The organism is Azospirillum melinis (genome assembly GCF_013340935.1).
GTDB lineage: Bacteria > Pseudomonadota > Alphaproteobacteria > Azospirillales > Azospirillaceae > Azospirillum > Azospirillum melinis.
Map to the genome: position 1 here is coordinate 1 of NZ_WHOS01000037.1, position 57,329 is coordinate 57,329.

General features: G+C 69.2%; 49 protein-coding genes (1 of these 49 running past the window's edge). 29 read left to right on the top strand and 20 right to left on the bottom strand.

Going from position 1 to position 57,329, the window contains the following annotated elements:
• The first annotated feature begins 42 nt into the window (after positions 1-42).
• Complete coding sequence (locus tag GBZ48_RS23535; protein ID WP_174473235.1) at positions 43-771, top strand: amino acid ABC transporter ATP-binding protein; 729 nt, start codon at positions 43-45, stop codon at positions 769-771.
• A 131-nt stretch (positions 772-902) separates the two neighbouring features.
• Positions 903-1,598 carry a GntR family transcriptional regulator gene (locus GBZ48_RS23540; protein WP_246307416.1) on the top strand — a complete coding sequence of 232 codons (696 nt, stop codon included), beginning with the start codon at positions 903-905 and terminating at the stop codon, positions 1,596-1,598.
• Positions 1,599-1,615: 17 nt separating this feature from the next.
• Here the strand turns inward: GBZ48_RS23540 and GBZ48_RS23545 are convergent, their stop codons facing one another.
• The 7 genes from GBZ48_RS23545 to GBZ48_RS23575 all read right to left on the bottom strand — a co-directional run bounded on the left by GBZ48_RS23545 (position 1,616) and on the right by GBZ48_RS23575 (position 10,737).
• Positions 1,616-5,119 carry an indolepyruvate ferredoxin oxidoreductase family protein gene (locus GBZ48_RS23545; RefSeq protein ID WP_174473237.1) on the bottom strand — a complete coding sequence of 1,168 codons (3,504 nt, stop codon included), beginning with the start codon at positions 5,117-5,119 and terminating at the stop codon, positions 1,616-1,618.
• A 128-nt stretch (positions 5,120-5,247) separates the two neighbouring features.
• On the bottom strand, positions 5,248-5,970 hold the full coding sequence (locus tag GBZ48_RS23550) for a GntR family transcriptional regulator (protein WP_174473238.1): 723 nt from the start codon (positions 5,968-5,970) through the stop codon (positions 5,248-5,250).
• Positions 5,971-6,147: 177 nt separating this feature from the next.
• Positions 6,148-6,873, bottom strand: a complete 726-nt coding sequence (locus GBZ48_RS23555) for an ABC transporter ATP-binding protein (protein ID WP_174473239.1) — start codon at positions 6,871-6,873, stop codon at positions 6,148-6,150.
• On the bottom strand, positions 6,870-7,691 hold the full coding sequence (locus tag GBZ48_RS23560) for an ABC transporter ATP-binding protein (protein ID WP_174473240.1): 822 nt from the start codon (positions 7,689-7,691) through the stop codon (positions 6,870-6,872). Before GBZ48_RS23560 ends, GBZ48_RS23555 begins: the two co-directional genes overlap by 4 nt.
• Complete coding sequence (locus GBZ48_RS23565) at positions 7,675-8,574, bottom strand: branched-chain amino acid ABC transporter permease (protein ID WP_209798287.1); 900 nt, start codon at positions 8,572-8,574, stop codon at positions 7,675-7,677. The genes GBZ48_RS23560 and GBZ48_RS23565 overlap by 17 nt, the downstream gene beginning before the upstream one ends.
• Complete coding sequence (locus tag GBZ48_RS23570) at positions 8,567-9,466, bottom strand: ABC transporter permease subunit (protein WP_174473241.1); 900 nt, start codon at positions 9,464-9,466, stop codon at positions 8,567-8,569. The genes GBZ48_RS23565 and GBZ48_RS23570 overlap by 8 nt, the downstream gene beginning before the upstream one ends.
• Positions 9,467-9,555: 89 nt before the next feature.
• A complete protein-coding gene (locus GBZ48_RS23575) occupies positions 9,556-10,737 on the bottom strand; it encodes an ABC transporter substrate-binding protein (RefSeq protein WP_209798288.1) in 1,182 nt (393 codons plus the stop codon).
• 253 nt (positions 10,738-10,990) lie between these two features.
• Between GBZ48_RS23575 and GBZ48_RS23580 the strand changes: the two genes are divergently transcribed.
• From GBZ48_RS23580 to GBZ48_RS23595, 4 genes are all read left to right on the top strand, one after another.
• Positions 10,991-11,341 (top strand): RidA family protein, encoded by a 351-nt coding sequence (locus GBZ48_RS23580; RefSeq protein ID WP_174473242.1) that lies wholly within the window; start codon positions 10,991-10,993, stop codon positions 11,339-11,341.
• Positions 11,342-11,398: 57 nt separating this feature from the next.
• Complete coding sequence (locus tag GBZ48_RS23585) at positions 11,399-12,646, top strand: D-amino acid dehydrogenase (RefSeq protein WP_174473243.1); 1,248 nt, start codon at positions 11,399-11,401, stop codon at positions 12,644-12,646.
• An 81-nt stretch (positions 12,647-12,727) separates the two neighbouring features.
• Positions 12,728-13,534 (top strand): maleate cis-trans isomerase family protein, encoded by an 807-nt coding sequence (locus GBZ48_RS23590; protein WP_174473244.1) that lies wholly within the window; start codon positions 12,728-12,730, stop codon positions 13,532-13,534.
• Between the two features lie 129 nt (positions 13,535-13,663).
• On the top strand, positions 13,664-15,094 hold the full coding sequence (locus tag GBZ48_RS23595) for an MATE family efflux transporter (protein ID WP_174473245.1): 1,431 nt from the start codon (positions 13,664-13,666) through the stop codon (positions 15,092-15,094).
• Between the two features lie 11 nt (positions 15,095-15,105).
• On the opposite strand, the gene GBZ48_RS23600 is transcribed toward GBZ48_RS23595, so the two are convergent.
• Positions 15,106-15,939: an AraC family transcriptional regulator gene (locus GBZ48_RS23600; RefSeq protein ID WP_174473246.1), complete on the bottom strand. Its 834-nt coding sequence runs from the start codon at positions 15,937-15,939 to the stop codon at positions 15,106-15,108.
• A 93-nt stretch (positions 15,940-16,032) separates the two neighbouring features.
• Between GBZ48_RS23600 and GBZ48_RS23605 the strand changes: the two genes are divergently transcribed.
• Genes GBZ48_RS23605 through GBZ48_RS23615 form a run of 3 tightly spaced genes read left to right on the top strand, consistent with a single transcriptional unit; the run spans position 16,033 to position 19,261 of the window.
• Complete coding sequence (locus GBZ48_RS23605; protein ID WP_174473247.1) at positions 16,033-18,168, top strand: FUSC family protein; 2,136 nt, start codon at positions 16,033-16,035, stop codon at positions 18,166-18,168.
• Positions 18,165-18,380, top strand: a complete 216-nt coding sequence (locus GBZ48_RS23610) for a DUF1656 domain-containing protein (protein ID WP_174473248.1) — start codon at positions 18,165-18,167, stop codon at positions 18,378-18,380. Before GBZ48_RS23605 ends, GBZ48_RS23610 begins: the two co-directional genes overlap by 4 nt.
• Positions 18,377-19,261: an efflux RND transporter periplasmic adaptor subunit gene (locus tag GBZ48_RS23615; RefSeq protein WP_174473249.1), complete on the top strand. Its 885-nt coding sequence runs from the start codon at positions 18,377-18,379 to the stop codon at positions 19,259-19,261. The genes GBZ48_RS23610 and GBZ48_RS23615 overlap by 4 nt, the downstream gene beginning before the upstream one ends.
• Before the next feature lie 42 nt (positions 19,262-19,303).
• Here the strand turns inward: GBZ48_RS23615 and GBZ48_RS23620 are convergent, their stop codons facing one another.
• The 3 genes from GBZ48_RS23620 to GBZ48_RS23630 form a co-directional block, all read right to left on the bottom strand.
• Positions 19,304-19,786 (bottom strand): hypothetical protein, encoded by a 483-nt coding sequence (locus GBZ48_RS23620; protein ID WP_174473250.1) that lies wholly within the window; start codon positions 19,784-19,786, stop codon positions 19,304-19,306.
• A gap of 135 nt (positions 19,787-19,921) precedes the next feature.
• Positions 19,922-23,014 (bottom strand): efflux RND transporter permease subunit, encoded by a 3,093-nt coding sequence (locus tag GBZ48_RS23625; RefSeq protein WP_174473251.1) that lies wholly within the window; start codon positions 23,012-23,014, stop codon positions 19,922-19,924.
• A complete protein-coding gene (locus GBZ48_RS23630; RefSeq protein WP_174473252.1) occupies positions 23,014-24,138 on the bottom strand; it encodes an efflux RND transporter periplasmic adaptor subunit in 1,125 nt (374 codons plus the stop codon). Before GBZ48_RS23630 ends, GBZ48_RS23625 begins: the two co-directional genes overlap by 1 nt.
• 160 nt (positions 24,139-24,298) lie before the next feature.
• Between GBZ48_RS23630 and GBZ48_RS23635 the strand changes: the two genes are divergently transcribed.
• The 4 genes from GBZ48_RS23635 to GBZ48_RS23650 all read left to right on the top strand — a co-directional run bounded on the left by GBZ48_RS23635 (position 24,299) and on the right by GBZ48_RS23650 (position 27,998).
• The gene (locus GBZ48_RS23635) at positions 24,299-25,114 is read left to right on the top strand and encodes an oxidoreductase (protein ID WP_174473253.1); all 816 of its coding nucleotides are present in this window, start codon (positions 24,299-24,301) and stop codon (positions 25,112-25,114) included.
• A 179-nt stretch (positions 25,115-25,293) separates the two neighbouring features.
• Positions 25,294-26,625 (top strand): MATE family efflux transporter, encoded by a 1,332-nt coding sequence (locus GBZ48_RS23640; RefSeq protein ID WP_246307417.1) that lies wholly within the window; start codon positions 25,294-25,296, stop codon positions 26,623-26,625.
• Positions 26,626-26,695: 70 nt separating this feature from the next.
• Entirely contained in the window at positions 26,696-27,295 is a 600-nt protein-coding gene (locus tag GBZ48_RS23645) for a TetR/AcrR family transcriptional regulator (RefSeq protein ID WP_174473255.1), read from the top strand.
• A 43-nt stretch (positions 27,296-27,338) separates the two neighbouring features.
• Entirely contained in the window at positions 27,339-27,998 is a 660-nt protein-coding gene (locus tag GBZ48_RS23650; protein WP_211105869.1) for a TetR/AcrR family transcriptional regulator, read from the top strand.
• A gap of 42 nt (positions 27,999-28,040) precedes the next feature.
• Here the strand turns inward: GBZ48_RS23650 and GBZ48_RS23655 are convergent, their stop codons facing one another.
• On the bottom strand, positions 28,041-28,790 hold the full coding sequence (locus GBZ48_RS23655; RefSeq protein WP_174473257.1) for an SDR family oxidoreductase: 750 nt from the start codon (positions 28,788-28,790) through the stop codon (positions 28,041-28,043).
• 97 nt (positions 28,791-28,887) lie between these two features.
• On the opposite strand from GBZ48_RS23655, the gene GBZ48_RS23660 reads away from it, so the two are divergent.
• Positions 28,888-29,823 (top strand): AraC family transcriptional regulator, encoded by a 936-nt coding sequence (locus GBZ48_RS23660; RefSeq protein ID WP_174473258.1) that lies wholly within the window; start codon positions 28,888-28,890, stop codon positions 29,821-29,823.
• Between the two features lie 21 nt (positions 29,824-29,844).
• Here GBZ48_RS23660 and GBZ48_RS23665 read toward each other — a convergent pair whose 3' ends face one another.
• The 8 genes from GBZ48_RS23665 to GBZ48_RS23700 form a co-directional block, all read right to left on the bottom strand.
• Positions 29,845-30,678: an enoyl-CoA hydratase gene (locus GBZ48_RS23665; protein ID WP_174473259.1), complete on the bottom strand. Its 834-nt coding sequence runs from the start codon at positions 30,676-30,678 to the stop codon at positions 29,845-29,847.
• A 51-nt stretch (positions 30,679-30,729) separates the two neighbouring features.
• The gene (locus tag GBZ48_RS23670) at positions 30,730-31,797 is read right to left on the bottom strand and encodes an ABC transporter ATP-binding protein (protein WP_174473260.1); all 1,068 of its coding nucleotides are present in this window, start codon (positions 31,795-31,797) and stop codon (positions 30,730-30,732) included.
• Positions 31,794-33,560, bottom strand: coding sequence for an ABC transporter permease (locus GBZ48_RS23675; RefSeq protein WP_174473261.1), 1,767 nt, complete (start codon positions 33,558-33,560; stop codon positions 31,794-31,796). The genes GBZ48_RS23670 and GBZ48_RS23675 overlap by 4 nt, the downstream gene beginning before the upstream one ends.
• A 117-nt stretch (positions 33,561-33,677) precedes the next feature.
• Positions 33,678-34,733: an extracellular solute-binding protein gene (locus GBZ48_RS23680; RefSeq protein WP_174473262.1), complete on the bottom strand. Its 1,056-nt coding sequence runs from the start codon at positions 34,731-34,733 to the stop codon at positions 33,678-33,680.
• 60 nt (positions 34,734-34,793) lie between these two features.
• Complete coding sequence (locus GBZ48_RS23685; RefSeq protein WP_209798289.1) at positions 34,794-35,552, bottom strand: SDR family oxidoreductase; 759 nt, start codon at positions 35,550-35,552, stop codon at positions 34,794-34,796.
• On the bottom strand, positions 35,549-36,010 hold the full coding sequence (locus tag GBZ48_RS23690) for a MaoC family dehydratase (RefSeq protein ID WP_174473263.1): 462 nt from the start codon (positions 36,008-36,010) through the stop codon (positions 35,549-35,551). The genes GBZ48_RS23685 and GBZ48_RS23690 overlap by 4 nt, the downstream gene beginning before the upstream one ends.
• Positions 36,007-36,438: a Zn-ribbon domain-containing OB-fold protein gene (locus tag GBZ48_RS23695; protein WP_174473264.1), complete on the bottom strand. Its 432-nt coding sequence runs from the start codon at positions 36,436-36,438 to the stop codon at positions 36,007-36,009. The genes GBZ48_RS23690 and GBZ48_RS23695 overlap by 4 nt, the downstream gene beginning before the upstream one ends.
• Positions 36,439-36,446: 8 nt before the next feature.
• Entirely contained in the window at positions 36,447-37,616 is a 1,170-nt protein-coding gene (locus GBZ48_RS23700; RefSeq protein WP_174473265.1) for an acetyl-CoA acetyltransferase, read from the bottom strand.
• Between the two features lie 431 nt (positions 37,617-38,047).
• Between GBZ48_RS23700 and GBZ48_RS23705 the strand changes: the two genes are divergently transcribed.
• The 15 genes from GBZ48_RS23705 to GBZ48_RS23775 all read left to right on the top strand — a co-directional run.
• Positions 38,048-39,250 carry a CaiB/BaiF CoA transferase family protein gene (locus GBZ48_RS23705; protein ID WP_174473266.1) on the top strand — a complete coding sequence of 401 codons (1,203 nt, stop codon included), beginning with the start codon at positions 38,048-38,050 and terminating at the stop codon, positions 39,248-39,250.
• A gap of 122 nt (positions 39,251-39,372) precedes the next feature.
• Positions 39,373-40,299, top strand: coding sequence for a LysR substrate-binding domain-containing protein (locus tag GBZ48_RS23710; RefSeq protein WP_174473267.1), 927 nt, complete (start codon positions 39,373-39,375; stop codon positions 40,297-40,299).
• A 69-nt stretch (positions 40,300-40,368) separates the two neighbouring features.
• Complete coding sequence (locus tag GBZ48_RS23715) at positions 40,369-41,889, top strand: malonate--CoA ligase (RefSeq protein ID WP_174473268.1); 1,521 nt, start codon at positions 40,369-40,371, stop codon at positions 41,887-41,889.
• On the top strand, positions 41,886-42,386 hold the full coding sequence (locus GBZ48_RS23720) for a thioesterase family protein (RefSeq protein ID WP_174473269.1): 501 nt from the start codon (positions 41,886-41,888) through the stop codon (positions 42,384-42,386). Before GBZ48_RS23715 ends, GBZ48_RS23720 begins: the two co-directional genes overlap by 4 nt.
• Before the next feature lie 109 nt (positions 42,387-42,495).
• A complete protein-coding gene (locus GBZ48_RS23725; RefSeq protein WP_246307418.1) occupies positions 42,496-43,923 on the top strand; it encodes an ABC transporter substrate-binding protein in 1,428 nt (475 codons plus the stop codon).
• Positions 43,920-46,439 (top strand): ATP-binding protein, encoded by a 2,520-nt coding sequence (locus GBZ48_RS23730; protein ID WP_343049638.1) that lies wholly within the window; start codon positions 43,920-43,922, stop codon positions 46,437-46,439. The genes GBZ48_RS23725 and GBZ48_RS23730 overlap by 4 nt, the downstream gene beginning before the upstream one ends.
• Before the next feature lie 11 nt (positions 46,440-46,450).
• Positions 46,451-47,806 (top strand): sigma-54-dependent transcriptional regulator, encoded by a 1,356-nt coding sequence (locus GBZ48_RS23735; RefSeq protein WP_174473271.1) that lies wholly within the window; start codon positions 46,451-46,453, stop codon positions 47,804-47,806.
• 166 nt (positions 47,807-47,972) lie between these two features.
• Positions 47,973-49,340, top strand: a complete 1,368-nt coding sequence (locus GBZ48_RS23740) for an extracellular solute-binding protein (RefSeq protein WP_174473272.1) — start codon at positions 47,973-47,975, stop codon at positions 49,338-49,340.
• Between the two features lie 73 nt (positions 49,341-49,413).
• Positions 49,414-51,126, top strand: a complete 1,713-nt coding sequence (locus tag GBZ48_RS23745; protein ID WP_174473273.1) for an ABC transporter permease — start codon at positions 49,414-49,416, stop codon at positions 51,124-51,126.
• Between the two features lie 14 nt (positions 51,127-51,140).
• Complete coding sequence (locus tag GBZ48_RS23750) at positions 51,141-52,262, top strand: ABC transporter ATP-binding protein (protein WP_174473274.1); 1,122 nt, start codon at positions 51,141-51,143, stop codon at positions 52,260-52,262.
• Positions 52,263-52,274: 12 nt separating this feature from the next.
• A complete protein-coding gene (gene gph / locus GBZ48_RS23755) occupies positions 52,275-52,958 on the top strand; it encodes a phosphoglycolate phosphatase (RefSeq protein WP_174473275.1) in 684 nt (227 codons plus the stop codon).
• On the top strand, positions 52,952-53,479 hold the full coding sequence (locus tag GBZ48_RS23760; protein WP_174473276.1) for a histidine phosphatase family protein: 528 nt from the start codon (positions 52,952-52,954) through the stop codon (positions 53,477-53,479). Before gph ends, GBZ48_RS23760 begins: the two co-directional genes overlap by 7 nt.
• Before the next feature lie 273 nt (positions 53,480-53,752).
• The gene (locus GBZ48_RS23765; RefSeq protein WP_174473277.1) at positions 53,753-54,922 is read left to right on the top strand and encodes a transporter substrate-binding domain-containing protein; all 1,170 of its coding nucleotides are present in this window, start codon (positions 53,753-53,755) and stop codon (positions 54,920-54,922) included.
• 22 nt (positions 54,923-54,944) lie between these two features.
• On the top strand, positions 54,945-55,550 hold the full coding sequence (locus GBZ48_RS23770; RefSeq protein ID WP_174473278.1) for an ANTAR domain-containing response regulator: 606 nt from the start codon (positions 54,945-54,947) through the stop codon (positions 55,548-55,550).
• A 540-nt stretch (positions 55,551-56,090) separates the two neighbouring features.
• Positions 56,091-57,329, top strand: partial view of a transporter substrate-binding protein gene (locus GBZ48_RS23775; protein ID WP_174473279.1) — the 5' portion only. It continues 9 nt past the right edge of the window; only the first 1,239 of its 1,248 coding nucleotides appear in the window; its start codon is at positions 56,091-56,093; its stop codon lies off the right edge, out of view.

Here is a 57,329-nt window from a genome sequence, read left to right on the forward strand (position 1 = left end):
CCCTCATCCGCCCAACGCCCCCATCGCCAAGAGAATCCCCCCATGATCGCCATCGAGAATGTCAGCAAGAGCTACGGCACCTTCCAGGTCCTGAAGGACTGCACGACCACCGTGCGGAAAGGCGAGGTGGTGGTGGTCTGCGGCCCATCCGGGTCGGGCAAATCGACGCTGATCAAGTGCGTCAACGGGCTGGAGCCTTTCCAGTCGGGCCGCATCGAGGTGGACGGCATGGACGTCGGCGCGCCGGGCACGAAGATGTCGGCGCTGCGCGCCCGCGTCGGCATGGTGTTCCAGAACTTTGAGCTGTTCCCCCACCTGACCATCATGCAGAACCTGACCCTGTCGCAGCGCAAGGTGCTGGGCCGCCAGACCGCGGAGGCCGAGGCGAAGGGCGAGGCGTTGCTGGCGCGGGTCGGGCTGGCGACCCAGGCGCACAAGTTCCCCGGCCAGCTGTCCGGCGGCCAGCAGCAGCGCGTCGCCATCGCCCGCGCCCTGGCGATGGACCCCATCGCCATCCTGTTCGACGAGCCGACCTCGGCGCTCGACCCGGAGATGATCAACGAGGTGCTCGACGTGATGGTCGAGCTGGCGAACGAGGGCATGACGATGATCTGCGTCACCCACGAGATGGGATTCGCCCGCAAGGTCGCCCACCGGGTGATCTTCATGGACCATGGCAGCATCATCGAGGACTGCACCAAGATCGAGTTCTTCGAGACCCAGCGCTCGGAGCGCGCCGCCCAGTTCCTCGCCAAGATTTTGCAGCACTGATCCCGGCCCGGATGAGCCGCCGCCCCCTATCCCCACGGTCAGGCCGATCAGAACCTTTGCAGGACAACGGTTCGTCTGCTTTGTTAGGGGAAGATCAGCGTCAGGTGGCAGGACTTGGTATGAGCATGGACATGGACGATTCCAAAGCCGCGACGCCGGCCGCAGCAGGTGCGAATCTGGCCGGTGCAAATTTGGCCGGCGTGAATCTGGCGAGCATGGCCTACCGCACCATCCTGGAGATGATCCTCGACCGCCGCATCCCCAGCGGCGAGGTGATCGTCGAAGACCGGCTGGCCACCGCGCTCAGCATCTCGCGCACGCCGATCCGCGAGGCGCTGGTGCGGCTGGCGAGCGAAGGGCTGATCCGCAAGGAGTTCAACCGCCCCTACCGGGTGCGCGAGGTCTCCAACCGCGAATATTTCCAGAGCATGCGCCTGCGCGAGATCCTGGAGGGGGAGGCCATCGCCGCCGCCGCCTCCAGGGTCGATCCGGTCCGCTTGCAGGCGATGAAGGCCGAGATGCTGCGGCTGCGCGACGAGCCCAAGATCCGCTTCGAGGATCATTGGGCCGCCGACGAGGAGTTGCACACCCTGATCGCCGAGGCGTCCGGCAACGCTGTGCTGGCGCAGATCATCCGCGACCTGCGGGTGACGACGCGCCTGTTCGAGCTGTCCGGCCTGCCGTCGCGCATCCGTCCCGACTGCGACGAGCATCTCGACGTCATCGCCGCGCTGGAGAGCGGCGACCCGGCGGAGGCCAGGGCCGCCATGGAGCGACATATCCGCAGCCTCGCCAAGGATGTGCTGGGCGAGATCGCCAAGAGCTGACGCCTCCGTTCAGCCGCTCACTCCGCCGCCAGACGCTGCGGCGTCGTGGAGCGGAACTGCGCCGGCCAGTCGCGCAAATCCGCCTCCGCCTGGGCCATGGCCTTGTCCTTCACATGGCCATAGCCGCGGATCCGGTCCGGGACGCCGGCGATCCGCACGGCCAAATCCAGCTTTTCCGGGGTGAGGCCGGCCAGCATTTCCGTGATGGCCCGTTCGTAATCCCCGATCAGCCGGCGTTCCGCCCGGCGCTCCGCGGTGCGCCCGAACGGATCGAACGGCGTTCCGCGCAGTCCTTTGAGCCTCGCCAGCACCTTGAACATGGTCAGCATCCAGGGGCCATAGGCACTCTTCTTCAAATGGCCTGTCCGCGCGTCGCGACCCGCAAGCAGGGGCGGAGCCAGATGGAAGCGCAGGCGGAAGCCGGCCTCGAACTGCCCGGCCAGCTGGGCGAGGAAGGCGCCGTCGGTATAGAGGCGGGCGACCTCGTACTCGTCCTTGTAGGCCATCGCCTTGTAGAAGGACCGTGCCACCGCCGCGGTCAGCCGGCTGCTGCCCGGCACCGCCGCCGTCTCGGCCCGGTGGACCCGGTCGACCAGCAGGCGGTAGCGCTCGGCATAAGCCGCGTTCTGGTAGGCGGTCAGCTGTTCGACGCGCCGGGCGATCAGCCCGTCGAGATCGTCGGGTGGCGGAGCGGCCACGCTTGAAGGCTTGGCCGGGTGCGCCGCCGCGAGCGCGCCGGGATCGGCAGCCGCGCGCCGTCCCCAGGCGAATGCCGACCGGTTGCTGGCAACCCCGCTGCCGTTGAGGACGATGGCCTTGTCGATGGCGGCGGCGGACAGCGGAACCAGCCCTTTCTGCCACGCGTAGCCGAGCAGGAAGAGGTTCGCCATGATCGCGTCGCCGAACAGCGCAGTGGCGATGGCGGTGGCGTCCAGCGCATCGACCGCCGCCGGGCCGCCGCAGGCGTCGGCGACCCGGCGAACCAGCAGCGGCAACGACAGCCGCTCCTCCGGGTTGCGGGTGAAGGCGCCGGTGACGGTCTCATGCCGGTTGAGCACCGCGCGGGTACGGCCGGCCTGCATGCGGCTCAGCCCGTCCTCGCCGGCCGCGACCAGCAGATCGCAGCCGAGCACGGCATCGGCGCCGCCGGGGGCGATGCGGGCGGCATGGATTTGGTCGGTCCGATGCGCCAGGACGATGTGCGACATCACCGCACCGCCCTTCTGCGCCATGCCGGTCTGGTCGAGGATGGAGCAGGCCAGCCCCTCCAGATGCGCGGCCATGCCGAGGATCGCGCCGATGGTCACCACCCCGGTGCCGCCGACCCCGGTGACGAGAAGGCGGTAGGGTCGATCCAGCGGCGGTGCCACCGGGTCGGGCAGGGGAGCGGTGTCGGCATCGGGCGTCGGGGCGGCGGCCGGGCGCGCCTTGCGCAGCGTGCCGCCCTCCACCGTCACGAAGGACGGGCAGAAGCCGCTCAGGCAGGAGAAGTCCTTGTTGCAGGAGGACTGGTCGATCGTCCGTTTCGTCCCGAACTCGGTGTCGACCGGCACCACCGACAGGCAGTTCGACTGGGTCGAGCAGTCGCCGCAGCCCTCGCAGACCCGCTCGTTGATGACGACGCGGCGGCCGGGATCGGGCAGCTTGCCGCGCTTGCGGCGGCGGCGCTTCTCGGCGGCGCAGGTCTGGTCGTAGATCAGCGCCGACACGCCCGGCACCTCGCGGAACTCGCGCTGCACGGCGTCGAGATCGTCGCGGTGGTGGATGGTGACATAGGGCGGCAGGCCGGAGGACAGGCCGTACTTCTCCGGCTCGTCGCTGACCAAGGCGATGCGCTGCACCCCCTCGGCGCGCACCTGCCAGGCGATGGCCTGCGGGGTTAGCTGACCGTCGTGGGACTGGCCGCCGGTCATGGCGACGGCGTCGTTGAACAGGATCTTGTAGGTGATGTTCACCCCGCCGGCGACCGCCGCGCGGATGGCGAGCAGACCGGAATGGAAATAGGTGCCGTCGCCGATGTTCTGGAAGATGTGGCGGGTCGGCACGAAGGGAGCCAGCCCGACCCAGTTGGCGCCTTCCGCCCCCATATGGGTGTAGGTCGCGGTGTCACGATCCATCGCCTGCGACATCCAGTGGCAGCCGATCCCGGCATGGGCCCGCGAGCCCTCCGGCACCTTGGTCGAGCTGTTGTGCGGGCAGCCGGAACAGAAATAGGGCGTGCGCTTGGCAACCGGGCCACCGGGGCGGGGGCCGGGGGCAGTGTTGTTTTCAAGGCGGCCGAGCGCGTCGGCGTCCACCTCCACGCCGCAGCGGGCGAGGCGCCGTGCGATGGCCGTGGCGATTTCGGCGACCGACAGCTCGTCGTGGGAACGCAGCAGGGGGACCCCGGACTCGTCATGCTTGCCGGTGACGCGCGGGCGCCGGTCCGCCGGCAGGCCGTAGAGGATGTCCTTGATCTGGCCCTCGATCAGCGGCCGCTTTTCCTCCACCACCAGGATCTCGTCGAGGCCGGCGGCGAAGCTGCGCAGGCTGTCCGGTTCCAGCGGCCAGGGCACCGCCACCTTGAAGACGGCGATGCCGAGTGCCGCCGCCCGGTCCTCGTCGATGCCGAGTTCCGCCAGGGCCTGCCGGACGTCGAGATAGGCCTTGCCGGCGGTGACGATGCCGAAGCGCGCCCCGCCGCCGCCGCTGCCCAGCGCCACGCGATTCAGGCCGTTGGCGCGGACATAGGCCAGCGCCGCCGGGATCTTGTGCAGGTGCAGGCGGGCCTCCTGCTCCTGCGGGCTGTCCGGCCAGCGGATGTTGAGGCCGCCGGGCGGCAGGACGAGGTCGGCGGGGTCCCGGATGACGGGGAGGGCCGGGTCGAGGGTCATCGAGACGCTGCGGTCGGTCAGGTCGGCCGTCACCTTCATGGCGGTCCAGCAGCCTGACAGGCGCGACAGCGCCCAGCCATGCAGCCCGTATTCGATCATCTCCGGGATGCCGGACGGGCTCAGGATCGGCATCATCGCATCGACCAGCGCATATTCGCTCTGGTGCGAGGTCGTCGAGGATTTGCAGGTGTGGTCGTCGCCGGCCAGCACAAGCACGCCGCCCCGCCCGGCCGAACCGGCAAGGTTGGCGTGGCGGAAGGCGTCGCCGGTGCGGTCCACCCCCGGCCCCTTGCCGTACCACAGGCCGAAGACGCCGTCCCAGTCCGGCTTGTCCTGCAGATGGATCTGCTGGCTGCCCCAGAGCGCGGTGGCGGCCAGATCCTCGTTGACGCCGGGAACGAAGCGGATGTCGTGGGCGTCCAGGAAGCTCCGCGCCCGGCCCATCTCCATGTCGATGGTGCCGAGCGGCGAGCCGCGGTAGCCGCTCACCAGTCCGGCGGTGCGCAGGCCGGCGGCGCGGTCGCGCCGTTTCTGGAGCAGCGCCATCCGCACCAGGGCCTGCGTGCCGTTCAGGAACACGCGGCCGTGTTCGGCCAGATACTTGTCGTCCAGGGTCACCGCGCCCGTCATCACCACGCCGTCCGGCATGTGCGTCCTCCCTCGGTGTCATTGTGTGTTCTGAAGTGTACACACTTTGTCGAGAGGGTCAACGCCGGTTCTGGGGCCGGTTCCGGAGAAGGGGTGCCGCAGCGGCTTTTGCCGCTGTCCGGGCCGGCTCAGCTGGCCATGCGGCCCATGTAGATGCGCGCAAGCCCTTCCTTCATGGCGGACACCGCGTCGGCCACGCTGATGCCGATATGGTCCGACATGCAGGCCACGGCGCGGTCGCGGTCGCGCGCCTTCAACGCTTCGGCAATCGCCAGATGCTCGTCGAAGGTGGTGGTGCGGCGCAGCGGGTTCTCAATCTCGATGCGGCGGACGAAGCGGATCCGCGCGTTGATGCTCTCCAGCATGCGGACCAGTTCGGGATTGCCGCCCATCGCGGCGATGCGGATGTGGAACTCCTCGTCGCGGCTGGTCAGCTCCTCGGCGTCCATCGCCGCGCGGTTCGCCCGCACGCCGTTCCAGAAATCCATCAGTTCGGCGATGCGGACGTCGCTGGCGCGCTCGGCGGCGAGTTCGACGCTCAGCCGTTCCAGCGACGCCCGCACCTCGAACAGGCCGATGATCTGCTCGGCGTCGAAGGGGCGGCAGTAGAAGCCCTTGTTGGGCACCAGCGTGATCAGTCCTTCGATCACCAGCCGGTTCAGCGCCTCGCGCACCGGCGTCCGGCTGACGCCCAGGGTGGCGGCCAGCTCCACCTCGTTGATCCGCTGTTCCGGCCGGAATTCGAAATTCACCGCCATGCGCTGGATCGCGGCATAGACGCGGTTGACGCTGTCGGCGGCGCGCGGCGCGGGAGCCGCCTTGATGGTCTTCTTGCGCGGGGTTCCCGCCATGATCGTCCTATGTGCTTCCTGCGGTGCCGGTGGGACAACACCCGAATGCCGATGCCGGGTTCCGGTGGTGGAGTTTCCGGCGACGCACCGTTGCGGCGCGTCGCGCGGGACCATAGCACCGGTGGAATATGCAGGCCAGTATACACAACTGCGACCGATTGGGCGGGACGGGGAAGGTCAATGCGCCGGGCCGGCTCCCAGATAGAGCTGGCCGACCGTTTCGTCCTCCAGGATCTCGCGGGCGGTGCCCTCGCGGTGGACCCGCCCCATCACCAGCACATAGGCGCGGTCGGAGACCTCCAGCGATTCCGCCGCGTTCTGCTCGACCATCAGGACAGAGACGCCCTCGCGGTCGCGGATGCGGCGGATGTGGGCGAACAGCTCGTCCATCATCAGCGGCGACAGGCCGGCCGACGGCTCGTCGAGCAGCAGGTGGCGCGGCCCCGGCATCAGCGCACGGGCCAGCGCCAGCATCTGCCGCTCGCCGCCCGACAGGCTGTCGGCCCGCGCCCCGGCCTTGCGGCCGAGGTTCGGGTAATGCTCCAGCAGCTGTTCGAGCCGGGCCCTGCGGGCGGCCGGCGCGACGAACTGGCCGCCCAGCTCCAGGTTCTCGCGGATGGTCAGCGGCCCGAAGATGTTGTCGAGTTGCGGCACATAGGCGACGCCGCAGTCGCGGATCCGCCGGTGCACCGGGATGCCGGCGAGGTCGCGGCCGTCGGCGACCACCCGGCCGGCGCGCGGGCGGAGCTGGCCGACGACGGTCTTCAGCAAGGTCGATTTTCCCGACCCGTTGGGACCGAGGATGGTGACGATCTCCCCCGGCTGCACCGTGATGGACAGGCTGTTCAGGATGTCGGCGTCCGGCACGTAGCCGGCGCGCACCTCGTGCACGGAAAGCGTCATGCTCTGGCTCCACTGGCTTTGGCGCCGGCCGGTCCACCGGCAACGACCCGCAGCGGGACGCCGGGCCGGCGGCGGCCGAGATAGGCTTCGACCACCTGCTGGTTGCCGCTCAGCTCGTCGGGGCGGCAATTGGCGATCACCGCCCCCTTGTCCAGCGCGAGGCAGCGGTCGCACAGGTCGCCGATGAAGCCCATGTCGTGCTCGACGATGACCAGTGCTGTGCCGCCCTCGCGGATGCGGCGCAGATGATCGGCCATGCGCCGGCGCAGCGACGGGTTGACGCCGGCCGTCGGCTCGTCGAGCAGCAGCACCGCCGGGTCGTCCATCAGCGCCACCGCCAGCCCGAGCAGCTTCTGCTGGCCGCCCGACAGGCCGCCGGCCGGGTGGTCGGCAAGGCCGGCGAGGTCGACCTCGGCCAGCAGCCCCATCGCCTTGCCGATGAAGGCCGCCTCCTCGCGCCGCACCCTGCCCGGCATCAGCAGCGAGCGCCAGGGCGAGGTGCCGGCCGGCAGCCGTCCGCCGGCCAGCATCACCTCCAGCACCGACATGCGGGCCGGCAGCTTGGGAAGCTGGAAGGTGCGGCGCAGGCCGAGCCGGCTCGGCTGCCAGGCGCGCCGCGCGCGGACCGCGGTGCCGTCGAAGCGGATCTCGCCGCTGGTCGGGGCGAGGAAGCCGCTCAGCAGGTTGAGCAGGGTGGTCTTGCCGGAGCCGTTGGGGCCGACCAGACCGACGATCTCGCGGGGCCCGATTTCCAGGCTGACATGGCTGACCGCGGTCAGCCCGCCGAAGCTGCGGGTGACGTCATGGGCGCTGAGCATGGTGCCTCCGCAGCCGTTCGGGGACCAGCCCCTGGGGTTTCAGCATCAGGACGGCCAGCACGATCGAGCCGATGGCAAAGACGCGCAGGCTGCCGGTCAGGTCGGACGGAAGGGCGACGACATCCTTCAGGAAGGGAATGCCGGCATAGAGCGTGGTGACCAGCAGGGCGCCGACCACCGCCCCCGCCACGTTGCCCAGCCCGCCGAGCACCACCATCGTCCAGATCAGGAAGGTCTCGAAGGGCAGCAGCTGGTCCGGCCCGATGAAGGCGAGGTAGAGGGTGTAGAGCCCGCCGGCCAGCCCGGCCATCGCCCCGCCGATGGCCAGAACCTTCACCTTGCAGGTGACGATGTCGTGGCCGAGCGCGGTGGCAAGGTCGGGATTCTCCCGCATCAGCCGCAGCACGCGGCCGAACTGGGTTTCCCCGAGCCGCCGCGCCACAAGCGCGGTGCCGAGCAGCAGCAGAGCCGCCAGCGCCAGGGTGGCAAGCGCGCGCGCCATGCCGTCGAGACCGGGGAACAGTCCGCCGATGCCGCCGATGCCCTGCGGACCGCCGGTCAGCCAATCCTCGTTGAGGGCGACCAGCCGCACCAGCTCGGCGACCGCCAGCGTCGCCAGCGCCCAGTATTCGGCGGCGAGGTCGCGGCCGAGACGGCCGATGGCGAAGCCGCCGAGTGCCGCCGCAGCCATGCCGGCGGGCAGGGCGGCCGGCCAGGGCAGCCCGGCGCGGGTCAGGATGGCGACCGCGTAGGCGCCGATGCCGAACAGCGCGATCTGGCCGAAATTCAGCAGGCCGCTGGTGCCGGCCTGGAGGTTGAGGCTGACTGCGGCGATCCCGAAGATCGCCGACATGATCAGCACATGCAGGCAGAACTCAAGCACGGCGTCCTCCCCGGCTCAGCAGCCCTTCCGGGCGGTACACGAGGGTCATGACGATGAGCGCGAAGCCGATGCCGGTCAGGTAGCCGAGCGGCAGGTAGCGCGGCCCGTCGGCGGCGAGCAGGCCGAAATCGATGCGCATCACCAGCGTCTCGGCGAGCGCGATGGCGAAGGCGCCGATCACAGCACCCGGCAGGCTGCCGAGCCCGCCGACGATGGCGGCGGCGAAGACCGGCAGCAGCAGCATCTGCCCCATGCCGATGTCGAGCTGGGTGACCAGCGCCAGCAGAATGCCGCCGATGCCGGCCAGCGTGCCGCCGAGGAAGACGGTGACCAGCGTGACGCGGCGGGCGTCGATGCCCGACGCGGTGGCCAGCGCCGGGTTGGCGGCGATGGCGCGGATCGAGCGCCCGAGCGGCGTCAGTCGCAGCATCGCGAAGAAGCCGACCAGGCAGACGGCGGTGATGGCGATGGCGGCGATCTGCAGATCGGACAGGATGGCGCCCCACAGATCGTGCGGCGGGGTCAGCGGCGTGTCGAACTGCTGCGGCCGGGTGCCGAAGACCGCCTGCAGGCCGGCGCGCAGCATCATGGCGATGGCGAGCGAGCCGATCAGCGCGCTGGCCGGACCGACTCCGGCGAGCCGTTCGAAGGCGAAGCGGTGCAGCAGCATCGCCGCCAGCCCGGCGGCGAGCGCCCCGGCGATGGCGGCGCCGACCAGCCCGCCGCCGGGAAACAGGGCGGCCACGGCCAGTGCCACCGCCGCACCCAGCGGGGCCATTTCGACATGGGCGACGTTGGGGAAGCGGCTGACGCCGTAGGACAGGTTGAGGCCGAGCGCGATCAGGGCGAGGTCGCTCGTCCGGATCAGGGTGTCGATCAATATCTGGATCACAGGACATGTCTCCGGTCGGGCGGGGCAGGGGCCCCGGCCGGGCGGCCGGGGAACCCTTCGCGTGCGGGAGGTCCGATCTGGGGCGGCGGCTACTTGGCGGCCGTCTTCAGCTCGCCGCCTTTGTAGGAGACGACGATGTAGGGCTGGGTCTTGCGCTGGCCCTGGGCGTCGAAGGCGATGGGCCCGGTGGCCCCGGCATAGTCGCCGAGCGCGGCGAGCGCCTCGCGGATCCTGGCGGGTTCGGCGCTGCCGGCCTTGTTGATCGCGGCGGCGGCCATCATCACCGCATCGTAGGTGTAGCCGCTGAAGGTGGTGGCGAACTCCTTGCCGAACTTCTTCTTGTAGGCGTCGCGGTACCAGGCGCCGTCGGGGCCGACATAGTTGACCTCCATGCCCATCTGGCCCTCGACCGTCTCCGGCCGGGAATCGGCGGTGCACATCGACAGGTAGATGCCGAACCAGGGGGTCTTCGACAGGCCGAGCTCGAAGGCTTCGCGGTTGATCGTCGCCGCCTCCTGGCCGTAGCCGGAATAGATGATGACGTCGGGCTTGGCGGCGGCGATGCGCTGCAATTCGCGCCGGTAGTTCGACTGCCCCTCGGTGAAGAGCAGGTTGGCGACAATCTGGCCGCCCAGCGCCTCGAAGGCCGCCTTGGTCTCGGCATAGACGCCCTGGCCGTAGGCGTTGTTGGGGGCGAGGAAGACCGCCTTGCGGTGGCCCATCCCGTAGACCGCCTGGGCGGTGAATTTCCCGGCGACGTCGTCCAGCCCGATGGTGCTGAAGGAGCGGTCGCCGATGGTCTTGATCGCCGGCGAGGAGGAACCGGGGTTGATGTGGACGATCCCCTCGCGCTGGAGATACTGGCCGACCGGGATGGTGTTGCCCGAGGAATATTCGCCGATCACCACCGGGGTCTTCGACACCGACACCAGCTTGCGCGCCGCGTCGATGGCGCTCTGCGCCCGGCCACCGGAATCCTCGACCGCCACCGCCAGCTTGCGGCCGAGCACGCCGCCGTCGGCATTGACCTTCTCCACCGCCAGTTCGATGCCGCGGCGCTGGTCCTCGCCGATGGTGGCGCTGGCCCCGCTCAGCGGCAGGACCGCGCCGAGCGTCACCGTGTCCTGTGCCCGCGCCGCACCGCTGCCCAGCATCGCCAGCGCCGCCGCGCCCAGCAGCGCGACCCCCGCCGAACGCCGCGTTATGCGTCCGGTCATGCCCTTGGCCGGGCCGTGGGTCGGGCCGCGGGTGGGGCCGTTCATCCTTGCCATCGCACATCTCCCTGACGGTGAATGTTAATCTGAATGACAATCTGTATACACTTAAGCGTATCGCCGCTTTTGACATGGCGTCAACGACTTTGTTCATGGGGCGAACATTTGTGCAGTTGCACAGGAATCGGGCCCGATTTTTGGGCGGTGCAGCAAGGAATAAAATTGTGTGGACTATTCTGTATACAGTTGCGTATCGTGCGAATGGAAGGCGGTGCCGCCTCCCGGCCCGCCGGTTTTCCGGGAGAGAATCATGAGCATCCAGCGTATCGAGGTCGGCCCGCGCATGAGCCAGGCCGTCGTCTGCGGCGGTCTGGTCTACACGGCGGGCGTGGTGGCGCTGCGGGCGCCGGGCGCCCCGGTGGCCGAGCAGACCACCGACATCCTCGGCAGGATCGACGAGCTGCTGGCTGCCGCCGGCACCGACAAAACGAAGCTGCTGACCGCCACCATCTGGCTCGCCGACATCGCCGGCTTCGCCGAGATGAACGGGGTGTGGGACGCCTGGGTGGCGCCGGGCAACACGCCGGTGCGCGCCTGCGTCGAGGCCAGGCTCGCCGCCCCGCAATTCACCGTGGAAATCCAGGTGACCGCGGCGCTGTGACCGCTCCGGCCAGGGAGGCGCTCAGGCCAGGGAGGCGTTCATGCCAAGGAGGCGTTCATGAAGGTCATCGTGATGGGCAGCGGGGTCGTCGGCGTGACGACGGCCTACTGCCTTCTCAAGGATGGACACGAAGTCACCGTCGTCGAGCGGCATGACGGCGCCGCCGACGAGACCAGCTTCGCCAATGCGGGGCTGGTGGCGCCGGGGCACGCCTATACCTGGGCGTCGCCGAAGGCTCCGAAGATCCTGCTGAAATCGCTGTGGCGCAACGATCAGGCATTGCGCTTCCGGCTGCGGCTGGATCCGGCGCTGTGGGCCTGGTCGCTGAAGTTCCTCGGCAACTGCCGGTCGGACCGGGTGGCGGTCAACACCGCCCGCAAGGTGCGGCTCAGCCTTTATTCGCAGGACATGCTGCATCGGGTGGTCGAGGACACCGGGGTCGCCTTCGACGGCGCCAAGGGCGGGCTGCTCTATCTCTACCGCAGCCCGGCGGCCTTCGACGCCGGTGTCGCCAAGATGAGGATCCTGACCGACAACGGCCTGCCGCTGGAGGTGGTCGACCGCGACCGCGCCGCCGCCATCGACCCGGCGCTGTCGGCCACCAAGGACCGCATCGTCGGCGGCATCTACGCCCCGTCCGACGAGAGCGGCGACGCCCGGCTGTTCACCCGCAACCTCGCGGACTGGTGCGCGGAACGGGGCGTCCGCTTCCTCTACGGCACGACGATCCGCGGCGTCGAGACCGCCGCCGGCGAGGTGACCGGGCTGGTCACCGACAAGGGCACGCTGACTGCCGACGCCTATGTGCTGGCAATGGGCTGCCAGAGTGCGGCACTGGCGAAGCCGCTCGGCCTGTCGCTGCCGATCTACCCGATCAAGGGCTATTCGGTCACCGTGCCGGTGGCCGGGCGCAACAACACGCCGCGCATCGGCGGGGTGGACGAAGAGAATCTCGTCGCCTACGCGCCGATGGGCGACCGGCTGCGCATCACCGCGACCGCCGATTTCGCCGGCTACGACAAGCGCCACAGCCCGGCCGACTTCCAGGCCATGCTGGCGGCGGCGCGCGATCTGTTCCCGGATGCGGCCGACTACAGCCGGCCCAGCTATTGGGCGGGCTTGCGGCCGATGACGCCGGAGGGAACGCCGATCTTCGGTCGCGGGCGCCAGCGCAACCTGTTCCTCAACACCGGACACGGCCACATGGGCTGGACCATGTCCTGCGGGTCGGCCCGCATCACCGCCGACCTGATCGCCGGCCGCACCCCGGCCATCCCGCTCGACGGCATGCAGGCCGTCCACTGACAGGCGCGCGGGCGGCGTCACAGCCGTGCCGGTGCGTCCGCGCCCGCGCCACTCCTCCGCGATACTGGGAGAACCCCCGACATGGATACCAACGTCACCGTCGCCGAGGATGGCGCCGGTTCCCCGGCCGCCACCCTGGTGCTTCCCTTCGCCACCGATGGCGGCCTCGCCGCCCGCGCTGCCATCGGGCTTCTGGTGCTCGCCACCGACCAGACCATCGAGCATGAATGGCGCTTCCTGCTCGGGGAGCCGGGGGTTGCCGTCTACAATGCGCGCCTGTGGAACGACAAGGAGATCGCGCCGGAAACGCTGGCGCGGATGGAGCAGGACATCGCACCGACGACCCGGCTGATCCTGCCCGGGCTGGAGTTGGATGTCGTCGCCTTCGGCTGCACGTCGGGCAGCATGGTGATCGGTCCCGAGCGTGTCCGCGAGCGCATCCGCGAGGCGCGGCCGGGCATCGCCACCACCACGCCGGTCGAGGCGGTGGATGCCGCGCTCGGCTCCCTCGGCGCGCGGCGCATCGGTCTCGTTGCGCCCTACCAGCGCCGCGTCGGCGAAGCGATGCGCGATTACTTCGTGAAGGCCGGTTACGAGGTGCCGGTGCTGGCGATCTTCGACGAACCCGACGATACCATCGCGGCGCGCATCGCCCCTGCCGCCATCGCCACGGCGGTGGCGCAGGCCGCCGCCCACCCGGAGGTGGACGCCGTGTTCGTTTCCTGCACCAGCCTGCGTGTCGCCGAGGCGGTCGAAGCCTTGGAGGCACGCACCGGCAAGCTGGTCACCTCGAGCAACCATGCGCTGGCGTGGCACAGCCTGCGCCTTGCCGGCGTCACGGATGTGCTGGAGGGCCGGGGGAGGCTGTTCCGCACCCCGCTGCGCTAGACAAGGCGGTGCGCCGGCGGTCTCCGCTTGCGGCAGCGTGGCCAGGGACGACTTGATGGGAAAGGCGGCGAACCAATCTCTGACCCCAGAGGTCGCCATCCCAGGGCCGCCCAAGAGGAGACCGCTGCAATGGCCGAAACCGCCGCAGGCCGCTTCACCACCGGTTCGCCGATGCGCCATGTGATGGTGATGACCGCCACCGGCTCGGTCGGGCTGATCGCGGTGTTCGCTGTCGATCTGCTGAACCTGTTCTACATTTCACTGCTGGGCGAACGGGAGCTGGCGGCGGCGGTGGGCTTCGCCGGCACCGTCCTGTTCCTGCAATCGTCGCTGTGCATCGGGCTGTCGATCGGCGCCGGAGCGCTGGTCGCACGCGCCATCGGCGGCGGCCGGCGCGCGGAGGCGGCGAGGCTGGCGGGCTCCAGCCTGATTCTCACCGCACTGGTCGCCGCAGCGGTCGGCCTGCTGACCCTGCCGCTGCTGGGACCGGCGATGGATCTGCTGGGCGCCAGGGGAGCCACCAGGGATCTTGCCGTCGGCTATCTGACCATCCTGTCGCCGACCCTGCCGCTGCTCGGCCTCGGCATGGGCTGTTCGGCGATGCTGCGGGCGCAGGGCGATGCGCGCCGCGCCATGACCGTCACGCTCTATGCGGCGCTGTTCACCGCGGCGCTGAACCCGCTCCTGATCTTCGGCCTGCGGCTGGACCTGACCGGTGCGGCGGTGACGGTCGTGCTGTCGCGCTGCCTGCTCGCCGCCGTCGGCTGGCACGGCGTGGCGCGGGTTCACCGGCTGCTCGCCGCCCCGGGCTGGACCGGCCTGCTGAAGGATGCCGGGACCCTGGCCGGCATCGCCGGCCCGGCGGTCCTCACCAATCTCGCCACCCCGGTCGCCGGCGTTTATGTCACCACCAGCATGGCGCGTTTTGGCGATGCGGCAATCGCCGGGGCCGCCATCGTCGACCGCATGGTTCCGGTCGCCTTCGGCACCATCTTCGCCCTGACCGGCGCAGTCGGCCCGATCCTGGCGCAGAATCTGGGTGCCGGCCGCCCCGACCGGGTGCGGGCGACCCTGCGGGCCAGCCTGGCGCTGATCGTCGTCTGGGTGCTGGCGGTCTGGCTGGGCCTGTTCCTTGCCCGCGATCTGGTGGTGAGCGCCTTTTCCGCCGAGGGCGTGTCGGCCGATCTGGTCCGCCTGTTCTGCACCGCGGTGGCCGGCGGGTTCCTGTTCGTCGGCTTCCTGTTCGTCGGCAACGCCGCCTTCAACAATCTGGGCTTTCCCCTGCTGGCGACCGGGTTCAACTGGGGCAGGGCGACGCTGGGGACCATGCCGTTCGTCGCGGTCGGCGGCTGGCTGGGCGGGGCGCCGGGGGTGCTGATCGGACAGGCGGCGGGATCGGTGCTGTTCGGCATCGCGGCGGTCCTGGTGGCGTTCCGGGTGACCGGGCGGCTCGGCCGGAGCGGAGGCGGCCCGGCACCGGAGGCCGTGGCGGTGCCGGCCGACGTTCCGCTGTCCGGCAAGGCGGCGGTCGCGCTGGCCGTGCAGGTCAACCGGCCGTGAGGCGGCATCGCTTACCCGGCACCCGGCTTGCTCTTCCCTGTCCGTGACTCCGACAGCCTCGCCCTGCGTTGGGTGAAATATTGTGCCGGCGTGCTTCCCAGAGCCTTCTTGAACATCGTGATGAAGGCGTTGACCGACTCGTAGCCGAGCGTGTCCGCCACTGTCTGCACCGCAGCCCCGCCGGCCAGTTCGCGAAGCGCCACGACAAGGTGCAACTGCTGCCGCCAGCGTCCGAAGGTCAGGCCCGTCTCGCGGAGCATCAGGCGGGCCAGCGACCTCTCGCTCATCGCGACGCGCCTGGCCCAGTCCCCCAGGGTGCTGCGGTCGGACGGTTCGAGCGTCAGGGCGTCGGCAATCGCCCGGATCTTCGGATCGTTGGAGATGGGCAGGTTGAAGTGTTCGCGCGGCATTCCGGCCAGTTCGTCCAGCGTCACCCGTGCAAGCCGGGCGGCATGGCTGTCCGGCAGATAGTCCAGAACCTCGCCGGTCAGCCGGTTGACCAGTTCCCGCACCAGCGGAGAGATCGACAGGGTGCAGCAGACCTCGGGCAGGTTTGCCGCTCCCGGCTCGACGAACAGGTAGCTGAGCCGGGCATTCGCCGTCGTTCTGACGCTGTGCGGCATGCCGCCCGGAATCCACACGCCGCAATCGGGCGGCACGATCCAGATCTCGTCGTCCGCGGTGCAGGTGACGGCGCCATGCAGCGCCAGAATCAGCTGTCCCCGCCGATGCACATGCACCGGCACTTCCGCCTCGTATTCCGCGAAGTCGAGCAGGCGTGCGACGGCGGGCCGGTCCGCAAGATCGGGGTCGAAGACGGAAACGGCGGACCGTGACCCGGACATCGCATTTGGCATGGTCGGTTTTGGCATGATTAAGGGATTTTTTGACAGGATACCTAATTTATCTGATTGCGCAACGCGCCGATACTCGCGGGCATGAGAACCCACTCTCCTTCGAACCGGCTCCTGACGGCCACCGGGATCGCGCTCCTGCGGACGGATGCGGACGCGCTGCTCTTCTCGGCGAAAAGCTTCGCCGCGGCGATGCTGGCCTATTACATCGCGCTGCGCGCAGGGGTGCCGAAACCCTCCTGGGCCATCGTCACCGTCTACATCGTTTCGCAGAACTCGGCCGGCGCGTCGCTCAGCCGCGGCGTCTACCGCTTCGCGGGCACGATTGTCGGTGCGGCGGCGACCGTGGCGATCATCCCCTGTTTCGTGAACGATCCGCTTGTCTGCAGCGTGGTCCTCGCCGGCTGGATCGGCCTGTGCCTCTATTTCTCGCTGCTCGACCGCACCGCGCGGGCCTACGCCTTCGTTCTGTCCGGCTACACCGCCAGCCTGATCGGCTTTCCCGGCGTGTTCAATCCCGCCGCCATCTTCGATACGGCGTCGGTGCGGGTCCAGGAGATCTCCATCGGAATCCTCTGCGCCGTCCTGGTCCATCGCTTCGTCCTGCCGAAGCGCATGACCGGCCAGTTCACCGCCAAGCTGTCGGCGACGCTGCGGGACGCCCGCCGGCTGGCGGGCGATGCGCTCCGCGGAAGCTCCGGGTCGGAGATCCGCCGCGACCGCGACCGGCTCGCCGGCGATCTTCTCGCCCTGCAAGGGCTGGCCGGTCACCTGCCCTACGATCCGGTCCCGGTGGCGCCGAGCCGCGAGACGCTGCACCTGATCCATGACCGGCTTGCGCGGCTGCTTCCGCTCGCGACGGAGGTCGGGGACCGCATCCATGCGCTGCGCAGCGGAGACTGCGGCCTGCCCGACGAACTGGCCAACGAGCTGGCCGCGCTGCTGGATGAGACGGGGCGTTGGCTCGCTGCTGCCGATGCGGCCGGGCGGGATGCCGTCGGGATCCGGCTGATCGACCGCGCCCGGACGCTGCGGACACGCATCGCCGCGGAGGCGGCGACGGCCGGCGACAGGCTCGCGGCCAACCTCGCCGGCCACCTCGCCGAGATGATCGGCCTGCTTCACGAGTGCGACCGGCTTGGACGGATCGTCGGACGGAGCAGCGCCCGGACCGCCATTGCCGCCACCATGCTGCCGGACGCCGCATCGCACCGCCGCGCCGGGCGCGCGACGGGCTATGTCTATCACCGCGACCCCTGGATGGCCGCCTGGAGCGCGCTGGGCGCGGTCGCCGGCATCGTCATCGGCTGTGCGTTCTGGATCTGGTCGGCCTGGCCGGAGGGCGGACTGGCGGTGTCGATCCTCGGCGTCTGCTGTGCCCTGTTCGGCAACGTCGACACGCCGGCGCCGAATGTCGTCAAATACATGACCGGCTCGGTCGTCGGGGTGGCGGTCAGTCTGGTCTACAGCTTCGCCATCCTGCCCCGCGTGACGGATTTCGCCGGTCTCGCCGTGGTGCTGGCACCGGCCTTCCTGGTCGCCGGCTCGCTGCAAGCCCGGCCGCCGACGACCTACATGGCGCTCGGCATCACTTTGACGATCCCGATCCTGTCGGGGCTGGGCGCCAGCTATGCCGGCGACTTTGCCGGGTCGCTCAACAGCGTCGTCGCGCTGTTCGCGGCAACGGGATTTGCCGTCGTCAGCATGAGCCTGTTCCAGACCATCCCGGTCGATGCGGCAATCGGCCGGCTGCTTCGGCTGAACCGGCGGGATGTCAGGCGGCGGGCCCTGGGCGGCGCACCCGACGAGGCGCTCTGGACGAGCCTGATGATCGACCGGACGGCGCTGCTGCTGCCGAGGCTCCGGCTGTCCGGGGCATCCTACCCGGATGTGCTCGACGACACCCTGCACCATCTGCGCGTCGGTCACGCCGCCGGCCGGTTTCATCGGGCGATCCGGCATCTCGACGGCAAGGGCGGCGCCAGTGACGGTGAGATCGCTTATGACGGGTACGAGCTTCTCACCGCGATTGCCCTGCGCTTCGGCCCCGGATACCGGGCGGGACCTTCCGATACCATCGCTCTGCACCGGCGCATCGAAGCGCTGATGGCGCGGATCGCCGACCGCGCTCTGCTGCTCGACCTGCTCATCGACCTCCGGTTCGCCCTCGGTCCGGGCGGTGCGGTGACTTGGGAGAACGACCGGGAGAACGACCCATGATCCTCGATCTCGACCTCGGGGGCGTCTTCCTCCCCGGTCTGCTGGTGCTTGCCCTGGCGGCGCTTGCCGGCACCGTCGCGCTGGTCCGTCTTTTCGCGGCTGCGGGGCTCTTCCGCCTGACCGCCAGCCGGCCGCTCGTCGAACTCGCCACCTTCGCCCTCCTCTACGGCCTGCTTTTGCAGGCTCTGCCCTCCAGCGGAACATTCCAATGAAAGCTGTGCTGTCCCTGCTCGGGCGCTATGCCCTGACCCTTTGCTTCGGCACGGCTGCCGCTGTCGTGGCGTTGCAGGTGTGGAACCGTCACGAGCAGACACCGTGGACGCGGGATGCCCGGGTGAGCGCGGAGGTGGTCCAGATCGCGCCGGAGGTCTCCGGGACCGTGGGCACCGTCTCCGTCGCCGACAACCAGTATGTGCATCGGGGCGATGTCCTCTATGCGATCGACGCCAGACGGTTTTCGCTCGCGGTGGCGTCCGCACAGGCCGAGGCCGAAGCCCGGCGCCAGGACATGCTTGTCCGGCAGGCGGCGGCGCGGCGGCGAAGCCAGCTCCGCGAGGTCATCTCGCAGGAGGATGTACAGCAGACGGCCGGTGCCGCGGCACAGGCGGCGGCGACCTATGACGGCGCGGTGGCGGCGCTCGATCTCGCCAAGCTCAACCTCGCGCGGGCGACGATCCGGGCGCCGGTCGACGGGTATGTCACCAATCTGCGGCTGCGGCCCGGCGACTATGCCACGGCCGGCGTGACGAAGATCGCCATCCTCGACGCCACCAGCTTCTGGATCACCAGCTATTTCGAGGAAACCAAGCTGCGGCGGATCCGTGTCGGCAGCCCGGCGCGGATCATGCTGATGGGCTTCGATGAACCGCTGTCCGGCCATGTCGAGAGCATCGGCCGGGGCATCGAGGACAGCAACGGAACGCCCGGCCACCTCGGCCTGCCGAACGTCGAGCCCACCTTCAGCTGGGTCCGCCTCGCCCAGCGCATCCCGGTGCGCATCCACATCGACCGGGTGCCGCCCGGCGTCGAACTGGCGGCGGGGATGACGGCGACCGTCGCCATCGGGTCCGGGACGGACTCCAGCGCGCTGTGACCGGCCGCGCCGGATGTCGTGTCGGATGTCGCGAGTGCGGTTTCAAGGCGGCGGGGGCAGCCGGCCGCGGGCGATTTCGACCGGGTAATCGGCGAAGAAGACCGGAAAGGTGCCATGCTCGGCGCTCCCCAGCATGGCGACATACCACCCGGCATAGGCCCAGTCCGCACCCTGGCCGTCGCGGGCGATCCCGGGAAACCGCTCGACGAACTTCGCGGCGAGATGGCGGGCGGAATCCTGCGCCGAATCCTCCCATCCGAAATAGCGGTCCTTCTGGCCGGTGCTGTAGCTGGCGACCTGCCGGCTCCAATCGAGCGGCTCCCATCCGTTCGGGGCCACATTGCCCGCCGGCGTGACGTGGCAGCGCCAATGGCATCCGGACGGGGCCATGCCGGGCGCGATCCTGAGGCGCTGGTACCCGACCTTGTGAAGCTCGCCCACCATGGCGAGCAGGCGGCCGGCCCAGCGGATGGCCGGATCGGTGGGCGGAGACAGCGACACCGGCATGACTTGTGCCCCGTCCATCCGCATCTCCTTCCAATAATTGGCCGATCACCGATTCAGCCATCGCCGTTCCGGCCTTGCAAGCCTCCCGGGACAGCCCGGCCCCCGACCGTCAAGCGGCGGTTCCCCGTTTCGGAGAACCGCCCCGAACGTCTTTCAGATCGCTCCGAGACGGGCATGGGAGCTGGACGCCTCCTCGACGGCCGCCGGCCTGATGCGGAACCATGCCGCATAGAGTGCGGGGAGGAAGAGCAGGATCAGCACGGTGCCAACCGCGGTGCCGCCGATCAGCGTGTAGGCCATCGACCCCCAGAAGACGGAATGGGTAAGGGGGATGAAGGCCAGCACGGCGGCAAGGGCGGTCAGGATCACCGGCCGCGTGCGTTGCACCGTGGCCTCGATGACGGCGTGATAGTCGTCGAGGCCGGCGGCCCGGTTCTCCTTGATCTGTTCGGTCAGGATCAGCGTGTTGCGCATCAGGATGCCGGCCAGACCGATCAGGCCCAGGATGGCGTTGAAGCCGAAGGGCTGGTTGAAGGCGAGCAGCATGGGCACGACGCCGACGAGGCCGAGCGGTGCCGTCAGCAGGACCATCGCCATCGTCGAGAAGGACCGCACCTGCAGCATGACGAAGACCAGCATGGCGGCGATCATGACAGGAAAGACCTTGCCCAGCGCCGTGTTGGCCTTGACGGATTCCTCGATCGATCCGCCCATTTCGATGCGGTAGCCGGGCGGAAGCGAGGCGATCAGCGGCTGAAGCGCCGCCATGATCTGCTTGGAAACCTCCGGCGGCTGGGTCGCCTCGTCATAGTCCGAGCGGATCGTGATGACCGATGTCCGGTCCCGGCGCTTCATGATCGGCTCTTCCAGGCGGATCTCGGCATGGCCGATCTGGTCGAGCGGGATCTGCTGGCCGCTCCGGCTCGTCAGCGAGAAATCGGCCAGACGCGCCGGATCCAGCCGCTCGCCGCCGGCGCTGCGCGCCACGATGGGAACATTGCGGATGTCCTCGCGGACCTGGGTGACGGCGATCCCGGTGAGCAGGAACTGAAGCTGCTGGCCGACTTCGGCCGGAGAGAGGCCAATGAGGTTCAGGCGGTCCTGGTCGGGCGTGAAGCGGAGCACGGGCGTGCGGTTGCCCCAATCCCGGCTGGCCTGCCGCACATCCGGAACGCTCCGCATGATGGCGAGGGCCTTTTCGGAAATGCCGTAGAGCTGCGACGGGTCCGGACCCATCACCCGGAATTCGACCGGGAAGGGCGTATAGGGGCCGAACACGATCTGGGTCACGCGGACATTGGCTTCGGGCGCCAGCCCCTGTGCCACCGCCTGCCGCAGCCGGTGCTTCAGGGCCTCGCGCGCCCCGGCGTCCGGCGTGAGCGCGACGATCTTGGCAAAGGCGGGGTCGGGCAGTTCCGGCGCCATGGCGATGAAGAAGCGGGGAGCGCCCTGGCCGACATAGCTGGTGACGATCTTCGCCTCCGGCTGATCGGCCAGCCAGCGTTCGATCTTCCCGACCGTGGCGGTCGTGGTCTCGATGCTGGTGCCTTCCGGCAGGCGGACCTCCACCAGCACCTCGGGACGGTCGGAGGTCGGAAAGAACTGCTGCTTGACGCCGCCCATGCCGACGATGGCGGCGACGAAGGCGAGGCCGACGATGCCGCAGGTCAGGGCCTTGTGGCGCACCGCGAAGGCGATGACCCGCCGCAGGCGCCGGTAGTTCGGGGTGCCGTAGATCGCCGCGTGACCGCCGGCGACCTGTTCGATGGAGGGCAGCATCCTGACGCCCAGATAGGGCGTGAAGACCACCGCGACGATCCAGGAGACGATGAGGGCGAACCCGACGACCCAGAAGATGTTGCCGGCATATTCGCCGGCGGTCGAGCGCGCGAACCCCACCGGCAGGAAGCCGGCGATGGTCACCAGCGTTCCGGACAGCATCGGCGCCGCGGTGTGGCTCCAGGCATAGGCCGCCGCCTTGATGCGGTCGACGCCCTCCTCCATCTTCACCACCATCACCTCGATGGCGATGATGGCGTCGTCCACCAGCAGGCCGAGCGACAGGATCAGCGCGCCGAGCGTGATGCGGTCGAAGAAGCGGCCGGTCTCCAGCATGATGAGGAAGACGACGGCGAGCGTCAGCGGGACGGCCGCCGCCACGACGATGCCGACGCGCCAGCCGAGGCTGAGCAGGCTGACCAGCAGCACCACGCCCAGCGCCATGGCGAATTTGATCATGAACTCGTCGACCGCCGAGGTGATGTTGACGGCCTGATCGGTCACCTTGTCGAGCGTCATCCCGAGCGGCAGCGACCGCGCGATGCCCGCCGCCCGGTCCTCCAGCGCCCTGCCGAGCGCCAGCCCGTCCCAGCCCTCCTGCATGACGGTCGCCAGCATGACGGTGGGCTCGCCCTGGTGACGGATGACGTAGGTCGGCGGATCCTCGTAGCCGCGGCGGACCTCCGCGATGTCCGACAGCTTCAGCGTCCGTCCGGCGGCGACGATGGGCGTGTCGGCAATCGCCTGCACCCCGTCATAGGCGCCGTCGATCCGGATGAAGACCTGCGGCCCCTGGGTGTCGATGGAGCCCGACGGCGTGACCGTGTTCTGCCGTTGCAGGGCGGCGACGATGTCCTGGGCCGACACGCCGAGCGTCGCCAGCCTGGCATAGGAGAACTCGACGAAGATCCGCTCCGGACGCTCACCCAGGATGTTGACCTTCTTCACGCCGGGCACATGCAGCAGATCCTGGCGGATCGCCTCGGCCTGCCGGGCAAGCTCGCGCATCGGCAGGCCCTTGGCCTTCAGCGCATAGAGTGCGAAGCTGACGTCGGAATATTCGTCGTTCACGAAGGGGCCGAGCACGCCGGGCGGCAGGTTGCGCGTCTCGTCGCCGATCTTCTTGCGGGCCTGATAGAACTCCTCCTGCACCTGGGCCGGCGGCGTGCTGTCCTTCAGCGTGAGGGTCATATAGGCGTAGCCGGGCCGCGTGGTCGTCTCCACCCGGTCGTACCAGCTCAGTTCCTGAAGGCGCTTCTCCAGCGGCTCGGCGACGAGATCCTGCATCTCGCGGGCCGTGGCGCCCGGCCACACGCCGGTGACCGTCAGCGTCTTGATGGTGAAGGCGGGATCCTCCGCCCGTCCGAGCTTGACGAAGGCGAAGGCGCCCGCCGCCGCCAGCAGGAGGATGAAGAACAGGGTGAGGGACCGTTCGCGGACGGCGATGGCGGAAAGATTGAGGCTCATCATTTGCCCCCGCTTTCGGAGGCGGTCCTGACACGGGTTCCGTCCTGCAGGAGGTGGGCGCCGAGCGACACCACCGGATCGCCGAGGCCGAGCCCGGAGATCACGGCGGTCTCACCGCTCACCCGGACCAGCCGGACCGGCTGGAAGCGCACCGTCGAGCTGGCCCGGTCCAGGGTCCAGACGCCGGTCCTCCGGCCGTCGTCCAGCACGGCTCCCAGCGGCACCTGCATGGTGTCCGTCTGGCCGGCCGGGTTCGTCAGCCGGCCCGCCAGCTTGATGGTGACCGTCGCGCCGAGCGGTGCCGCCGCGGCGTCGCCATCGAGCACGTAGCGCGCCTCGTAGGTGCGGGTCTGGGCATCGGCGGCGTCAGACAGCTGGCGCAGCCGCGCACCGTAGCGCTGCCCGTCGGCGCCATAGAGGCTGGCCTCGGCCGGCGAACCGAGCGGCGGCCGGATGGTTTCCGGCAGCGCCACCACCGCCTCGCGGGGACCGGCCTGGGCTATGCGGACGACGGTCTGGCCGGCGGCGACGACCTGTCCCGGCTCGCCCAGCGTTTCGACCACCGTCCCGTCGCTGTCGGCCAGCAGGACCGAGTAGGTCGCCTCGTTCTCGGCGACCCGGGCATCCGCCTCGGCGCTGGCGAGCTGCGCCCTGGCGGTGTCCAGCGCGGCCTTCGCCTGTTCATGACGCTGCCGGGTGGCCCAGCCGTCGTTGACCAGGCTGGCGTATCGCCGCTCGTCCGCCTGGGTCTGCACGGCCGTTGCACGCGCCGCGGCGACCGCGTTGCGCTTCGCCGTGAGGGCGAGGCGCAGGTCGGTCTCGTCGATGCGCATCAATGGCTGGCCGGCCCTGACCGGCTGGCCGACCGTCGCAAGGCGCTCGACGATCTTGCCGGGGACGCGGAATCCCAGATTGCTCTGCACCCTCGCTCCGACGACTCCAGTGAAGCCGCGGTCGGACCCGGCCACCGGGACCGTCGTGGCAAGCCGGACAATCGGGGCGTCCTGCCGGGGGTCGCTCACCGCCGACGCTTCCTGCGTGCGCATGGACAGCGTCACGAAAGCGGCCGCGCCCAGCGCTGCCGTCACAACGCTTCCCAGCACGATCATGGGTCTCTTCTTCATGCCCGTCCCCCGGTTAAATTAGATTGCGTACGACATCTATATTGGATATAGAGGTCGAACGCAATCTAAATCCGGCGGCCTGACCGCAAGAGGGAACGGCCTGACGGACATCGCGACATCCGGCCGAGGCCGCATCCCGCAAGAAGAGGACAGCATCTCCATGGACAAGACCAATCGTGCCGTCGCCCTGGTGACGGGCGCATCGTCCGGCATCGGATTTGCCGCGGCCAAGGCGCTGCAAGCCGCCGGCTTCGACGTGTTCGGGACCAGCCGCCATGCGGCCGCCGAAGGCCCGGAGGGTGTCGACATGCTGACCTGCGACGTGACCGACGATGCGTCGGTGGCGACCCTCGTCGAAGATGTCCTGGCCGAGGTCGGGCGGATCGACCTCCTCGTCAACAATGCCGGCGTCGGCCTCTTCGGCGGTGCGGAGGAGTCCACGCTCCAGCAGGCCCAGGCGCTGTTCGATGTCAACGTGTTCGGCGTCATCCGCATGACCAACGCGGTCCTGCCGATCATGCGCAGGCAGAAAAAGGGCAGGATCGTCAATCTGAGCTCGGCGCAGGGGTTCATCCCGGCCCCGTATTTCGCGCTCTATTCGGCAACGAAGCACGCCGTCGAAGGCTATTCCCAATCGCTCGACCATGAGCTGCGCACGCTCGGCATCCGGGTCACGCTCGTCGAGCCGGCCTATACGCGGACGTCGTTCGACGAAAACCTCATCAGGCCGGACCGATGGATCGATGCCTATGAGTCCGCGCGGAAGGGCATGACCCTGGCCGTCGGCGAGGCGATCAGGAAGGGCGACACGCCGGAGATCGTGGCCGAAACCATCGTGAAGGCCGCAGTGGCGTCCAAACCGAAGCTGCGCTACCCGGCCGGGAAACTGGCGCGCCAGGTCAGCATGCTGCGCCGCTTCGTCCCGGCTGCCGCCTTCGACAGAAGCCTGCGCAAGATGCTGCAGCTGCCGGTCTGACCGGTCCGCGACGTCGCCCGCGCCCGAGTGGGACGCAATCAGTGGGACGCAATCACATCCACGTCCGGTCCGATGAAGGAAATGCCATGACCGCCCTGTCCCGCCTGGAGGGATCAACGGCCCCAGCGCCCGTTTATAAAGTGCCATCCGGCGTTCTTGCCGGCCCGATAGCACCGACGATGCTCCGCCTTGCCGTGCCGACGACGCTTGTGCTCGTCATCCAGACGCTTGTCGGGGTGGCCGAGACCTGGTTCGTCGGTTTTCTCGGGACGGAGGCGCTTGCCGGGGTCGCCCTGGTGTTCCCCGTTCTCATGCTGATGCAGATGATGGCGAACGGCGGGATCGGCGGCGGCGTCTCCTCGGCCGTCGCACGGGCCTTGGGAGCGGCGCGCCGCGACGATGCCGAAGCGTTGATCTGGCATGCGTTCGTCCTGGCCTGCGCGTTCGGCATCCTCTTCACGGCCGCGGCCCTGCTTGCCGGACCGGTTCTCTACCGGGCGATGGGAGGCGAAGGGCCGGCGCTGACGGCGGCGCTCACCTATTCCGGGGCCGTGTTCGCCGGCTCCATCCCGCTCTGGATCACCGCCTTGCTGTCGTCGGCCCTTCGCGGTGCCGGAAACGTGACGGTGCCGGCCAAGGCGATCTCGTCCGGCACCGTCATCCTCATCCTCCTGTCGCCGGCCCTGATCTTCGGCTGGGGGCCTTTTCCCCGTCTCGGCATCGCGGGCGGCGGGATTGCGGTGGTCGTCTATTATGCATGCGTGGCACTTGCCCTGACCCTGTATCTGCGCTCCGCGAAAAGCCTGCTGAAGCTCAGGGTCGTCCCGCTGCGCGCGGCCCTGTTCAAGGACATCATGAGCGTCGGGCTCCTGTCGGCGGTCGGCACGGTCCAGGTCAATCTCACCGTCACCTTCGTCACCGCCGCGGTCGGCCGGTTCGGCGCCGATGCCATCGCCGGGTACGGCATCGCCTCGCGCCTCGATTACCTCCAGATTCCTCTGGTCTTCGGGCTCGGCACCGCCATGGTGACCATGGTCGGCCACAACATCGGGGCCGGGCAGGGCGCGCGGGCGCGCCGCGTCGCCTGGATCGGGGCCGCCATCGCTTTTGGAATGACCGAAGTCATCGGTCTTGCCGCCGCGATCTTCCCGCAGGGCTGGATCAGCCTGTTCAGCGACGATCCCCAGGTGCTGGCGATGGGCACCCTCTATCTGCGCACCGTCGCGCCGGTCTACGGTGCGGTGGGAGTGGGGTTGGCGCTCTATTTCGCAAGCCAGGGAGCCAAGCGCATGCTGTTTCCCGTCCTGGCGGGCACGGTGCGCATGATCATCGCGGCTTTCATCGGCTGGTCGGCGGTCGCATGGTTCGGCGCTGGCCTTTCGACCCTGTTCCAGGTCACTGCCCTGGCCGCGGTCTCATACGGCGTTCTCACGGCGGCCGCCATGATCGGCGGTGCCTGGGGCAGGCAGTCAGCCTACCGGTTGCCGGCCCGGAAAGGCCCTGCCGGGTAGGGGAAGGTGGAGAATTGCATCCCCCTTCCTATCTCTCATAGAGTTCGATTGAAATCTAAGGAGGCTTTTCATGCGTGTGAGCCGTGTTCAGGCTGAGGAAAACCGGCAGACTGTGATCGATGTGGCAAGCCGTCTTTTTCGGGAGCACGGCTTCGACGGCATCGGCCTCAAGGATTTGATGGGGGCGGCCGGCCTTACCCAGGGTGCCTTCTACAAGCAGTTCGCGTCGAAGGAGGATTTGGAGATCCAGGCCTCCAAACGGGCGTTGGAGAGCGCCTCCTGCCGATGGACGGCGGCGATGACGGAAAATCCCGAGGATCCGCTCGGTGCGGTGGTCAGGTTCTACCTCAGCACCGGGCATCGTGAGGAAAGGACGGATGGCTGTCCGATCGTCGCGCTCGGTTCGGATGCGGCCAGACACGGCGACGAGGTGAAAGCGTCGTTCGAAGCCGGCATCAGGACACATCTCGAAGCCCTCGAGCGGCTGGTTTCGCAGACGCCGGGGGACGAGGCAGAGGTAGAGATCAAGGGCAAGGCGATGGCGATTCTCTCGATGATGGTCGGTGCGCTGACGATCTCGCGTGTCGTCAACGACCCCGACCTTGCCAAGGCGTTTTTGGATACGGCCGTTGCGCAGGTCCGCAGCATCGCCGCCGGGAGAATCGAATGAGCGCGGGCGGGACGGGAACCGGTTCGCCGGGAAAGGTGTGATCATGCCGGTCGGCACGTCCAACCGGCGGGCTGCAATTCTGGCGATTGCCGGGCGCAGCTTTCTTCGGCACGGCTATGCCGACGCCTCGATGGATGGCATCGCCGCGGAGGTGGGCGGTTCCAAAAGCACGCTCTACCGGTATTTCCCGTCCAAGGCGGCGCTGTTCGCGGCCTATGTCGAAGAGGTCGGGGCCTCGACGTGCGCCGCTCTTGCCGCAGTCGACGTCGAGGGAAAGGAGCCCGAGACCGTGCTGGCGGACACGGCCCGGGCCTATCTGGACCTGATGCTGACCCCGTCCGCACTGGCCGTGACCCGCCTCGTGATGGCCGAGGCCGGCCGTTTCCCGGACGTCGGCCGCCTCTTCTACGAGCGCGGGATACAGCGCTCCGAACAGCAGATCGCCGCAATCCTGCACCGTCTCGCGGAGCATGATGGGCCGGGGTGGCGATCCCTGGCACTGCCCGGCGCCGCCGCCCATTTCAGGGCTCTCTGCGAGGCCGGGCCGCACGAAGGATGCCTGTGGGGGCGGTATGAGCCGGTATCCGGGGAGGAGATCGCAAGGGCTGCCGGTCAGGCGGTCGCCTCCTTCCTGCATGGCTGGTTGGGGCAGGGGAATCGCCAGGCTGTCGGCCGGGCGACGGTTCCCTCCCGCTGGGCGTGAACCGGTCCTTGCGCCCCCGTCGGCTTCGCGGTGTTCCGGAGTTCAGCCGGCCTCGGCCATCCATGCTTCGGCATCGGCGCCTGCGGGGATGCGCAGGGGGGCCGAGGGATCGGTCGCGGTGCGCCAGATCGCCTGGGCGACATCCTCGGCATGGGTCACCGGACCCTCGCCGTTGCGCATTGCCGTCAGCGTGCGGTCGATCAGCGGCTGGTAATCGGGGTCGTCGAGGCCGCGCAGATGCCGGCGCGCGCTTTCGCCGAACTTCGTTTCGGGTGAGCGGCCGGGCATCACCAGATGCACCCGGATGCCGAAGGGCTCCACCTCCACCGCCAGGGATTCGGTGTACGCATCCACCGCGGCCTTGCTCGCGCGATAGACGCCGATCAGCGGCAGCGGCTTGAGGAGGGCGGCCGAGGTGACGTTGATCACCACGCCGGCACGGCGTTCGCGGAACTGCGGCAGTGCGGCCTGAACCATCGCCAGCGTGCCGAGCGTGTTGGTTTCGAACAGCGATTTCGCCGTTTCCGGGCTCGTCAGTTCCACCGGGACAGGTGCGCCGAAACCGGCATTGTTGACCAGCACGTCGATTGGACCGGCATCGCCGACGACCCGGTCGATGCTGCTCCGGTCGGTGATGTCGAGCGGCAGGACGCGCAGACGCTCGGACGCGGGCAGCATATCCGTGCGCCCGCTGCGCGTCGTCGCGACGACATCCCAGCCGCGGTCGAGGAAGAGCCGGACGGTCTCAAGGCCGAAGCCGGATGAGCAGCCGGTGATGAGGATGGTGGACATGCGAGGCCTCGTTTCATGGGTGCGGCCTGCATGCTAGCCAGGAAGAGCAGGACGGTATACGGTTGGGCGTCCTCATTTCTACGCAGATGGTCCTGATTTGCGCGTCGACCCGCTTGCTGAAGTCGTCAGCCTCCTGAAACCCGCCGCGCGGTTTTCAAAATTCGTGGAGTGTGCCGGCTCCTGGCGCATCCGGCGCGAGGGCACCGGGGAGCCGTTCTATTGCGCGATCCTCGAAGGCAAGTGCCGGATGATGGTGAACGGCCACACGCTGACGATGCTCGAAGCCGGGGATTTCGTCATGGTCCCGGCCATGCAGGAACTTATCAACGAGAGTCCGGTGCCGCCGCCACCCGGTGTGTTCGAAAGGCCGGCGGAGATCGGGCCCGGTCAGTTCCGGGCCGGATATGCGGAGGGATCTCCGGACCTGCGCATGCAGATCGGGCACTGCGTTTTCGATTCGCCCGACGCCCCGCTTCTGGTGCCCCTGCTGCCCCGCACGGTGATCGTCCGGGGCGAACCCCGCCTTCTGACAGTGATGCAGCTTGTCAGCGACGAATCGCAGGCGCGCAGGTCGGCCCGCGACCTTATTCTGGAGCGGTTGCTGGAGGTGCTGCTGATAGAGGCGTTCCGCTGCGGCAGCAGTGTGGATGGCGCGCCGGGGCTCGCGCGCGGGCTTGCGGATCCGCGGCTGGCCGACGCGTTGGGCGCGATGCACGCCGAGCCGGGCCGCAGCTGGACGGTGGCGGAACTCGCCGCCGAAGCAGGCATGTCGAGATCCGCCTTCTTTGCCCGCTTCGACCGGGTGGTCGGCGTGGCGCCGATGGAATATCTGCTCTCCTGGCGCATGGCGCTGGCCAAACAGCTTTTGCGGGACAGCGAATTCGGGGTCGAGGAGGTTGCGGAGCGTGTCGGCTACAGCTCGGCCAACACGTTCACGGTCGCCTTCACGCGCTTCCAGGGGGTTTCGCCGGCACGCTACTCACGGTTGCCCGGGACCGGCGAAGGCCCGGCGTCTGCGAAGGATTGGCGCTGAGTCTTCAAATCCGCGCGCCACTCAGCTCCCGCTCCAGACCGGGGGGCGCTTTTCCAGGAACGCGGCGATGCCTTCCTGATAGTCGGCCGACAGGTAGCAGCGGCGCAGCAGATCGCCGTCGATGTCCCGCGGCAAATCATGGTCGCGCAGCCGGCGCAGCCCCTCGCGCGTTGCCCAAAGGGTCAGGGGAGCCAGCGCGGCCAGCTCCTCGGCCACCTGCTGCCCATGGGCGGTCAGCTCATCCTCGCCGGCGACGACGGTGCGCACCGCCCCGGCCGCCGCCAGATCTTCAGCGCCCAGCAGGCGGGCGCTGAAGATCATCTCCCGCGTCCGCGCGGTGCCGAGCAGCATCGACAGCCTCGCCAGATTTTTGACGCTCAGGCAGTTCCCCACCGTGCGGGCGATGGGGAAGCCGAAGCGCACCGACGGCGAGGCGATGCGCACGTCGCAGCTGGAGGCCAGCAGCGCCCCCTCGCCGATGCAGGGACCCGAGAGAACGGCGACCGTCGGCACGCGCACCGCCTCCAGGGCCATCGCCGCTGCCTCGGCGCGGGTTTCCAGAATGGCGAAATCCTCGGGCGAGGAGACGCTTTGCAGGCACGACAGGTCGGCCCCGGCCATGAAGGCCGGCTTGTCGCCGGCCGCACCGGTCAGGACAAGCGCCTTCACGCCGGGATCGGCATCGACCGCCCGGCAGATCTCGATCAGCCGGTCTTCCATCCAGGGGGTGATGGCGTTGCGGGCGCGCGGACGGTTGAAGATCACCCATTCCACGGCACCGCGCCGCTCCGTCAGGATTTCGGGGACAGTATCGGGGGTGGCGCCGGCCGGGGCGCCGGTCGTCGGATCGGTCATGATCGGGTATTTCCTTAAAAGGCCGCCTGGGAAGACTGCCAGGGAAGGCCGTCAGGCGGAGGGGGCCAGGATCTGGCAGGCGTCGATGGGGAGATGGACCGTCGTCACCGCACCCGGTCCATAACGCCGCTCCGGCGGCACGAAGGCGCGGATCGTCCGTCCCTCGCCGATGTCGACCAGCACGTCGCGATGCTCGCCGAGATAGGCGGAGCGGACGATTGTGCCGGGCAGGCTGTTGCAGGACAGGCCGCCGTCATCGTCCAGCCGCACCTTGGAGGGGCGCACGCAGAGCGAGACGGAGCCGCCGCGCGCCACCCCGCTGCGGTCGGGAGCGGTCAGCACGCGGTCGCCGATGCGGATGCTGCCCTCGCCCTCGCCGGTGCCGGACAGCTCGTTGTTCGAGCCGATGAAGCGGGCGACGAAGGCGTTGGCCGGCCGTTCGAACACATCCTCGGGCGTGCCGAACTGCTGGACCGCCCCCGCCTTCATCACGGCGATGCGGTCGGCGGTGACCAGCGCCTCCGACTGGTCGTGGGTGACATAGACGGTGGTGATGCCCAGAAGGTCGTGGACCTGCCGGATCTCGAAGCGCATCTCCTCGCGCAGATGGGCGTCGAGGTTGGACAACGGCTCGTCGAGCAGCAGGATGGAGGGCTCCACCACCAGCGCACGGGCCAGCGCCACGCGCTGCTGCTGGCCGCCCGACAGTTCGGACGGGTAGCGGTCACGCAGGCTCTCCAGCCGGACGGTGCGCAGCGCGCGGGTCAGCCGCTCGGCGATCTCGGCCTTGGGCAGGCGGCGGATGCTGAGCCCGAAGGCGACATTCTCGGCCACCGTCTTGTGCGGCCAGACCGCATAGTTCTGGAAGACCAGCGAGATGCCGCGCCGCTCCGGCGGCAGCACCCCGCGCGGCGAGGAGAGCAGCACGTCGTCGGCCCAGATCTCGCCCTCGGTCGGGCTTTCGAAGCCGGCCAGCAATTGCAGGGTGGTCGATTTCCCGCAGCCCGACGGTCCCAGCAGCGCCAGCAGCGTGCCGTTGGGAACCTGGAGGTCGATGCCCCGCAGCGCGGTGTAGCTGCCGAAGGACTTGCGCAGATTGGTGATGCGGATGCCGCTCATGAGGGAACTCCGGCCGCCGTGGCGGTCTTGCGGGAGGTGCGCCGGGCGCCGGTCAACCCGGCGAGCGGGCGGGCCACCGCCACCAGGAACAGCGTGATCAGGAGGAGAAGGACGCTCATCGCGCAGACGGCTTCGTAATTGCCGCCGTCCTTGGCGTTGTAGATCAGCGTGGTCATCACGTTGGTCTTCGGCGTGATCAGGAAGACGGCGACCGACAGCTCGCGGATGATCGGGATGAAGACCAGGAACCAGCCCGACACCAGCCCGCCGCCCATCAGCGGCAGGGTGATCGACAGGAAGGTCCGCGCCTCGCCGGCGCCCAGGCTGCGGGCGGCGCGCTCCAGCTCCGGCCCGATGCCCTTCAGGATCGACCCGCCATGGGAATAGGCGATCGGCAGGAAGGTGGCGGCAAAGGCGGCGATCAGCAGCAGCGGCGTGCCGTAGAGGTTGAGGGGCGCCCGGGTGTAGGCGGCGAAGAAGCCGACCGACAGGACGATGCCGGGGATGACGATGGGCACGGTCGCCACCGCCCCCAGCAGGGAGGCGCCGACCATCAGCCGCCGCTCGACGATGTAGGCGACCAGCGTGCCGAGCGCCACGCACAGTGTCGCCCCCAGCGTCGAATAGACCAGCGAGTTGACGATGGCGGTGTGGGTTTCCGAATTGCCGAAGATCGCCCACCAGTACCAGTAGAGCGACAGATTCTCCCAGCTCAGCCCCTGGCCCCAGGCGCGGGTCAGCGACACCAGCAGCAGCGCGGCATAGGGCAGGAAGACCGACAGCAGCGGCATCAGCAGGGCGAGGAACAGCGCGGGCCAGCGCCAGCCGCCGAGCCGGATCTGCCGCCCGGCGCGCGTCTTGCCGGAGATGGTGACGTACTGCTTGCGGCCGAGATAGCGGCGGCGCATCCAGAACAGGGCGCCGGTGACCAGCAGCAGCGGCATGCAGTAGGCGGCGGCCAGATAAATCTCCGGCGGGAAGAGCTGGTAGAACTCGGCCAGCTTGGTGGTGACCACCGGGATGCCGGTCGGCGTCAGCAGGAAGGCCGGGACGCCGAACAGCGTCAGACCCTGGATGAAGGACAGGATGAAGCTGGCGATCACCGCCGGTGCGGCCAGCGGGATGGTGATGCTGACCATCGTCCGCAGCACCCCGCAGCCGAGCGTCGTCGCCGCGTCCTCCAGCTCCACCGCCATCTCGTCGAGCGCGCTCGACACCATGGTGAAGCTGTAGGGGACGGTGTAGATGCCGCAGACGAAGATGGCGCCGGCCATCGAATAGATGTTCAGCGGCGCCCCGGCGCCCTCGCCGGCCAGCCAGCGCCACGCGGTGTTGAGCCAGCCCGAATTGGGCGCGGCCAGCAGGATCCAGCCGGTGGCGCCGATGAAGGATGGGGTGACGAAGGCGGTCAGCGTCAGAACGCGGATGGTGCGGCGGAACGGCAGGTCGGTGCGCGACACCAGCCAGGCCAGCGGCACGCCGATGCCGACCGCGATCAGCGCCGTGGCGGCGGCCAGGATCAGGGAGTTGACCAGCGGTTCGATCAGCTCGGCCGACCGGACGACGCGGGCGTAATTGTTCAGGGTCCAGGCGCCGGTCGCGTCGTCGTGCAGGCTGTTGAACAGCACCCAGCCGAAGGGCTGGACCACCAGCAGCGCCAGGAGAAGGATGACGGCGCCGAGGACCGCCGCCTTGACGAGCGGCACCCGCGCCATGACGGGACGGGATTCGGCGTCGCGGGAACTGGTTGAAATGACCCCCATTGGGTCCGCCTCCCGTTGCCAGGGATGGGCCCTGCGGCCCAGCATGATGGAGTGTTCCCGAACCTGCGGCCGGGTGGCAACCGCCGCCGGTCCGGGATTTGGAGCCATTCGGGGAGGTTAGCGCACCAGCTCCTTCCACTTGGCGATGCCCTCGGCCACTTCGGCGGCGAGGTCGTCGCCGCTGTTGCGGTACCATTTCAACTGGTCCAGCGAGCGGCCCTCGGCCCAGGCGACGTCGGTGCGCAGGGTCGGCCAGTAATTCTTCGACAGGATGTCGGAGACCTCCTTGGAATAGAGGAAGTTGGTGAACAGCCGGGCGGCGTTGGGGTGGGGCGCCTTCACCGGGATGCCGGTCAGGCCGAGGTTAAGGATGGCGTCGTCGGTGGGCACGCTGACGTCGATGGGGTTGCCCGCCGCCTTCTGGGTCAGCGTGTAGCTGAAGGGCGCGCCGGACCCGACCACGCGCTCGCCGGCCAGGATGTCGGTGACGGTGTCGACGTTGGACTGGCCGACCTTCGGCTTCTGCTGGCCGAAGCGGCGCAGGTAGTCGTCGCCGTACTTGCGGCGGATGGCGACCACCCAGCTCGCCACGTCGCCGGAGAAGGCGGGGCTGCCGGTGGTGATCTTGCCCTTCCACTGGTCCTCCAGCAGCGCCATCCAGCTCGTCGGCGGGGCCCCGACCTTGCCCGGTGCGTAGTTGATGCTGGTCAGGCTGATGGCGCCGACATGGTACATGGTGTCCTTGTCCAGCCCCTTGAAGGCGGCGGGCAGCATGGCGGCGTCGGGCGGGTCGTAGGCGGCCAGCGCGCCGATCTTCTTCAGCTCGGTGTAGTGCAGCAGGTTGGTGGTGCCCAGGGAGTCGCACTCGGCGACGCCGTTCTGCAATTCCAGCCGCAGGCGGGTGTAGACGGTCTGCGAGGCCTGGCGGAGAAGCTGGACCTCGATGCCCGGATACTTCGCCTTGAAGGCGTCGCGGATCGCCTCCATCGTCTGCTGCTCGTAGGAGCCCCAATAGAGCGTCAGCGCGCCTTCCTTGCGGGCGGCGGCGTAGAGCGGATCGTCTTGCGCTGCCGCCAGCCGGGCGAAGCCGGTCCCGGCGATGCCGCCGGACAGCAGCGCCGCCCCGGCCAGTCCACCCGTCTTCAGAAGCCCGCGGCGAGAGATGTCCGTCATGTTCGTCGTCCCTGTTCGGTGTTGCGAGGATGCCGTTTTCGGCTTCGTTGGTTTTCGTGTTCAGTAGTCGCCGGTTGTGGCGCCGCCGTCGGCGACGATGGTCTGGCCGGTGATGTAGGAGGCATCGTCCGACGCCAGGAAGGCGACGATGGCGGCGATCTCCTCCGGCTTGCCGAGGCGGCCGATGGGGGTCTTCCCCACCCATTGCGCGCGGATCGCCTCCGGCACGCCCTCGACGATGCTGGTCTCGACCACGCCGGGGGCGACGGCGTTGACCAGGATGCCGCGCCGGGCGCCTTCCAGCGCCGCCGTCCGCGTCAGCCCGACCACGCCGGCCTTGGAGGCCGAGTAGTTGGCCTGCCCGAAGGTGCCGAGCATGGCGGTGGAAGCGATGTTGACGATGCGGCCCCAGCCGCGGTCGCCGACCAGCCGGAACGCGGTCTGGCAGCCGAGCCACGTGCCGCGCAGGTTGACGTCGAGGACGGCGCTCCAGTCCGCGTCGCTCATCTTCACCAGCGAGCGGTCGCGGACGATGCCGGCGACATTGACCAGGATGTCGACGGCGCTGAACGGCTCGGGCAGGGCGGCGACGGCCGCCTCCCAGCTCCCCCGGTCGGCCACGTCGAGCTGCACGGCGAAGGCGTCGGCGCCGCCGTCGCGCAAGTCCGCAGCGACCCTCTCGGCCGGTTCCAGCCCGATGTCGGCGACGATGACGGCAGCACCCTCGGCGGCCAGCCGTCCGCACACCGCGCGGCCGATGCCGCCGCCGCCGCCGGTCACAAAGGCCGTGCGGCCCGTCAGACGGTCCTGCATGCTCATGCCGTCACCTGCCTCTTGGCTTGGCGTCCGATGGAGAAGACATCCTCCCCCTCCTGCACCGTGTCGCCCGTCTGGTTGCGGACGGTGATGCCGACGCGGACGATGCCGCGGTCGGGCTTCGACGCGCTGGGGCGGACATCCAGCACCTCGGCCTCATATTGGATGGTGTCTCCGGCGAAGACCGGGCCGACGAAGCGGCGGCGGGTCTCCAGGAAAGCCAGGATCGCCCAGTCATCGATGGCGGAGCGCAGGCCGGTGCTCATCGAATGGGTCAGCATGCCGTGGGCGATGGTGCGGCCGAAGCCGTTCGCCCTGGCCGCCTCGGCGTCCATGTGCAGCGGGTTGAAGTCGCCGGTCAGCCCGGCGAACCAGACGATGTGCGCCTCGGTCACGGTGACGCGGCTGGACAGCGCGCGGGCGCCCGGTTCGATGTCGTCGAGGTGGATGGTCTCGGTCATGCGTCGCTCCCTCCTGCGATGCTGGGGGGCCGGAAGATCGGCAGGCTGATGGTCTCGTCCAGGCGATGGAAGGCGACGGCCAGCGGCAGGCCGGCGCGCAAGCTCCCTTCGGCGATGCCCTCGATCCGCGAGAAGACGGTGACGCCCTCCTCCAGCCGCACCAGGGCGCAGGTGTAGGGATCGCCGCGCGTGTTGCTGCGATGGACGACGGAATAGGACAACAGCTCGCCGCGCCCGCTCGCCTCGACCCACTCCGGGGTGGCGTGGGGCGCGTGGATGGAGTGGGCGCGCGGGTACCACTGGTACCGGCCGGTTTCCGGGCAGCGCTGGATCAGGAAGCGGCCCTCGCGCGCCGCCTCCCAGAAGGGGGCGGAGGTCTCGTCGGGGATCGGCAGAACGGTCATGGCGGTTGTGGTCATTGCGGTCATGGCGACACCTACACGGCGAGGATGGCGGTGGCGGCGGAGCAGAAGGTGCCGCCCAGCCCGTGGGCCAGCGCGACCTTGGCGTCCGGCACCTGGATGCCGGGGGCGTCGCCGCGCAGCTGGCGGACGCTCTCGATCAGGGTGAAGATGCCGCGCTTGCCCGGATGGTTGGAGGACAGGCCGCCGCCGTCGGTGTTGGTCGGCAGGCTGCCGCCGTCGGCCGCCAGAGTGCCGGCCTCAACGAAGGGGCCGCTCTCGCCGCGGCCGCAGAAGCCCAGATCCTCCAGTGCCAGCATCGGCGTGATGGTGAAGGCGTCGTAAATCTGCGCCACGTCGATGTCGGCGGGCGTCATCCCGGCCATGGCGAAGGCGCGCGGGCCGGACAGGGCGGCGGGCGTCGTCAGGTCGTCGGGGATCTGGCTGTTCTGGGTGCGCGCGACGGCGGCGCCATAGCCGGCCAGATAGACCGGGCGTCGCTTCAGGTCGCGCGCCCGTTCGCGGCTGGTCATCACCAGCGCGCCGCCGCCGTCGGTGACGACGCAGCAGTCCAGCCGGTGCAGCGGCGAGGCGATCATCGGCGAGGCCAGCACGTCGTCCACCGTGATCGGCTTGCGCAGCCGGGCCTGGGGGTTGGCGGCGGCGTGGCCGCGGAATGTGACGGCGACCTGGGCCAGCTGCTCCGGCGTCGTGCCATAGAGGTCCATGTGGCGGCGGGCGAACAGACCGTAGGTGGAGATCAGCGTCGGCGCATAGGGGATCTCGTACTGGCCCGGCCCGGCCGGGAAGACGAAGGGATCGAAGGACGGGGTGGAGAGCGGCCACCAGCGCGGGCAGGCGGCATAGCTGATGACCACGACCTCGGCCAGCCCGGCGGCGATGGCGGCGGCGGCCTGACCGGCCTGCAAGATATAGGAGCAGCCGCCGACATCGGTGCTGTTCACATAGGTCGGCTGGATGCCGATATACTCGGCCAGCTCGATGACGTCCATCGTGCCGCCACCCTCGGCCCAGTCGCCGGACGCCGCGCAAAGCCCGTCCACATCCGTCAGCGCCAGCCCGGCGTCGTCGAGCGCGCCCAGGATGCACTCCATCTGGAGGGCGAAGGGATGGACGCGCGGCGCGTCCCGGCGGGGGGACTCATAGGCGCCGACGATGGCGGTCTTGCCCGAAAGGTACTTCACGCGCTGGTCGTCCTTTCACGGTTGCAGGAGCCCTGGCGCCGGCGGTGGGGCGTCGGCGTGCAAAGAGGGGTCCATCGAACAAGTATTGGAAGACAAGGCGACGGGGAGGCACGGGGAACGCGAAGATGTTCCGGCGTCCATCATAGAACTCGATCGCCGCCGGTGCGCTCCCGGCAAGATCGAGAATACCGGACACCCTCCGTGTCACAAGCAGAAAAAAGTGTGCGCTCCGGTGCATGGAGCGCACCAATGACCGGCGGCCGTCCGGTGCGTTTGCTGCACCGGATTGGGCCAAACTAAGCGATTGTTTTCGGAGCGCCGCGGCGCAAGCCTTTGGGCATGCCTTTCCCGCCCCAACCCCTGCCGGCGCCTTGCGGCGCGGCCATCTCCGGCCCGGGCCACCGATGCCCGGCAGCCCCGAAGGACCGCTCATGACCAACACGGAAACCCAACGCCGGGACGGCCCGCTGGCCGGCGTGCGCGTTGTCGATCTCACCCACATGTTGGCCGGCCCCTACAGCACCTGGCTGCTCGGCGCGCTGGGCGCCGACGTCATCAAGATCGAGCGTCCGGGCAAGGGCGATTTCACCCGCGTCATCGCCCCCTTCAGCGACGACGAGAGCATTTACTTCATGAGCGTCAACCGCAACAAGCGGAGCCTTACGCTCAACTTGAAGGAGGAGAAGGGAAAGGAGATCTTCAGGCGCATCGTCGCCACCAGCGACGTGCTGGTGGAGAACAACCGGGCCGGAACGATGGACCGGCTGGGGCTGGGCTACGACGACCTGAAGCCGGTTAACCCGAAGCTGGTTTACGCCTCGATCTCCGGCTTCGGGCAGGATGGACCCTACCGCCACCGGCCCTGCTTCGACGTGGTGGCCCAGGCGATGTCGGGCATGATGAGCATCACCGGCGAGCCCGGTGGGCAACCGGCCCGCGTCGGCGCCTCCATCGGCGACATCGGGTCGAGCCTGTTCGCCACCATCGGCATCCTGTCGGCCTTGCAGAAGCGGGCCGCCACCGGGGAGGGCAGCTTCATCGACGTGGCGATGCTGGATTGCCAGCTGGCCCTGATGGAGAACGCCATCGCCCGCTATCTGAATGCCGGCGACGTGCCACGCGCGCTGGGCAGCCGCCATCCGCTGATCGCCCCCTTCCAGTCCTTCCCCACCGCCGACAAGCCCATCGCCGTCTGCGTCGACACCAACGAGCAGTGGGAGCGGCTGGTCGGCGCCATGGGGCTGGAGCATCTGCTCTACGACCCGCGCTTCCTCACCGGCTCCCTGCGCAACGCCCACCATGCCGAGCTTGAGCCGCTGCTCGTTCCGGTCTTCGCCGGCCGCAGCCGCGACGAGTGGCTGGAGCGGCTGGAGGCGGCCGACGTGCCGTCCAGCCCGATCAACAGCGTGGCAGACGCGCTGGTCGACCCGCAGGTGGTCCACCGCGGCATGGTGGTGGAGGTGCCGCCGAATTCCGGCAAGCGCTTCGCCGCCGTGCCGATCCACATGCAGGGCGCTCCGCTGGCGGCCGAGGCCCCGGCGCCGCGGCTGGGCGAGCACACCGACGCCATCCTGGCCGAGCTGGGTTTCGCCGCCGCCGACATCGAGGCGCTGCGCTCCGCCGCGGTGGTGTGATGACGGACGGGCGGGGGACGAAGGAAAGGGCCGGGAACGGGGCGCGTGCGGTGCTGGCGAAAATGCTTCATGATGGCGTCGGATCCGACCCATCGCACACCGCCCTCCCTCATATCGCCCCGATGACCCAGCCCCGCATGGCGCGCCGCCTTCCCCCGCTCCTCGCGCTTCGCGCCTTCGACGTCTTCGCCCGGCTGGGCACCGTGCGCGCCGCCGCCGACGAGCTGGCGGTGTCGCACACCGTGGTGTCCCGCCACATCCAGAACCTGGAGCAGTCCGTCGGCGTCAAGCTGGTGGCCAAGTCGGGGCGGGGCCTGTCCCTGACCCGCGAGGGCACCCGCTTCGCCGCCCAGATGCACCGCGCCTTCGATCTGATCGCCGACGCCAGCAACGAGCTGCGCAACGGCGGGATCGAGGCGGTGCACATCTGCTGCCTCGCCGGCCTGGCCTCGCGCCGCCTGCTCGGCCGGCTGCCGGACCTGGAGGCGGCGATGGCCGGGCGCGAGGTGATCCTGCAGCCGACCTCCGCCCGGCCCGACTTCAGCCGCGGCGAGGCCGACGTCGAGATCATGTATCTGGAGGATGGCGCCGCCACCGTCGCCGAGGGGCTGCGCGCCGAGATGTTCGCCAAGCCGCGCATCCTCGCCATCGCCAGCCCGGAGTTCAAGGCGCGCTATCCCGACGTGCGGACCCCCGCCGATCTGGTCGGGTTGCCGCTGATCCACGAGCAGTCCACCGGCATGTGGGAGGCGTGGCTGGAGGAGGCCGGCGTCGGCGACCTGCCGCGGCTGCGCGGTCCCCGCCTGTGGCAGGCCCATCTGACCATCGAGGCCGCCCGGCTCGGGCGCGGGGTGGCGCTGGTCAGCGACCTGCTGGTCATCGACACTCTCGCCAGCGGCGAACTGGTGGAGATGGTGCGCAGCGACGTCACCATCGGCGGCTATTACCTCATCGCCCCGGCGCAGAAATGGAACACGCCGGTCATCGCCGCGATCCGGCAATGGCTGCGCGACGTGTTCCCGCCGTCGGAGGCCCAGTCGACCTCCTGATAGCCGATCTCCTGAATTTCACCATCCGGGGCGGCGCCGTCCGGCTCCCGGCCATCGCGGAACCCGACCATGTCCCACACTCTACCCGACCGCACCCTGTTCGACCATCTGCTGAACCCGGCCACCGACCCGGCCCGCCTTGCCATTGAGACGGCGGACGGCGGGCGTCTGTCCTACGGGGACCTGCGCGCTGCCACCGGCCGTATGGCGAACGCGCTGGCTGCCGCCGGTGTGCGTCCCGGCGACCGCGTCGCCGTGCAGGTCGAGAAGTCGGTCGAGGCGCTGGTGCTTTACCTCGCCTGCCTGCGGGCCGGGATGGTCTATCTGCCGCTGAACACCGCCTACACCCCGGCGGAGTTGAGCTATTTCGTCGGCGACGCCGAACCGGCCCTGGTGGTCTGCGACCCGGCGCGTTTCGACGCCACGGTGGCGCTCGCCGGGACCGTCGCGGTGCGCACGCTGGACGCGCGCGGGCAGGGCAGCCTGACCGAGGCGGCGGCCGGACAGCCGGAGGAGTTCGCCACCGTCGCGCGCGGCCCCGACGATCTGGCCGCCATCCTCTACACCTCGGGCACCACCGGGCGGTCGAAGGGGGCGATGCTGACGCAGGAGAACCTGCTGTCCAACGCGCGGGTGCTCCAGGCCGAATGGCGCTTCGGGCCGGACGACGTGCTGCTGCACGCCCTGCCGATCTTCCACACCCACGGGCTGTTCGTCGCCTGCAACCTCGTGCTGCTGTCCGGCGCCTCTATGGTCCTGCTGCCGCGCTTCGACCCGGCCGACGTGCTGGCCCGGCTGCCGGCCGCAACGGTGATGATGGGGGTGCCGACCTTCTACACCCGCCTGCTCGGCCAGCAGGGACTGACGCCCGAGGCGTGCCGGTCGATCCGGCTGTTCGTCTCCGGCTCCGCCCCGCTGCTGGCCGAGACCCACCGCGCCTGGGAGGAGCGCACCGGCCACCGCATCCTGGAGCGCTACGGCATGACCGAGACCGGCATGCTGACCTCCAACCCCTATGACGGCGACCGCGTGGCCGGCACCGTCGGCTTCCCGCTGCCGGGCGTCGATCTGCGCATCGCCGACCCGGCGACCGGCGCGCCGCTGCCGGAAGATGCCATCGGCGCCATCGAGGTGCGCGGTCCCAACGTCTTCAAGGGCTACTGGCGCATGCCGGAGAAGACGGCGGCGGAGTTCCGGCCGGATGGCTTCTTCATCACCGGCGACCTCGGCCGCATCGACGGGCGGGGCTATGTCCATATCGTCGGGCGCGGCAAGGATCTGATCATCAGCGGCGGCTTCAACGTCTATCCCAAGGAGGTCGAGGGCGAGATCGACGAGCTGCCCGGCGTGCTGGAAAGCGCCGTGATCGGCATCCCCCATCCCGATTTCGGCGAGGCCGTCGTCGCCGTCGTGGTCGCGGACGGCACCGCACCCGTCACCGAGGCCGGCATCGCCGCCGCCCTGAAGGACCGGCTCGCCCGCTACAAGCAGCCCAAGCGCGTGGTGGTGGTGGACGAGCTGCCGCGCAACAGCATGGGCAAGGTGCAGAAGGCACAGCTTCGCGATACCCACGCGGGGGTGTTCGGATGAGCGGCGCCGTCCTGCCGCCCCTTCCCAGCGAAATTCTGACCTCCGGGCCGTTGCTGGTCGCGGAGGAGTGGATCGACCTCTACGGCCACATGAACATGGCGCGCTATGTCGCTCTGTTCGACGAGGTCGGCTATGCCCTTCAGGAGCGCTGGGGGCTGGGGGAGACCTACACCGACGAGACCCGGAAGGGGCTGTTCGTGGTCGACGTCGCTGTCAGCTACAAGCGGGAGCTGACCGCCGGCACGCCGCTGACGCTGGCGCTGCGGCTGCTGGAGGCCGACGCCAAGCGTCTCGTCAGCCTGATGGAGCTGCGCCGCGCCGACGACGGCACGCTGGCCGCGACGATGGAGCAGCTGTCCGTCCACGCCGACCTGACGACGCGGCGGGTCGTCCCGTTCGATCCGCCGGTGGCCGAGCGGTTGCGCGATCTGGCGGCTGTCCATGGCGCGCTGCCGCTGCCGGCCGGTCACCGGCGCCGGCTGACCTGCCGGGGGTAAGGCGGGACTCCGGGATCGGCGGCACCGGCAGGAATTTTGCTGGCTATCGAAACAATACTGCCGCATGCAAGCTGTCCCGAATCCAGAGTCGTTGGTGGTGGACGCAAGCATGGTCGGTCGTCTTGGCGTTTGGGTGGTGCGCACGCTGGCGGGCATGGCCCTGCTGCTGCCGGGTGCCGGGGCTTCCGGCCAGGAGCTGCCGGGCGGGGCGGAGGCGATCACCGTCCTGACCTCTTTTCCAGCCGCCTTCTACGAGCCGGTGCGCGACGCGTTCGAGCAGGCTTATCCCGACCGGCGCCTGTATGTGATCAACACCAAGACGACCGCGGCGATCACCCAGTTGCAGGATCGCGTGGCGAAGGACGTCGACATCTTCTGGGCCTCGGCCCCCGATGCCTTCGAGGTGCTGAAGGCCGCTAGGCTGCTGGCGCCCGTTTCGCCGAGTCCGACCGGCGCCCCGGCGACCGTCGGCAACCAGCCCATCGACGACCCCGACGGCCTGTATCTCGGCTTCGCGCTGTCGGGATACGGGCTGATCTGGGACCAGTCCTATCTGGACCGGCACGGCATAGCCGCCCCGCGCCGCTGGGAGGATCTGCGCCGGCCCGGCTATGCCCGGCATCTCGGCATCACCTCGCCGTCGCGCTCCGGCACCATGCATCTGATGGTGGAGACGGTGCTGCAACTCCATGGCTGGGAGCGCGGCTGGGCGACATGGCTGGAGATCGCCGGCAATCTGGCGACCGTGACGGCACGCAGCTATGGCGTGGTGGAGGGTGTCGGCAAGGGGCGCTTCGGCATCGGGCTGGCCATCGATTTCCTGGGGCAGGGGACGAGGCAGGAGTCCGGGCCGCGCGAGGGCGGGGAGCAGGGAGACACCACACCGGACAACGGCAGTCTGCGCTTTGCCTATCCGGCCGACGGCGTGTTCCTGCCGGCCAGCGTGGCGATCCTGCGCACCGCCCCCAATCCGGCCGGAGCGAACCTGTTCATCGATTTCCTGCTGTCGCCGGCCGGGCAGGCCCTGATGCTGCGCCCCGACATCGGGCGCCTGCCGGTCCGTCCCGACGCCTACGCCGCGGCACCCGCCGGCTATCCGCTCCCATACGCGCGGGAGACCGGCGACGACCTGTTCCTCTTCGACCGCGCTTTGTCCGGCCGCCGCTATGAGCTGGTCAATCTGCTGTTCGACGAGTTGATCACCTTCCGCGTGAAGACGCTCAACCGCGTCTGGCACCTGATCCATCAGGGCGAGAGCCGTCTCGCGGCCACGCCCGATCCGACTGCGCGCGACCTGCTGCGCACGGCCCGCGAGGCGGCGACGGCGGTTCCGGTCGATGCCGCCCAGGCCATCGACCCGGCCTTCTCCACCGCCCTGCGCCGGCCGGCGCGCGGCATGCCGGTGTCCGCCCGGCAGGGCGAGCTGGAGGAGGAATGGCGCGCCTTTTCGCAGGACCGGCTGGAAACGGCGCTATCGGCAGCGGAACGCGCGCTGGTGATCCTGCGCGCGGCGGCCGGCGAAGGGGTCTGGCCGTGAGCGCGCTGGCGACGCCCTCCGGCAACCTGGCAGCAGGCCCGGGGAATGGCCTGGGCAGGCTGCGCTTCGGCATCCGGGTCCGGCTGTTCCTGGCCTTCGTTGCAGTGGCCACCTTGTCGGTGGTGGCCTGCGCGCTCGGCTGGCTGTCCTACGACCGGCTGGGCGGCACGCTGGACGAGTTCGCCGAAAGCCACCTGCCGGCCCTGGGCGTCGCCGCCAAGCTGGCGGAGGAGGGCGGCGCCATCATCGCCACCGCGCCGATCCTGGCCGGCAGCCGGACCGAGGACGAGATGGACGCGATCCGTGACGCGCTCGGCCGCCGCCTGACCACCCTGAGGGCGCTGACCGGCGCCATCGAAGGCGGCGTTCCCGGCCTGCGCCCGGTGGTGGACTCGCTCGGCCGCAATCTGGCGGAGCTGGACGGCACGGTGCGCCAAAGGCTGGCGCTCGCCCGCCGGAACCAGGAGGCCATCGAACGGCTGCGCTGGCTGCATGCCGATTTCCTCGACGAGATCGATCCGCTGGTCGCCGACGCCCGCTTCAACATCCAGAGCGCGCTCGCCTCGGTGGAGAGCGGCAGGCCGTCGGCCGATGCCGTCCGCATCCTGCGCGAGGAGAACCGGCGCAGCGAGGCGCTGTTGCAGATCGGCGCCAACGGCAACCTCGCGGTCGGGCTGGTCGCGCGGGCGGCGACGCTCGCCACGGCGGAGCTGCTCGACGACAATGCCGGCTTCCTGGACGAGACCGCCGACCGGCTGCAACGCGACCTGACGGCGCTGGCCGGCTGGGCGGACGGCGTCTCGCTGCGGCAGCTGGTGGGCCAGCTTCTCGACCTCGCGCGCGGGGCGGACGGCAGCGTGCCGGCGCTGCGCCGGGAGGAGCTGGAGACGGCGGCGCACGGACAGTCCCTGCTGGCGGAGAACCGCGACATCGTCGCCCGGCTGAACGGGCTGATCGCCCGGCAGGTCCAGGCGGTGGAGCAGGATTCCCGCGCCGCCGCCGCCCGCTCCGCCGGGGCGGTGGCGTTCGGCCGCTCCGCCCTGCTGGCGAGTGCGCTGGTCAGCCTGCTGGTGGCGGTGCTGGTGGCCTGGCTCTACGTCAACCGCAACCTGATCTCCCGGCTGACCCGGCTGGGCGATGCCGCCCGCGCCATCGCCGCCGGCGACCTCAAGGCCGACATTCCGCTCGGCGGCGGCGACGAGCTGGCGGACATGGCGGCGGCCCTGCTGGTCTTCCGCGACACCGCCATCGCGGTGGAGGAGGCGAACGCCCAGGCGATCATCGACAATGCCCAGGCCGGGCTGGCGATCACCGACGCGCAGGGCGTGATCGAATTCGTCAACCCGCTCGCCGCCGCGCTGATCGCGCCGCCACCCGGCGGCAGGGCCCGTAAAGGCGAGGGCGAGGGGGAAGCCGGGCGCCTCGCCGACCGGCTGGATGCGGAGGGCGCCGCCCGCGTAGCGGCCTTCTTCGCCCAGGTGCCACACGCCCAGATGCCCGCCGGTGCCGGCGGTCCGGCGCCCACCCTGTCCATCCTGGCGACCGGGCGCCGTCCGGACGGCGGCGCGGTTCCGGTGCAGGTCGGCGTCCGTCCCTTCTGGCGGCGCCAGCGGCAGCGCTTCATCGTCACCCTCACCGACATGACCGAGCGGCTGGAGGCCCAGCATGTGCTGGAGCGCACGGTGCAGGAGCGCACCACCGACCTGCGCGCCACCAACGACCGGCTGGAGCGTGCCATCGCCGAACACCAGCGCACCGAGCGCGAGCTGCGCGAGGCGCAGGCGGAGCTGGTGCAGGCCGGCAAGCTGGCGGCGCTCGGCCAGCTCGCCGCCGGGGTCGGGCACGAGCTGAACCAGCCGCTCGCCGCCATCCGGTCCTACGCCCACAACGGGCGCAAGCTGATCGGGCTGGGCCGGGTGGAGGAGGCCGAGGGCAATCTCGGCAAGATCGCCGACCTGACGGCCCGCATGGCCAACATCACCAACCATCTGAAGCGCTTCGCCCGCCGTCCCGACAGCCGGCTGGGTGCCGTGGAGCTGGCGCCGGTGATCCAGGGTGCTTTGTCGCTGTTCGGCAACCGCCTGCGCGAGGAGGCGGTCGCGGTCGAGCTGGCGCTGCCGGACGCCGATCCCGCCTCCGGCACGCCCTTGCGGGTCCGCGCCGAGGAGGTGCGGCTGGAGCAGGTGCTGGTCAATCTGCTGAGCAATGCGCTGGACGCCGTGGCCGGCGCGCCGGTGCGCCGCATCCTGATCCGCGCCGGGATTGTCGATGAGGGGGAAGACGGGGAGGAGGGCGGCGCCGTCCGCATCGAGGTGCGCGACAGCGGGTCCGGCATCGCCGCCGATCCGGTCGCCCAGATCTTCGATCCCTTCTTCACCACCAAGCCGGTGGGGACGGGGCTGGGTCTCGGCCTGTCGATCTCCTACAACATCGTCCGCGACTTCGGCGGCGTGCTGTCGGTGGCCGAGAGCGGCCCCGATGGAACGGCCTTCGTCCTCACCCTGACCCGTGCGTGAAAGTCCTGCTCATGACCGTCCTGCTGATCGACGACGATGCGGAAGTGCTCGATTCCAGCCGCCAGACGCTGGAGCTGGAGGGCTTCGCCGTCGAGGCGGTGACGGAGCCGGAGGCGGGGCTGGCCCGGCTCGGCGCCTCCTGGCCCGGCGTGGTGGTGACCGACGTGCGCATGCCGGGGATGGACGGCTTCGCCCTGCTGGAGCGGGTGCGCGCCGCGGATGCCGAGGTGCCGGTGGTGCTGGTCACCGGCCATGGCGACATCGCCATGGCGATGCGCGCGGTCCGCGAGGGTGCTTACGACTTCATCGAGAAACCGGCCGAGCCCGACCATCTGGTCGAGGTGGTGCGGCGCGCCCTTGCCCATCGCGGGCTGGTGCTGGAGAACCGCCGCCTGCGGGCGCAGCTGGCGGAAGGCGGGCCGGAGGGGCGGATCATCGGCCGTTCGCCGGCCATCGAGCATCTGCGGGCCGCGGTGGCGAACCTCGCCGACGCCGAGGTCGACGTGCTGCTGTTCGGCGAGACCGGGACGGGGAAGGAGCTGGTCGCGCGCAGCCTGCACGAGGGCGGGCGGCGGCGCGCCGGCAATTTCGTGGCGCTGAACTGCGGCGCCATGCCCGACACCATCATCGAGAGCGAGCTGTTCGGCCATGAGCCGGGTGCCTTCACTGGGGCGCAGGCGCGGCGCATCGGCAAGCTGGAATATGCGGCGGGCGGCACCCTGTTCCTCGACGAGATCGAGAGCATGCCGATGCATCTCCAGGTCAAGCTGCTGCGCGTGCTGCAGGAGCGGGCGATCGAGCGGATCGGCGGCAACCGGACGATCCCGCTCGATCTGCGGGTGGTGGCGGCGACCAAGGTGGATTTGCTGCGGCTGGCGGCGGAGGGGAAGTTCCGCGAGGATCTCTATTACCGCCTGAACGTCGTCACCGTGCCGCTGCCGCCCTTGCGCGAACGGCGCGGCGACGTGGCGCTGCTGTTCCGCCATTTCCTCGACGCGGCTCTGGCGCGGTCGCGCCGGAACCCGCCGCCGCTCGATCCCGTCCTGCTGGCGCGCCTCGCCGCCCATGGCTGGCCCGGCAATGTCCGCGAGCTGCGCAACGTCGCCGAGCGGGTGGCGCTCGGGCTGGGCGACGGGCTGGCACCGGTCGGCGTCACCGCCGCAACCGCCGGCATGGCCGGATCGGCGGAGATCGAGCCGCTGGCCGACCGGCTCGACCGCGTCGAGAAGCAGCTGATCGAGGACGCGCTGGCCCGCTGCGGCGGCCGGGTCGGCGAGACGGCGGAGCGGCTGGGGATCACCCGCAAGACCCTGTACCTGAAGATGCGCCACCACGGGCTGAGCCGGGACGATTTCGCGGAGGAGTGAAAAAGCGGGGGGCCGTGGATGTTCCCCGCATTACCCAGGAAAGCCGGGCGATGTTCCCGTCCTGACCCATCGATGCGGTGCGAAGCCAGAGCATGCAAGGGCTGACCGTCTGGCATGCCGATTGCTGAAGGAGCGAGCATAAGACATCAAGGGAGGGACAACACCCATGCTTCGCACCTCGCGCACCGTCACCCGCAGCCTGCGCAACGCCGCCGCCGCCCTGGCCGTCCTGCTGCTGTCCGGCACCGCCGCTTTCGCGCAGGACGCCAGCGGCAAGCTGGTCATCGTCACCTCCTTCCCCAAGGACATGACGACCGCCTTCCAGCAGGCCTACCAGAAGGCGAACCCCAAGGTCACGGTCGAGATCCTGAACCGCAACACCAACGCGGGCGTGAAGTATCTCCAGGAAACCGCGTCCAACAACGGCGTCGACCTGTTCTGGGCGTCGGCCCCCGACGCCTTCGAGGTGCTGAAGGGCGCCGGGCTGCTCCAGCCCTACAAGCCCAAGGTGGAAGGGATTCCCGAGAAGGTCGGCGCCTATCCGGTCAACGATCCCGAGGGCATGTATGCCGGCTTCGCCGCGTCCGGCTACGGCATCATGTGGAACAGCCGCTACATGAAGGCCAACGACCTGCCGATCCCCAAGGAATGGGCCGACCTGACCAAGCCGGCCTATTACGACCATGTCGCGATCTCCGCCCCGTCGCGCTCCGGCACGACGCACCTGACCATCGAGACGATCCTCCAGGGCGAGGGCTGGGAAAAGGGCTGGCGCACCAACAAGGAGATGGCCGGCAACTACCGCACCATCACCGAGCGCAGCTTCGGCGTGCCGGACGGGGTGAATTCCGGCGCCTTCGGCGTCGGCATCGTCATCGACTTCTTCGCGTTGTCGTCGCAGGCTTCGGGCTTCCCGGTGGAGTTCGTCTATCCGACCGTCACCACCATCGTCCCGGCCAATGTCGGCGTCGTGAAGAACGCCCCCAACAAGGCCGCCGCCGAGGGCTTCGTCGATTTCCTGCTGTCGCCCAAGGGGCAGGAGGTCCTGCTGGAACCGGCGATCCGCCGCCTGCCGGTCAACCCGGTCACCTACGAGAAGGCCCCCGCCGGCTATCCCAACCCGTTCAAGGACAAGTCGCTGGGCGCCCAGGTGAACTTCGACGTCAACGTCTCGCAGGCCCGTTACAATGTGGTGGACGCGCTGTTCGACCAGCTCGTCACCTTCCAGCTCGACGACCTCAAGGCGGCGACCCAGGCCATCCACAAGGCCGAGGCGGCGCTCGCCAAGAAGCCGAACGACAAGGCCAAGGCCCTGCTGGGCGAGGCGCGCGACCTCGTCGCCGCCATGCCGGTGACGGCGGAGCAGGCCGCCGACCCGCAGCTGGCCGGCGCCTTCACGGTGGAGCGCAAGTCGGCCAAGGACGCGGTGCCGGAGCGTCAGGCGCAGGTCGAGCAGAAGTGGGCCGCCTTCGCCAAGGAGAACTACGCCAACGCCCGCAAGAAGGCCGACGAGGCGGCTGCCCTGGCGCGTTGACGGGCCGGCGCGCCGTGCATGGGGGACGCGCCGGTCGCGTCCCCTCCTTTCTCCTCAGCCGACAGGCCTTTCCATGACGTCACTTGCGCTCACGCGCGACCGCATCGCGCGCGTGCGGCCGGGGCCGGCGCTGGCCGCGCTGCTGATCGCCGCATTCCTGCTGCTGTTCCTTGTCGTTCCGGTGGTCCAGGTCATCTTCGTCGCCTTCCAGGACAAGACGACCGGCGCCTTCACCCTGGTGAACTTCGCCGACTTCTTCCAGAACGACCTGTTCATGCGGTCGTTCTGGAACTCTTTCTACGTCTCGGCGATGTCGGTGGTGGTGGCGAGCCTGCTGGCGCTGCCGCTTGCCTACCTGACCACACGCTTCGAGTTCCGCGGCTCGGTGCTGATCCAGAGCCTGGGCATCATTCCGCTGATCATGCCGCCCTTCATCGGCGCGGTGGCGATGCAGCTGCTGTTCGGGCGCAACGGCTCGGTCAACCTGCTGCTGCGCGACCATTTCGGCTTCTCGATCCCCTTCATGGAGGGGCTGAACGGCGTCATCTTCGTCCAGAGCATCCATTATTTCCCCTTCATCCTGATCAACCTGTCGGCCAGCCTGAAGAACATCGACCGGGCGATGGAGGAATCGGCGCAGAATCTCGGCTGCCACGGCTTCCGCCTGTTCCGCCGCATCGTCTTCCCGTTGGCGATGCCGGGCTATGTCGCCGGCGCCTCGCTGGTCTTCATCAAGGTGTTCGACGATCTCGGCACGCCGCTGCTGCTGAACGTCAACGACATGCTGGCGCCGCAGGCCTACCTGCGCATCTCCTCCATCGGCATCGCCGACCCGATGGGCTACGTCATCTCGGTCGTGCTGATCGCCTGCTCGCTGCTGGCGCTGTGGGTGTCGGCGCTGGCGATGCGCGGCAAGGACTACGCCACCGTGCAGCGCGGCGGCGGCGGTCTGGCCAAGCGGCGCCTGAAGCCGCTGGAGATGGTGGCGGCCTACGGCATCGTGCTGCTGATTCTGGTGCTGGTGCTGGCGCCGCATGTCGGGCTCGGCCTCCTGTCCTTCGCCACTATCTGGTCCTTCAGCCCGCTGCCCGACGCCTTCACGCTGAAGCACTACCACACCGTCTTCTCCGAGAGCGGGCAGTACATCACCAACACGCTGCTCTACGCCTCGCTGGCGGCGCTGCTCGACGTGGTGATCGGCACGGCCATCGCCTATCTGGTCCTGCGCACCAAGCTGCCGGGCCGGCAATGGCTGGACTACATCGCGATGGCGGCGCTGGCGGTGCCGGGCGTCGTGCTGGGCATCGGCTATCTGCGCAGCTTCTACGGCGTGCCGATGCCCTTCACCGGCCAGCCGCTGTCCAACTTCTGGCTGATCCTGGTCTTCGCGCTGGCGATCCGCCGTCTGCCCTACGCGCTGCGCGCCTGCACCGCCGCCCTGCAGCAGGTCAGCTCCTCGCTGGAGGAGGCGGCCGAGAATCTCGGCGCCACCAAGCTGCGCACCGTCGGGCGCATCGTCGTGCCGCTGATGTCCGGCGGCATCCTGGCCGGCTTCGTCACCAGCTTCGCCACCGCGGCGGTCGAGCTGTCGGCGACCATCATGCTGGTGCATTCGCAGAGCGACGCGCCGCTGGCCTACGGCCTCTACGTCTACATGCAGTCGGCGGCCGGGCGCGGTCCGGGGGCGGCGCTGGGCATCTTCGCTGTGATCATCGTCGGGCTTGGCACCTACCTGTCGCACGTCGTCATCGAGCGCGGCCGCCGCGACCGCGGCCAGGACCACTGAGGGAAACCATCGTCATGAACCACCAGTTTTCCCCGGCAGCGCTCGCCGCGCAAATCCAGAGCGTCGGCGTCGACATCGAGGGCGTCAACCTGTCCTACGGCAGCAACCATGTGCTGAAGGACGTCAACCTTGCCATCAAGCCGGGCGAGTTCTTCGCCTTCCTCGGCCCCTCGGGCTGCGGCAAGACCACGCTGCTGCGGCTGATCGCCGGCTTCAACACCGCCCAGCGCGGCGAGGTCCGCATCGGCGGGCGCGACATCTCCGGCCTGCCGCCGCACCGGCGCGACGTCGGCATGGTGTTCCAGAGCTACGCGCTGTGGCCGCACATGACCGTGCGCCGCAACGTCGCCTTTGGGCTGGAGGAGCGCCGCGTTCCCCGCGCCGAGATCGAGCGGCGGGTGGACGCCGCCCTCGAACTGGTCGGGCTGAAGCATCTGGCCGACCGCCGCCCCTCGCAGCTGTCGGGCGGCCAGCAACAGCGCGTCGCGCTGGCGCGCACCGTGGTGGTCGAGCCGAAGATCCTGCTGCTCGACGAGCCGCTGTCGAACCTCGACGCCAAGCTGCGCGTGCAGATGCGCCAGGAACTGCTGAGCCTCCAGCGCAAGCTCGGCCTGACCACCATCTTCGTCACCCACGACCAGGAGGAGGCCAACACCATCTGCGACCGCATCGCGGTGATGGAGGACGGGCGGGTGCAGCAGGTCGGCACCCCGCAGGATCTCTACGACCATCCGGCGAACCTGTTCGTCGCCGGCTTCCTCGGCACCGCCAACGTGCTGGACGGCACGGTTCGGGACGACGGAGCCGGGGGCCGCGCCTTCGTCGGCAGCGGCTTCACCCCGGTGGCGCTGCCGGCGGTGGAGGCGGGAACTGGAACCGGCGGCAAGCTGATGTTCCGGCCGCAGAACCTCGCCATCCGCGCCGACGGCCAGCCCCCGGCGCCCGGACACTCCCGGCTGACCGGCACCGTCCGCCACCGCGAGTTCCTCGGCGCGTCGATCCGCTATGCGGTGGATGTCGGCGGACAGCTGGTTCAGGTGGACGCGCCGCATCAGGCGGGCGATGCTCTGCTCCCCCCGGATGCCCCGATCATCCTCGACCTCGCGGCCGACAAGGCCCGCTTCCTTCGCCAGTAAGGTGCCGCAATCGTGACCGATACCGTGAACAGCTCCCCCATCCGCGCCGTCGCCTTCGACCTCGACGGCACGCTGGTGGACAGCGTCGCCGACCTGATGCATGCCTCCAACGCCCTGCTCGCCGAGCTGGGGCGCCCGCCGGTCGATCTGGCGGCGGTGCGCTCCTTCGTCGGCGATGGAGCGCCCAAGCTGGTCGAGCGGGTGCTGGCCGCCACCGGCGGGGTTCCGGCTCCGGACGAGGCCGCCCGCTGCGTCAAGCGCTTCCTGGCGATCTACGAGGCCGACCCCAGCGCCCACAGCACGCTCTACCCCGGCGTCGCCGAAACGCTGGGCCGGCTGGCGGAGGCCGGGTTGCGGCTCGGCGTCTGCACCAACAAGCCGATGGCGGCCACCCTGCGGCTGCTCGACGATCTGGGCATCGCCGGCCGTTTCGCCGCGGTGGTCGGCGGCGACAGCTACCCGTCCCGCAAGCCGTCGCCGGAGCCGGTGCTGGGGCTGCTGGAGCGGCTGGGGGTCGCACCGGCGCAAACCGTCTTCGTCGGCGACAACGAGCATGACGTGGCGGCCGCCCGCGCCGCCGGGGTGGCGCGGGTGCTTGTGGTTCCCTACGGCTATGCCCGCGTCCCGCTCGACGGCCTGCCGCATGACGGCATCCTCGGCGGCTTCGCCGAACTGGCGGAGCGGCTGTCATGCTGAGGTCGGTGATCTTCTGCCGGCACGGCGAAACCGAGAGCAACCTCGGCGGCTGGCTCGCCGGCTCGAAGGACGTGGCGCTGACCGAGCGGGGCCGGGCGCAGGCGCGGGAGGCCGCCGCCAGCCTGATCGCCGGGGGACAGTCGGTGACTGCGGTCCACAGCAGCCCGCAGCGCCGGGCCCTGGAGACGGCGGGCATCCTGGCGGAGGCGCTGGGCGTTCCGGTGATCCCGGTGGCCGGGCTGGAGGAGCGGCGCTGGGGCGATCTCGAAGGCGGCGCCATCCCGGCCGACCTGCTGCGGGAGGAGGTGCCGAACGGAGAAAGCCTGACCGGCTTCCGCGCCCGCGTCACCGCGGCGCTCGACGGGCTGCCGGTGCCCGGCGACGGCGGCCCGCTGCTGATCGTCGCCCATGCCGGCACCTGGCCGGTGCTCTGCCGCTGGATGGGGGTCGAGTCCGACCTGCTGTGGCCGCCCAATGCCTCGCCCGTCACCCTGACGCGCGAGGGGGTGGCGGCCCTGTGAGCGGCCCTTTGAGCGGATGCCGGGCAAAACAGGAGTCGCCAAGCAATCCGTCCTTGTCATAGTATGAATGCACATATCTGTCCGACGTCACGCCAGGGGGCCGCAGCTGGGTTTCAGCGGGTCCCGACGTGATGGATCGGGCCGGAGCAATGGCGCTCCAATCCGGGCCGACCGCCCTGATTGGGGCTTTTTTTGTTTTATTTTCAACCGGATCGCCACCGGTTGGCCTGGGTGCGGATTGCGGCTGCGAGCGTGACGAAGAGGTGGATGCAGATGGATTGTACCCCCAAGAACGGTGAACCGTGGAGAGTCGGCGTGCTGTTCTCGCAGACCGGGGTCACGGCGGGAATCGAACGCACCCAGCTCCAGGGCACGCTGATGGCGATCGAGGAGATCAATGCCGGAGGCGGGGTCAACGGCCGGGAGATCCTGCCGGTCGTCCGGGACCCGCAATCCGATCCGGCGCTGTTCGCGGTTCTCGCCGAACGGCTGATGACCGAAGAGCGGGTCAGCGTCCTGTTCGGCTGCTATATGTCGAGCACGCGCAAGGCGATCCTGCCGGTGGTGGAGCGGCGCAACGGGCTGCTGCTCTATTCGACCCTCTATGAGGGGTTCGAATGCTCGCGCAACGTCATCTACACCGGGGCCGCCCCCAACCAGAACGGCCGGCAGCTGGCCGACTATCTGACGCGGGAATATGGCAGCCGCGTCTACATGGTGGGGTCGGACTACATCTATCCCTATGAATCCAGCCGGATCATGCGGGAACTGGTGCTCCAGCGGTCGGGCAAGATCCTCGCCGAAAAGTACCTGCCGCTGAATGCGACGCAGAAGGCTTTCGCCCCGGTCATCCGCGACATCCGGCGCAAGCAGCCGGACTTCATCTTCTCCACGGTGGTCGGCGCCGCCACCGCCCACCTCTACCACGCCTATGCCGAGGCCGGGTTCGATCCGGCGCGGATGCCGATTGCCAGCCTGACCACCAGCGAGGCGGAAATCAGCGACATCGGCGTCGCCGCCTCGCGCGGGCATGTCACCGCCGCCCCCTATTTCGATTCCATCGACAGCGAGGCGAACCGCCGCTTCGTCGCCCGCTACCGCGAGCGGTTCGGGGAGCAGGAGCGGACCAACGCGTCGTGCGAGGCCGCCTATTTCCAGGTCCATCTGTTCGCCCAGGCCCTGCGCATCGCCAACTGCATGGACACCGACCGGCTGCGCGACGCCATCTTCGGCCAGGAGTTCGATGCGCCCCAGGGGCGGGTGCGGATCGATCCTGACAACAACCACACCTACCTGTGGCCGCGCGTCGGCCGGGTCGATGCGGATGGCCGGTTCGAGATCGTCGCGGACTCGCCGGAGGCGGTGAAGCCCGATCCGTATCTGGTCGATCACAACGCTGCCGACGAGGCGGACATCCGCTGGCGGCGGCAGGCCACGGTCTGACTGCAAACGGGGCGAACGCCGCATGTCGATCAACCTGCTCCGCGATATCCGCTCCTTTCGCGTGGTGGTCATCCACCCGCAGGACGCCGAGGCGGAGGAGCTGCTGCGCCAACTCCACCGCATCGGCTGCCAGGCCCGGTCCGAATGGCCGCCGCCCAAGGACCGCCCCAGCGGTGTCGACCTGATCTTCCTCGACATGACCCAGCTGCTGTCGGGACAGGGACGGCTGTCCTGGTCCACCGCCGACGACGGGCCGCCCATCGTCGCCGTGCTCGACTATGAGAGCCCGACCGTGCTGAAGGCCCTGGTCGATTACGGGGTGCGCGGCTTCGTCAGCAAGCCGATCCGCGCCTTCGGCCTGCTGACCACCATGTTCATGGCCCACCGCGCCGCGGAGGGCGAGCGCGGCATGCGCAAGCGCCTGCACAAGGTCGAGCAGCGGCTGGACGGCATCAAGAAGGTGAGCAAGGCCAAGGCGATCCTGATCGAGCAGCGGCGGATCACCGAGGAGGAGGCCTACCGCTTCATCCGCGAACGCGCCATGGCCCGGCGGACGACCATCGAGGCGGTCGCCGCCGCCATCATCGACGCCAGCGAAATGCTCATGGCCGAAAATCCGAGCCGCTGACCATTTTTGATGTTGACGGTGAGGCGGCGCACTGTGCATCTTACTAAGCACGTGAAGCAAATCGCCCGCGTCCGCCAATGATGTCGGATCGACGGGCAGGCGATGAAGCCCCTGAAGGTGTGACAGCCTTGCCGGGGCTTTTTTTGTGCTTGAACCTGACGTACCGACGCGCACTCCGGCACCACAGATGCGAGGGACGCCGATGGATAGGTTTGTGCAGGGATAAGTTCGACTATCAACCCTCTGCTGATTGACGCGACGAATGCTTTGTCGCGCAGCGGCCTTTTTTGCCCGGCGCCTCACTCATTGGGCGCTGGAAAGAACAATACTGCATGATCGACGCCACCATTCGTTGAGTATTTTAAAATCAGCTGACACGACTTGAGACCGCACCGGGCACACCCCCGCCGATGACGCCGGGATTTGTGCCGAGGCAATGAAGCCCCAGCAGGCCGCCGGCCTGGGTGGGGCTTTTTTTGTGCGCTCTCCTGCCCGTGCCGAAGAACCAGCAAAAGCAGGCAAACGAGGAGGAAACGCGTCATGACCTTCACACGGCGTAATTTTCTGAAATCGACGGCCGTCGCCGGGGTGGCCGGATCGGTCGGCTTTCCGCACATCTGGATCAAGGACAGCGGCGTCGCCTGGGCGGCGAACGGCGAGATCAAGGTCGGCGTCCTCTTCTCGCTGACCGGCACCACCGCGGTCGTCGAGAAGTCGATGCACAACGCCACCCTGATGGCCATCGATGAGATCAACGCCGCCGGCGGCATCAACGGGATGAAGCTCACCGCGGTCGTCGAGGATCCGGCCTCCGACCCCGCCACCTTCGCCGACAAGGCCAACAAGCTGGTGCTGAACGACAAGTGCGTCAGCGTCTTCGGCTCCTACACCTCCGCATCGCGCAAGGCGGTGCTGCCGGTCTTCGAAAAGCGCAAGAACCTCTACTGGTATCCGACGCTCTACGAGGGCCGCGAGTGCTCGAAGAACGTCATGTACACCGGGGCGGTGCCCAACCAGCAGCAGAAGGACTTCATCCCCTGGCTGGTCAAGAATTTCGGCAAGAAGTTCTACCTGATCGGCTCCAACTACATCTATCCCAAGGAAGAGAACAACGTCTGCAAGATCCTGCTGAAGGAGCTGGGCGGCGAGGTGGTCGGCGAGGAGTATGTGCCGCTCGGCCATTCTGAATTCGGCTCGGTGCTGAACAAGTTCCGCGAGACCAAGCCGGACGTGATCTTCTCAACCGTGGTCGGCGACAGCGTGATCGCGCTGCACAAGCAGTACAAGGCGGCGGGGTTCAGCCCGGACAAAATGCCGATGGCGAGCCTGACCACGTCGGAGGTCGAGATCGCGGCGATGGGCGGCGAGTATGCCGCCGGCCACTTCACCTCCGCGCCCTACTTCATGGGCCACCAGTCCAAGGAGAACGAGGTCTTCGTCGAGAATTACCGGAAGCGCTTCGGCAAGGAGTCGGTGACGCACTTCGTGTCGGAGGCGGCCTATTTCCAGATGCACCTGTTCCGCAAGGCGGTGGAGAAAATCGGCAAGGGCGACATCACTCCCATCGCCGTCCGCGATGCCACGGCGGGGCTGGAGATCATGGCGCCGCAGGGCAAGGTGAAGGTCGATGGCGACAATTTGCACTGCTACCTGTGGCCGAAGATCGGCCAGGCCCAGGCCGACGGCCAGTTCAAGGTCATCCAGCAATCGTCGGATTGGGTGAAGCCGGAACCCTACTGGGCCTATCCGGGCCAGAGCTGCACCAAGGACGGCCTGAAG

Coding starts and splice junctions, on each gene's coding strand:
- GBZ48_RS23705 (WP_174473266.1), top strand. CDS start 38,048: ATGACCAACACGGAAACCCAACGCCGGGACGGCCCGCTGGCCGGCGTG.
- GBZ48_RS23635 (WP_174473253.1), top strand. CDS start 24,299: ATGGACAAGACCAATCGTGCCGTCGCCCTGGTGACGGGCGCATCGTCC.
- GBZ48_RS23655 (WP_174473257.1), bottom strand. CDS start 28,790: ATGTCCACCATCCTCATCACCGGCTGCTCATCCGGCTTCGGCCTTGAG.
- GBZ48_RS23650 (WP_211105869.1), top strand. CDS start 27,339: ATGCCGGTCGGCACGTCCAACCGGCGGGCTGCAATTCTGGCGATTGCC.
- GBZ48_RS23545 (WP_174473237.1), bottom strand. CDS start 5,119: ATGCCGGACGGCGTGGTGATGACGGGCGCGGTGACCCTGGACGACAAG.
- GBZ48_RS23555 (WP_174473239.1), bottom strand. CDS start 6,873: ATGACGCTTTCCGTGCACGAGGTGCGCGCCGGCTACGTGCCGGACGCC.
- GBZ48_RS23745 (WP_174473273.1), top strand. CDS start 49,414: ATGACGTCACTTGCGCTCACGCGCGACCGCATCGCGCGCGTGCGGCCG.
- GBZ48_RS23535 (WP_174473235.1), top strand. CDS start 43: ATGATCGCCATCGAGAATGTCAGCAAGAGCTACGGCACCTTCCAGGTC.
- GBZ48_RS23620 (WP_174473250.1), bottom strand. CDS start 19,786: ATGGACGGGGCACAAGTCATGCCGGTGTCGCTGTCTCCGCCCACCGAT.
- GBZ48_RS23610 (WP_174473248.1), top strand. CDS start 18,165: ATGATCCTCGATCTCGACCTCGGGGGCGTCTTCCTCCCCGGTCTGCTG.
- GBZ48_RS23670 (WP_174473260.1), bottom strand. CDS start 31,797: ATGAGCGGCATCCGCATCACCAATCTGCGCAAGTCCTTCGGCAGCTAC.
- GBZ48_RS23600 (WP_174473246.1), bottom strand. CDS start 15,939: ATGTCCGGGTCACGGTCCGCCGTTTCCGTCTTCGACCCCGATCTTGCG.
- GBZ48_RS23540 (WP_246307416.1), top strand. CDS start 903: ATGGACGATTCCAAAGCCGCGACGCCGGCCGCAGCAGGTGCGAATCTG.
- GBZ48_RS23560 (WP_174473240.1), bottom strand. CDS start 7,691: ATGCTCAGCGCCCATGACGTCACCCGCAGCTTCGGCGGGCTGACCGCG.
- GBZ48_RS23550 (WP_174473238.1), bottom strand. CDS start 5,970: ATGGCGGGAACCCCGCGCAAGAAGACCATCAAGGCGGCTCCCGCGCCG.
- GBZ48_RS23585 (WP_174473243.1), top strand. CDS start 11,399: ATGAAGGTCATCGTGATGGGCAGCGGGGTCGTCGGCGTGACGACGGCC.
- GBZ48_RS23630 (WP_174473252.1), bottom strand. CDS start 24,138: ATGAAGAAGAGACCCATGATCGTGCTGGGAAGCGTTGTGACGGCAGCG.
- GBZ48_RS23575 (WP_209798288.1), bottom strand. CDS start 10,737: ATGGCAAGGATGAACGGCCCCACCCGCGGCCCGACCCACGGCCCGGCC.
- GBZ48_RS23580 (WP_174473242.1), top strand. CDS start 10,991: ATGAGCATCCAGCGTATCGAGGTCGGCCCGCGCATGAGCCAGGCCGTC.
- GBZ48_RS23685 (WP_209798289.1), bottom strand. CDS start 35,552: ATGAGCATGCAGGACCGTCTGACGGGCCGCACGGCCTTTGTGACCGGC.
- GBZ48_RS23675 (WP_174473261.1), bottom strand. CDS start 33,560: ATGGGGGTCATTTCAACCAGTTCCCGCGACGCCGAATCCCGTCCCGTC.
- GBZ48_RS23750 (WP_174473274.1), top strand. CDS start 51,141: ATGAACCACCAGTTTTCCCCGGCAGCGCTCGCCGCGCAAATCCAGAGC.
- GBZ48_RS23625 (WP_174473251.1), bottom strand. CDS start 23,014: ATGAGCCTCAATCTTTCCGCCATCGCCGTCCGCGAACGGTCCCTCACC.
- GBZ48_RS23720 (WP_174473269.1), top strand. CDS start 41,886: ATGAGCGGCGCCGTCCTGCCGCCCCTTCCCAGCGAAATTCTGACCTCC.
- GBZ48_RS23725 (WP_246307418.1), top strand. CDS start 42,496: ATGGTCGGTCGTCTTGGCGTTTGGGTGGTGCGCACGCTGGCGGGCATG.
- GBZ48_RS23715 (WP_174473268.1), top strand. CDS start 40,369: ATGTCCCACACTCTACCCGACCGCACCCTGTTCGACCATCTGCTGAAC.
- GBZ48_RS23645 (WP_174473255.1), top strand. CDS start 26,696: ATGCGTGTGAGCCGTGTTCAGGCTGAGGAAAACCGGCAGACTGTGATC.
- GBZ48_RS23680 (WP_174473262.1), bottom strand. CDS start 34,733: ATGACGGACATCTCTCGCCGCGGGCTTCTGAAGACGGGTGGACTGGCC.
- GBZ48_RS23770 (WP_174473278.1), top strand. CDS start 54,945: ATGTCGATCAACCTGCTCCGCGATATCCGCTCCTTTCGCGTGGTGGTC.
- GBZ48_RS23710 (WP_174473267.1), top strand. CDS start 39,373: ATGACCCAGCCCCGCATGGCGCGCCGCCTTCCCCCGCTCCTCGCGCTT.
- GBZ48_RS23760 (WP_174473276.1), top strand. CDS start 52,952: ATGCTGAGGTCGGTGATCTTCTGCCGGCACGGCGAAACCGAGAGCAAC.
- GBZ48_RS23690 (WP_174473263.1), bottom strand. CDS start 36,010: ATGACCGAGACCATCCACCTCGACGACATCGAACCGGGCGCCCGCGCG.
- GBZ48_RS23695 (WP_174473264.1), bottom strand. CDS start 36,438: ATGACCGCAATGACCACAACCGCCATGACCGTTCTGCCGATCCCCGAC.
- GBZ48_RS23740 (WP_174473272.1), top strand. CDS start 47,973: ATGCTTCGCACCTCGCGCACCGTCACCCGCAGCCTGCGCAACGCCGCC.
- GBZ48_RS23605 (WP_174473247.1), top strand. CDS start 16,033: ATGAGAACCCACTCTCCTTCGAACCGGCTCCTGACGGCCACCGGGATC.
- GBZ48_RS23665 (WP_174473259.1), bottom strand. CDS start 30,678: ATGACCGATCCGACGACCGGCGCCCCGGCCGGCGCCACCCCCGATACT.
- GBZ48_RS23590 (WP_174473244.1), top strand. CDS start 12,728: ATGGATACCAACGTCACCGTCGCCGAGGATGGCGCCGGTTCCCCGGCC.
- GBZ48_RS23615 (WP_174473249.1), top strand. CDS start 18,377: ATGAAAGCTGTGCTGTCCCTGCTCGGGCGCTATGCCCTGACCCTTTGC.
- GBZ48_RS23735 (WP_174473271.1), top strand. CDS start 46,451: ATGACCGTCCTGCTGATCGACGACGATGCGGAAGTGCTCGATTCCAGC.
- GBZ48_RS23765 (WP_174473277.1), top strand. CDS start 53,753: ATGGATTGTACCCCCAAGAACGGTGAACCGTGGAGAGTCGGCGTGCTG.
- GBZ48_RS23595 (WP_174473245.1), top strand. CDS start 13,664: ATGGCCGAAACCGCCGCAGGCCGCTTCACCACCGGTTCGCCGATGCGC.
- GBZ48_RS23640 (WP_246307417.1), top strand. CDS start 25,294: ATGCTCCGCCTTGCCGTGCCGACGACGCTTGTGCTCGTCATCCAGACG.